The 55,915-nt window shown below is 61.4% G+C and carries 56 protein-coding genes and 2 pseudogenes (2 of these 58 only partly in view); 24 read left to right on the forward strand and 34 right to left on the reverse strand.

What is annotated here, in order from left to right; translation table 11 throughout:
- From O3306_RS06430 to folP, 4 genes are all read left to right on the forward strand, one after another.
- Positions 1–1,238, forward strand: partial view of a putative PEP-binding protein gene (locus O3306_RS06430; RefSeq protein ID WP_272004734.1) — the 3' portion only. 1,303 nt of this gene lie to the left of the window's left edge; only the last 1,238 of its 2,541 coding nucleotides appear in the window; its start codon lies off the left edge, out of view; the stop codon is at positions 1,236–1,238.
- 179 nt (positions 1,239–1,417) lie between these two features.
- Positions 1,418–2,026: a cell wall hydrolase gene (locus tag O3306_RS06435; protein ID WP_272004736.1), complete on the forward strand. Its 609-nt coding sequence runs from the start codon at positions 1,418–1,420 to the stop codon at positions 2,024–2,026.
- 103 nt (positions 2,027–2,129) lie between these two features.
- Positions 2,130–3,062: a dihydroneopterin aldolase gene (locus tag O3306_RS06440; RefSeq protein WP_272004739.1), complete on the forward strand. Its 933-nt coding sequence runs from the start codon at positions 2,130–2,132 to the stop codon at positions 3,060–3,062.
- 64 nt (positions 3,063–3,126) lie between these two features.
- The gene (gene folP / locus O3306_RS06445; protein WP_272004740.1) at positions 3,127–4,131 is read left to right on the forward strand and encodes a dihydropteroate synthase; all 1,005 of its coding nucleotides are present in this window, start codon (positions 3,127–3,129) and stop codon (positions 4,129–4,131) included.
- 3 nt (positions 4,132–4,134) lie between these two features.
- Here the strand turns inward: folP and O3306_RS06450 are convergent, their stop codons facing one another.
- Both O3306_RS06450 and ilvC read right to left on the reverse strand, forming a co-directional pair.
- Positions 4,135–5,064, reverse strand: a complete 930-nt coding sequence (locus tag O3306_RS06450; protein ID WP_272004742.1) for a DMT family transporter — start codon at positions 5,062–5,064, stop codon at positions 4,135–4,137.
- A gap of 75 nt (positions 5,065–5,139) precedes the next feature.
- Positions 5,140–6,162, reverse strand: a complete 1,023-nt coding sequence (gene ilvC, locus O3306_RS06455) for a ketol-acid reductoisomerase (protein WP_272004744.1) — start codon at positions 6,160–6,162, stop codon at positions 5,140–5,142.
- A 128-nt stretch (positions 6,163–6,290) separates the two neighbouring features.
- Between ilvC and O3306_RS06460 the strand changes: the two genes are divergently transcribed.
- From O3306_RS06460 to O3306_RS06470, 3 genes are all read left to right on the forward strand, one after another.
- Positions 6,291–6,746 carry an Lrp/AsnC family transcriptional regulator gene (locus O3306_RS06460; protein WP_272004746.1) on the forward strand — a complete coding sequence of 152 codons (456 nt, stop codon included), beginning with the start codon at positions 6,291–6,293 and terminating at the stop codon, positions 6,744–6,746.
- Positions 6,743–7,201, forward strand: a complete 459-nt coding sequence (locus tag O3306_RS06465; protein WP_272004748.1) for an Lrp/AsnC family transcriptional regulator — start codon at positions 6,743–6,745, stop codon at positions 7,199–7,201. Before O3306_RS06460 ends, O3306_RS06465 begins: the two co-directional genes overlap by 4 nt.
- A gap of 80 nt (positions 7,202–7,281) precedes the next feature.
- On the forward strand, positions 7,282–8,409 hold the full coding sequence (locus tag O3306_RS06470) for an aminotransferase class V-fold PLP-dependent enzyme (protein ID WP_272004751.1): 1,128 nt from the start codon (positions 7,282–7,284) through the stop codon (positions 8,407–8,409).
- Positions 8,410–8,465: 56 nt separating this feature from the next.
- Here O3306_RS06470 and O3306_RS06475 read toward each other — a convergent pair whose 3' ends face one another.
- From O3306_RS06475 to O3306_RS06485, 3 genes are all read right to left on the reverse strand, one after another.
- The gene (locus O3306_RS06475; protein ID WP_272004752.1) at positions 8,466–9,662 is read right to left on the reverse strand and encodes a UbiH/UbiF family hydroxylase; all 1,197 of its coding nucleotides are present in this window, start codon (positions 9,660–9,662) and stop codon (positions 8,466–8,468) included.
- A 62-nt stretch (positions 9,663–9,724) separates the two neighbouring features.
- Complete coding sequence (locus tag O3306_RS06480) at positions 9,725–9,943, reverse strand: hypothetical protein (RefSeq protein ID WP_272004754.1); 219 nt, start codon at positions 9,941–9,943, stop codon at positions 9,725–9,727.
- A 131-nt stretch (positions 9,944–10,074) separates the two neighbouring features.
- Complete coding sequence (locus O3306_RS06485) at positions 10,075–10,719, reverse strand: pyrimidine 5'-nucleotidase (protein WP_272004756.1); 645 nt, start codon at positions 10,717–10,719, stop codon at positions 10,075–10,077.
- 110 nt (positions 10,720–10,829) lie between these two features.
- Here O3306_RS06485 and O3306_RS06490 point away from each other — a divergent pair, with 110 nt between their 5' ends.
- Positions 10,830–11,474, forward strand: a complete 645-nt coding sequence (locus O3306_RS06490; RefSeq protein WP_272004758.1) for a GntR family transcriptional regulator — start codon at positions 10,830–10,832, stop codon at positions 11,472–11,474.
- On the opposite strand, the gene O3306_RS06495 is transcribed toward O3306_RS06490, so the two are convergent.
- The 3 genes from O3306_RS06495 to O3306_RS06505 form a co-directional block, all read right to left on the reverse strand.
- Positions 11,415–12,440 carry a glycosyltransferase family 2 protein gene (locus O3306_RS06495; RefSeq protein WP_272004760.1) on the reverse strand — a complete coding sequence of 342 codons (1,026 nt, stop codon included), beginning with the start codon at positions 12,438–12,440 and terminating at the stop codon, positions 11,415–11,417. The genes O3306_RS06490 and O3306_RS06495 overlap by 60 nt on opposite strands.
- Complete coding sequence (locus O3306_RS06500) at positions 12,441–13,409, reverse strand: hypothetical protein (protein WP_272004762.1); 969 nt, start codon at positions 13,407–13,409, stop codon at positions 12,441–12,443.
- 66 nt (positions 13,410–13,475) lie between these two features.
- On the reverse strand, positions 13,476–14,504 hold the full coding sequence (locus O3306_RS06505) for a GlxA family transcriptional regulator (protein WP_272004763.1): 1,029 nt from the start codon (positions 14,502–14,504) through the stop codon (positions 13,476–13,478).
- Between the two features lie 524 nt (positions 14,505–15,028).
- On the opposite strand from O3306_RS06505, the gene O3306_RS06510 reads away from it, so the two are divergent.
- The 4 genes and pseudogenes from O3306_RS06510 to O3306_RS06525 all read left to right on the forward strand — a co-directional run.
- Positions 15,029–15,445: a CopG family transcriptional regulator gene (locus O3306_RS06510; RefSeq protein WP_272004765.1), complete on the forward strand. Its 417-nt coding sequence runs from the start codon at positions 15,029–15,031 to the stop codon at positions 15,443–15,445.
- Between the two features lie 27 nt (positions 15,446–15,472).
- On the forward strand, positions 15,473–16,555 hold the full coding sequence (locus O3306_RS06515) for an extracellular catalytic domain type 1 short-chain-length polyhydroxyalkanoate depolymerase (RefSeq protein ID WP_272004766.1): 1,083 nt from the start codon (positions 15,473–15,475) through the stop codon (positions 16,553–16,555).
- Between the two features lies 1 nt (position 16,556).
- On the forward strand, positions 16,557–17,732 hold the full coding sequence (locus tag O3306_RS06520; protein ID WP_272004768.1) for a C45 family autoproteolytic acyltransferase/hydolase: 1,176 nt from the start codon (positions 16,557–16,559) through the stop codon (positions 17,730–17,732).
- 446 nt (positions 17,733–18,178) lie between these two features.
- Positions 18,179–18,760, forward strand: a pseudogene (locus O3306_RS06525) (transposase); the annotation flags it as partial.
- 154 nt (positions 18,761–18,914) lie between these two features.
- Here the strand turns inward: O3306_RS06525 and O3306_RS06530 are convergent.
- A complete protein-coding gene (locus tag O3306_RS06530; protein ID WP_272004770.1) occupies positions 18,915–19,574 on the reverse strand; it encodes a rhomboid family intramembrane serine protease in 660 nt (219 codons plus the stop codon).
- Between the two features lie 167 nt (positions 19,575–19,741).
- Between O3306_RS06530 and O3306_RS06535 the strand changes: the two are divergent.
- Positions 19,742–19,852 (forward strand): annotated as a pseudogene (locus O3306_RS06535) (IS110 family transposase); the annotation flags it as partial.
- Between the two features lie 327 nt (positions 19,853–20,179).
- Here the strand turns inward: O3306_RS06535 and O3306_RS06540 are convergent.
- Both O3306_RS06540 and O3306_RS06545 read right to left on the reverse strand, forming a co-directional pair.
- A complete protein-coding gene (locus O3306_RS06540; protein ID WP_272004772.1) occupies positions 20,180–20,494 on the reverse strand; it encodes a hypothetical protein in 315 nt (104 codons plus the stop codon).
- Between the two features lie 96 nt (positions 20,495–20,590).
- Entirely contained in the window at positions 20,591–20,854 is a 264-nt protein-coding gene (locus O3306_RS06545; protein ID WP_272004773.1) for a hypothetical protein, read from the reverse strand.
- 51 nt (positions 20,855–20,905) lie between these two features.
- On the opposite strand from O3306_RS06545, the gene O3306_RS06550 reads away from it, so the two are divergent.
- Positions 20,906–21,838, forward strand: a complete 933-nt coding sequence (locus O3306_RS06550; RefSeq protein WP_272004775.1) for a type VI immunity family protein — start codon at positions 20,906–20,908, stop codon at positions 21,836–21,838.
- A gap of 30 nt (positions 21,839–21,868) precedes the next feature.
- Here the strand turns inward: O3306_RS06550 and O3306_RS06555 are convergent, their stop codons facing one another.
- The 8 genes from O3306_RS06555 to mutM all read right to left on the reverse strand — a co-directional run bounded on the left by O3306_RS06555 (position 21,869) and on the right by mutM (position 31,916).
- On the reverse strand, positions 21,869–22,237 hold the full coding sequence (locus tag O3306_RS06555) for a hypothetical protein (protein WP_272004776.1): 369 nt from the start codon (positions 22,235–22,237) through the stop codon (positions 21,869–21,871).
- A 671-nt stretch (positions 22,238–22,908) separates the two neighbouring features.
- A complete protein-coding gene (gene gyrB / locus O3306_RS06560; protein WP_272004778.1) occupies positions 22,909–25,326 on the reverse strand; it encodes a DNA topoisomerase (ATP-hydrolyzing) subunit B in 2,418 nt (805 codons plus the stop codon).
- 81 nt (positions 25,327–25,407) lie between these two features.
- Complete coding sequence (recF, locus tag O3306_RS06565; protein ID WP_272004780.1) at positions 25,408–26,514, reverse strand: DNA replication/repair protein RecF; 1,107 nt, start codon at positions 26,512–26,514, stop codon at positions 25,408–25,410.
- Between the two features lie 44 nt (positions 26,515–26,558).
- The gene (dnaN, locus tag O3306_RS06570; RefSeq protein ID WP_272004782.1) at positions 26,559–27,677 is read right to left on the reverse strand and encodes a DNA polymerase III subunit beta; all 1,119 of its coding nucleotides are present in this window, start codon (positions 27,675–27,677) and stop codon (positions 26,559–26,561) included.
- Between the two features lie 170 nt (positions 27,678–27,847).
- Positions 27,848–29,206, reverse strand: coding sequence for a chromosomal replication initiator protein DnaA (gene dnaA, locus O3306_RS06575; protein ID WP_272004784.1), 1,359 nt, complete (start codon positions 29,204–29,206; stop codon positions 27,848–27,850).
- Between the two features lie 495 nt (positions 29,207–29,701).
- Positions 29,702–29,965, reverse strand: a complete 264-nt coding sequence (rpsT, locus tag O3306_RS06580; RefSeq protein WP_272004786.1) for a 30S ribosomal protein S20 — start codon at positions 29,963–29,965, stop codon at positions 29,702–29,704.
- A 231-nt stretch (positions 29,966–30,196) separates the two neighbouring features.
- Positions 30,197–30,973 carry an enoyl-CoA hydratase gene (locus tag O3306_RS06585; RefSeq protein WP_272004788.1) on the reverse strand — a complete coding sequence of 259 codons (777 nt, stop codon included), beginning with the start codon at positions 30,971–30,973 and terminating at the stop codon, positions 30,197–30,199.
- Positions 30,974–31,037: 64 nt separating this feature from the next.
- A complete protein-coding gene (gene mutM / locus O3306_RS06590; protein WP_272004790.1) occupies positions 31,038–31,916 on the reverse strand; it encodes a bifunctional DNA-formamidopyrimidine glycosylase/DNA-(apurinic or apyrimidinic site) lyase in 879 nt (292 codons plus the stop codon).
- Between the two features lie 100 nt (positions 31,917–32,016).
- On the opposite strand from mutM, the gene ubiE reads away from it, so the two are divergent.
- Positions 32,017–32,760: a bifunctional demethylmenaquinone methyltransferase/2-methoxy-6-polyprenyl-1,4-benzoquinol methylase UbiE gene (gene ubiE, locus O3306_RS06595; protein ID WP_272004792.1), complete on the forward strand. Its 744-nt coding sequence runs from the start codon at positions 32,017–32,019 to the stop codon at positions 32,758–32,760.
- 3 nt (positions 32,761–32,763) lie between these two features.
- Positions 32,764–34,296, forward strand: coding sequence for a 2-polyprenylphenol 6-hydroxylase (ubiB, locus tag O3306_RS06600; RefSeq protein WP_272004794.1), 1,533 nt, complete (start codon positions 32,764–32,766; stop codon positions 34,294–34,296).
- A gap of 101 nt (positions 34,297–34,397) precedes the next feature.
- Here the strand turns inward: ubiB and O3306_RS06605 are convergent, their stop codons facing one another.
- The 3 genes from O3306_RS06605 to O3306_RS06615 form a co-directional block, all read right to left on the reverse strand.
- Positions 34,398–34,586: a hypothetical protein gene (locus O3306_RS06605; RefSeq protein ID WP_272004796.1), complete on the reverse strand. Its 189-nt coding sequence runs from the start codon at positions 34,584–34,586 to the stop codon at positions 34,398–34,400.
- 77 nt (positions 34,587–34,663) lie between these two features.
- Positions 34,664–34,891, reverse strand: coding sequence for a hypothetical protein (locus tag O3306_RS06610; protein WP_272004798.1), 228 nt, complete (start codon positions 34,889–34,891; stop codon positions 34,664–34,666).
- A 106-nt stretch (positions 34,892–34,997) separates the two neighbouring features.
- Positions 34,998–35,282 (reverse strand): hypothetical protein, encoded by a 285-nt coding sequence (locus tag O3306_RS06615; RefSeq protein WP_272004800.1) that lies wholly within the window; start codon positions 35,280–35,282, stop codon positions 34,998–35,000.
- 232 nt (positions 35,283–35,514) lie between these two features.
- On the opposite strand from O3306_RS06615, the gene O3306_RS06620 reads away from it, so the two are divergent.
- Complete coding sequence (locus O3306_RS06620) at positions 35,515–35,805, forward strand: hypothetical protein (protein ID WP_272004802.1); 291 nt, start codon at positions 35,515–35,517, stop codon at positions 35,803–35,805.
- 115 nt (positions 35,806–35,920) lie between these two features.
- Here O3306_RS06620 and O3306_RS06625 read toward each other — a convergent pair whose 3' ends face one another.
- On the reverse strand, positions 35,921–37,144 hold the full coding sequence (locus tag O3306_RS06625) for a phenylacetate--CoA ligase family protein (RefSeq protein WP_272004804.1): 1,224 nt from the start codon (positions 37,142–37,144) through the stop codon (positions 35,921–35,923).
- Between the two features lie 117 nt (positions 37,145–37,261).
- On the opposite strand from O3306_RS06625, the gene O3306_RS06630 reads away from it, so the two are divergent.
- A complete protein-coding gene (locus tag O3306_RS06630; RefSeq protein WP_272004806.1) occupies positions 37,262–38,110 on the forward strand; it encodes a hypothetical protein in 849 nt (282 codons plus the stop codon).
- Between the two features lie 88 nt (positions 38,111–38,198).
- Here O3306_RS06630 and O3306_RS06635 read toward each other — a convergent pair whose 3' ends face one another.
- The 6 genes from O3306_RS06635 to O3306_RS06660 all read right to left on the reverse strand — a co-directional run bounded on the left by O3306_RS06635 (position 38,199) and on the right by O3306_RS06660 (position 45,606).
- The gene (locus O3306_RS06635; RefSeq protein WP_272004808.1) at positions 38,199–39,023 is read right to left on the reverse strand and encodes an ABC transporter ATP-binding protein; all 825 of its coding nucleotides are present in this window, start codon (positions 39,021–39,023) and stop codon (positions 38,199–38,201) included.
- A 116-nt stretch (positions 39,024–39,139) separates the two neighbouring features.
- Positions 39,140–40,423, reverse strand: a complete 1,284-nt coding sequence (locus tag O3306_RS06640; protein ID WP_272004810.1) for an ABC transporter substrate-binding protein — start codon at positions 40,421–40,423, stop codon at positions 39,140–39,142.
- Between the two features lie 85 nt (positions 40,424–40,508).
- A complete protein-coding gene (locus tag O3306_RS06645) occupies positions 40,509–41,585 on the reverse strand; it encodes a branched-chain amino acid ABC transporter permease (protein ID WP_272004811.1) in 1,077 nt (358 codons plus the stop codon).
- 56 nt (positions 41,586–41,641) lie between these two features.
- Positions 41,642–42,628 carry a branched-chain amino acid ABC transporter permease gene (locus O3306_RS06650; RefSeq protein ID WP_272004813.1) on the reverse strand — a complete coding sequence of 329 codons (987 nt, stop codon included), beginning with the start codon at positions 42,626–42,628 and terminating at the stop codon, positions 41,642–41,644.
- A gap of 110 nt (positions 42,629–42,738) precedes the next feature.
- Positions 42,739–43,557, reverse strand: coding sequence for an ABC transporter ATP-binding protein (locus O3306_RS06655; RefSeq protein WP_272004815.1), 819 nt, complete (start codon positions 43,555–43,557; stop codon positions 42,739–42,741).
- Positions 43,558–43,629: 72 nt separating this feature from the next.
- Entirely contained in the window at positions 43,630–45,606 is a 1,977-nt protein-coding gene (locus O3306_RS06660) for an AMP-binding protein (RefSeq protein ID WP_272004817.1), read from the reverse strand.
- A gap of 210 nt (positions 45,607–45,816) precedes the next feature.
- Between O3306_RS06660 and O3306_RS06665 the strand changes: the two genes are divergently transcribed.
- The 3 genes from O3306_RS06665 to O3306_RS06675 are packed head-to-tail and all read left to right on the forward strand — an operon-like array spanning position 45,817 to position 49,012.
- Entirely contained in the window at positions 45,817–46,419 is a 603-nt protein-coding gene (locus O3306_RS06665) for a 2-hydroxychromene-2-carboxylate isomerase (RefSeq protein ID WP_272004819.1), read from the forward strand.
- Positions 46,416–48,314: a hybrid sensor histidine kinase/response regulator gene (locus O3306_RS06670; protein ID WP_272004821.1), complete on the forward strand. Its 1,899-nt coding sequence runs from the start codon at positions 46,416–46,418 to the stop codon at positions 48,312–48,314. The genes O3306_RS06665 and O3306_RS06670 overlap by 4 nt, the downstream gene beginning before the upstream one ends.
- Positions 48,311–49,012: a response regulator transcription factor gene (locus tag O3306_RS06675; protein WP_272004822.1), complete on the forward strand. Its 702-nt coding sequence runs from the start codon at positions 48,311–48,313 to the stop codon at positions 49,010–49,012. The genes O3306_RS06670 and O3306_RS06675 overlap by 4 nt, the downstream gene beginning before the upstream one ends.
- 62 nt (positions 49,013–49,074) lie before the next feature.
- Here O3306_RS06675 and O3306_RS06680 read toward each other — a convergent pair whose 3' ends face one another.
- From O3306_RS06680 to ubiA, 3 genes are all read right to left on the reverse strand, one after another.
- Positions 49,075–49,401: a hypothetical protein gene (locus tag O3306_RS06680; protein ID WP_272004824.1), complete on the reverse strand. Its 327-nt coding sequence runs from the start codon at positions 49,399–49,401 to the stop codon at positions 49,075–49,077.
- On the reverse strand, positions 49,388–51,322 hold the full coding sequence (locus tag O3306_RS06685; RefSeq protein WP_272004826.1) for an OmpA family protein: 1,935 nt from the start codon (positions 51,320–51,322) through the stop codon (positions 49,388–49,390). The genes O3306_RS06680 and O3306_RS06685 overlap by 14 nt, the downstream gene beginning before the upstream one ends.
- Before the next feature lie 61 nt (positions 51,323–51,383).
- Positions 51,384–52,367: a 4-hydroxybenzoate octaprenyltransferase gene (gene ubiA, locus O3306_RS06690; RefSeq protein WP_272004827.1), complete on the reverse strand. Its 984-nt coding sequence runs from the start codon at positions 52,365–52,367 to the stop codon at positions 51,384–51,386.
- Positions 52,368–52,378: 11 nt separating this feature from the next.
- Between ubiA and O3306_RS06695 the strand changes: the two genes are divergently transcribed.
- From O3306_RS06695 to O3306_RS06705, 3 genes are all read left to right on the forward strand, one after another.
- Positions 52,379–53,110, forward strand: a complete 732-nt coding sequence (locus O3306_RS06695; protein ID WP_272004829.1) for a 16S rRNA (uracil(1498)-N(3))-methyltransferase — start codon at positions 52,379–52,381, stop codon at positions 53,108–53,110.
- Positions 53,107–53,631 (forward strand): hypothetical protein, encoded by a 525-nt coding sequence (locus O3306_RS06700; protein ID WP_272004831.1) that lies wholly within the window; start codon positions 53,107–53,109, stop codon positions 53,629–53,631. Before O3306_RS06695 ends, O3306_RS06700 begins: the two co-directional genes overlap by 4 nt.
- A gap of 99 nt (positions 53,632–53,730) precedes the next feature.
- Complete coding sequence (locus tag O3306_RS06705) at positions 53,731–55,101, forward strand: glutamate--cysteine ligase (protein ID WP_272004833.1); 1,371 nt, start codon at positions 53,731–53,733, stop codon at positions 55,099–55,101.
- Positions 55,102–55,132: 31 nt separating this feature from the next.
- On the opposite strand, the gene O3306_RS06710 is transcribed toward O3306_RS06705, so the two are convergent.
- Together O3306_RS06710 and O3306_RS06715 are read right to left on the reverse strand one after the other, a co-directional pair.
- Complete coding sequence (locus O3306_RS06710) at positions 55,133–55,879, reverse strand: SDR family NAD(P)-dependent oxidoreductase (RefSeq protein WP_272004835.1); 747 nt, start codon at positions 55,877–55,879, stop codon at positions 55,133–55,135.
- Positions 55,880–55,909: 30 nt separating this feature from the next.
- Positions 55,910–55,915 carry the 3' portion of a flavin reductase family protein gene (locus O3306_RS06715; protein ID WP_272004837.1) on the reverse strand. 936 nt of this gene lie beyond the right edge of the window, so 6 of the gene's 942 nt are visible here — the last part of the coding sequence; its start codon lies off the right edge, out of view; it ends in the stop codon at positions 55,910–55,912.

Genomic DNA, 55,915 nt, shown 5'->3' on the forward strand with positions numbered 1-55,915 from the left:
TGCCCTGCGTCGTAGGGGCGTCGGATCTGCGGTTCCAGATGGGCAAGCGCAGGCTGACCGCCCCGGATGGCCGGGTATTGAACGAGGGCGACGTGATCACCGTTGACGGCACCAACGGGCAGATCCTGTTCGGCAGGGCGCATCTGCTGGATGCAGGCCAGAACGACAGTTTCCGGGTGCTCATGGATTGGGCCGACGACGTGCGCGATCTGGCGGTCCGCGCCAATGCCGACACCCCCGCAGACGCATTGGTCGCGCGGAATTTCAAGGCGCAGGGGATCGGTCTGTGCCGGACCGAGCACATGTTCTTTGACGAAGCCCGCATGACCGTCATGCGCGAGATGATCTTTGCCAATTGCAGCGCCGACCGCGCCGCCGCTCTCGATCTGCTGCTACCGATGCAGCGCGCCGACTTTGCCGACCTGTTTCGCATCATGCACGGCCAGCCGGTCTGCATTCGTCTGTTCGATCCGCCCCTGCATGAATTCCTGCCCTCGGATCGCGCCGGCCTGCGCGAACTGGCCGAGGCGCTGGACCTGCCGCTGTCGGTGGTGACCCGCCGGGTGAACGCCCTGAGCGAATACAACCCGATGCTGGGCATGCGCGGTGTGCGCCTCGGGATCACCGTGCCCGAGATCTACGAGATGCAGTCGCGCGCCATCTTCGAGGCGATGCTGGAGGTCAGCCGCGAAGGCGATCCCATCGTGCCCGAAATCATGATCCCGCTGGTTTCTGCCAGCCGAGAGGTTGAGTTGGTCAAGGCGCGCGTCGATGCGATCGCAGCGGCGGTGCGGACCGAAACCGGGCAGGATTTCACCTATCGCCTTGGGGTGATGGTCGAGACCCCGCGCGCCGCACTGCGCGCCGCCGAAATCGCGCCGCAAGTGTCGTTTCTCAGCTTCGGCACCAATGACCTGACCCAGATGACCTATGGCCTCAGCCGCGATGACGCAGGCCGGTTCATGTCCGAATACGTTCGGCTGGGCGTCTATCCCGAAGATCCGTTCCACACACTCGACACCGACGGCGTCGGCGAGTTGCTGCAGATCGCCGCCGAACGTGGCCGCGCCGCGCATCCCAAACTGGTGCTGTCGATCTGCGGCGAGCATGGCGGAAACCCCGAATCGATTGCCTTTTGCCGGGCCGCCGGATTCGACTATGTGTCCTGTTCACCCTTCCGAGTCCCGGTGGCGCGACTAGCTGCCGCACAGCTGGCGGTACGTGACAAGATCGGGTAGGCCGCGCCAAAAGTCGCCACCACATGAGGTGGTTCAAAGCCTCGCTGCCGGTCGCTTACGGGCCGGGAGATCCGCCCTGGGGCTACCCCGGAGGGGGGTAGACTGGACGATTTGCCTTAAATTCGCTACATCGCCCGGAGGCTGGGGGTCTGCTCCCTCGTTGCTTACAAGGATAAACGATGTTTCGGATTATATTGATAGCCCTTCTGGCCTGCGCCGGAATGGCTTCCGCAGACACGCCCGTAAAGAAGCTTTTGGGTCAGGAGCGCCGCGCGCTCGGCGCCATGTCAGAGGCCACGCTGGCCAGCTACCTGAAATCTCCGGGCGAGAAATTCACCTATTCACGCGACTGGATCGATGCCCAGAAACCCGCCAAGGGCAACGCCGAATGGCGATGCCTCTCTGAAGCGCTCTATTTTGAGGCGCGCGGCGAGAGCGTCAAAGGACAATTCGCAGTGGCCGAAGTGATCCTGAACCGCGTCGACAGCCCGAATTATCCCAACACGATCTGCGGCGTTGTCCATCAGGGCACGGGTCGCAAATACCAGTGCCAGTTCACCTATACCTGCGACGGGCACAAAGAGGTCATCGCAGAGCCACGCGCCTTCGAACGCGTCGGCAAGATCGCCAAGATCATGGTCAAGGGGGCCGCGCGCCCTCTGACCAAGGGCGCCACTCATTACCACACCCGCGCGGTCAGCCCACGCTGGGCGCGCGTTTTCCCGCGTACGGCGTCGATCGGCGTGCATCATTTCTACCGTCAGCCGCAGCGCTTGTCGCAAAACTGAGGTTCCGGAGTCGGGACTGCGCGTGTTTGTGTTGCGCCTTTGGGCATGTTAGGGGCGCACCGGACGTTCCATTGCGTCCCGGCATGAACAGCGGAGCGATGCAATGACCACCGAAGTCAGACTGGCGTTCGAGCACCCCGATGCGCGGGCCGATGCCACAGCGCCCGATGGCCCGCTTGACCGCATCTCGCTGCGCGATCACATCGTCGAGGTCGAAATCGGCGCGTTTCAGGCAGAACGCGGCAAGATGCAGCGCATCTGCTTTAACGTCGTGGTCGAGGTCCGCCCCTTTACCGATCCCGTCGATGACGATGTGGACCGCATCCTCAGCTACGACCGCGTCACAGAGGCGATCGCGGCGGAATTGGCCGAAGAACGGCTGAACCTGCTCGAAACCCTCGCCGAACGCATCGCCGAGCGTATCCTGCAAGAGCCACAGGCGGTGCGCACCTTCGTCCGCATCGAAAAACTGGACCGTGGCCCCGGCGCGCTGGGGGTGGAAATCGTCCGCTCAGTGGATGACTTCAAGACCAAACCGATCTCGGCCCAAACCATTTCCGGGCCGCATCCGCATGTGGTGTATCTTACCAACGCCGCCGTCACCTCGCCAAATCTGCATCGGTGGCTCGATCAACTCGAACAGCGGGCAGAGCCGGTCATTCTTTGCGTCGGAGCGGCGGACCTGCCTGCCCCCCAGACCGGACACCGCATGACCCAGCGCAGGGTCGATCTGCTGGCCATTGAACAGAATGCCTGGGTGCTGGCGGGCCGCGACGATCGCTGCGTGGTGGTGGATACCCGAACCGAACTGGACTGGGCGATGAAAAATGGCCAGATCAGCGTCTGGGCCCCGTCCAAGATCGTGCTTGATGCGGTGGACGGCCCCGGCGCCGACACCAGTGATCCTGCCGCGCTGGCTGCCTGGTTCGCCGGGCATATCGACGCCTCGGACCTGCTGCTGGTTGGAGAAGTACCGCCCGCGGGCCCGACCCCTGTGCCGGTTCTGGTGCAGGACATCGCGCAGTCAGGCCTGTGAGCCTGCCGGCCGCATTTCCCGCCCCGGACCCGATTTCGGGCGGCGCAGAGGGGACCGCACGCCCATGAGTCAGCTCTATTTCCGCCCGATTCCGCGCTTTGATCATGCGCGCCCCGCAACAGCACTGCCTCTGGCGGGCGGCTGGATTTGGTTCGATACGGTCGAAGAAATGCAGCGCAATGGTGCCACCCGGCTGATCCCTGCGGCAGACCTGCCCGCAGACATGCACCAGTGCCTGACAGCACCCCGCCCGCCGATCGCGACGCTCAGCTTTGACGCACCCCGGCTGATGGGCATCCTGAACGTGACACCCGACAGCTTCTCGGACGGCGGTGAGCATCATGCATTTGCCGATGCGGTGGCGCATGCACAGGCGATGGTGGCCGAAGGCGCGCATATGGTCGACGTGGGCGGCGAATCCACCCGTCCCGGCGCCGCCAAAGTCCCCATCGAAGAAGAGATCGCCCGCACCGCGCCGGTGATCACTGCCATTCGGGCCGCGCTTGATGTGCCGATCTCGATTGATACGCGCAAGGCGGCGGTGGCCCGCGCGGCGCACGCGGCCGGGGCAAACCTGGTCAATGACGTGGCAGGCTTTACCTTCGACCCGGAACTTGCGCCATTTTGCGCAAGCACCGGGCTACCGGTCTGCGTGATGCATGCGCAGGGCGATCCTGAAACGATGCAGAAGGATCCGCGCTACGATCATGTGGCGCTCGATATCTATGATTTTCTGGCGGCGCGCGTTGACGCACTCGTGGCCTTGGGCATTCCGCGCTCGCAGATCATCGTCGATCCCGGCATCGGGTTCGGCAAGACCCGCGCCCATAACCTGACATTGATGCAGAATCTCAGCCTGTTTCACGGGCTGGGCTGTCCGCTCCTGCTGGGTGCGTCGCGCAAACGCTTCATCGGCGATATCGGTGGCACGCCCGATGCAGGTGCCCGCGTATCTGGTTCGGTGGCGGTGGCGCTGGCTGGCGTCGCGCAGGGAGCACAGATTTTGCGGGTGCATGACGTTGATGCCACCCGTGCCGCACTTGCCCTTTGGCGCGCGGTCACGGGCTGAGCCTCAACCGCGCGTGGCTCGCCCGGTAAAGAGCCGCCGCAGCGCCCCTGCCTGGCTGATGGCGACCCCCGACAGGATCAGGACCATCGCCCAGAATATACCGGACGGCAGGTCTTCGCCCAGAAAGGTGATCCCCAGCACCACTGACCAGATCGGCACCTGGTAGTTGACCAGACTGATAAAGACCGGCCCAGCACTGCGGATGATCTGAACCATCAGGACTTGCGCCGCCGCCGTGGGCAACGCCCCGAGATAGACAAGCGCCAGAAGACTACTCATCGACACGTCACTCGGGATCCCCTCGACCATCAGCGCGAAGGGAACGACAAAAACCGCCGCAATGCTCAGTGCTGCCGCCGAAAGCGAGATCATGTCGACATCCGGGCACAGCCGCATGACGATCGCACCGACCGCATAACAGAGCGACGCCACCACGCAGGCGATACGTGCGATGCTCTCGAACTCCCCGCCGGTCACAGCAAAGGCTGCCGGACCGATCAGCACAAACACCCCGCAGGTGCCGATTGTAAAGCCGATGAACCTGCGCAGGTTCATCTGTTCGCCCGGTACCAGCCAATGCGCGAGAGGCAGGATCAGAAGCGGCACCACCGCCATGCAGACCCCGGCAAAGCCGGACGCGACGAACTGTTGGCTCCAGCTGAGCAGGAAGAAAGGCAATGCGTTGGAAAAGACACCGATCCCGACGGCGGACGCCCAGATCTTGCCCGCCTTGGGGCCGCGCAAGGCTGGCAACCCAACGCCGCGGAAATGCGCGAAAATCAGCAGCAACAGCGCCCCCAGCCCGAGCCGGAAAGCCACGACTGTAAGAGGGCCAACCCCTTCGAGGGCAACGACTGTCGAAACGAACGCAGCGCCGAAAATGACCCCCAAAGTCAGAAGGCGCAGCCAGTTGATCGGGGTGATATCTGTCATCGAAATGCTCCGGCGGAGAAAATGATCAGGGGCGTCCGAAACCGGACGCCCCTGATACACCCTATGGCGCGGTGATCAGTTCTTTTCCTGATCAACCAGCTTGCCTGCAGAGATCCACGGCATCATGCCGCGCAGCTTCTTGCCGACTTCCTCGATCTGATGCTCGTCATTGATCCGGCGCGTCGCTTTGAACGACGGTTGGCCAACGGCGTTTTCCAGCATGAAGTCGCGCACGAATTTGCCGTTCTGGATATCGGTCAGAACCGCCTTCATCTTGGCCTTGGTCTCGTCGTAGGGCAGGATGCGCGGGCCGCTGACATATTCGCCATATTCAGCCGTGTTCGAGATCGAATAGTTCATGTTGGCGATGCCGCCTTCATAGATCAGGTCAACGATCAGCTTCACTTCGTGCAGGCATTCGAAATAGGCCATTTCAGGCGCATAGCCCGCTTCGACCAGCGTTTCGAAGCCCATACGGATCAGCTCGACCAGACCACCACACAGAACGGCTTGTTCGCCGAACAGGTCGGTTTCGCATTCTTCGCGGAAGTTGGTTTCGATGATACCCGAGCGGCCGCCACCGATGGCCGAGCAATAGGACAGGCCGATTTCCAGCGCTTTGCCAGATGCGTCCTTGTCAACAGCAACGAGGCAAGGCACGCCGCCGCCTTTTTGGTATTCGCCGCGTACCGTGTGGCCGGGGCCCTTGGGGGCCATCATGATGACGTCGACGCCTTCTTTCGGCTCGATCAGCCCGAAATGCACGTTCAGGCCGTGGGCGAATGCGATTGCCGCGCCTTCGCGGATGTTGTCATGCACGTATTTCTTGTACGTTTCCGCCTGCAATTCGTCGGGCATGGTGAACATGATCAGGTCCGCCCAGGCCGCAGCCTCGGCGATTTCCATGACTTTCAGGCCTTCGCCTTCAGCCTTCGCGGTCGAAGGCGAGCCGGGACGCAGCGCCACGACGAGGTTCTTTGCACCGCTGTCACGCAGGTTCAGCGCATGGGCGTGGCCCTGGCTGCCGTAGCCGAGGATGGCCACCTTCTTGTCCTTGATCAGGTTGATATCGCAATCACGGTCATAATAAACGCGCATGAGTCTTTCCTCTGATGGTTTCTGAAGCGCAATCTAAACGATCCGTCACGAGAACGAATGCATTCTCATGTTGTTTCGCGGTTATTTTCCAGTATTTATAGCCAAATTCCTTATTTGATGAAAATATCATGCTTGATGACACTGACCGGCGCATTCTGCGTCACTACCAGCACGACGCAGCCCTCGGCCCGGCCGAACTGGCGGCGCGGGCCGGAGTGACGCCAGCCACCTGCGCCCGACGGCTGGAGCGGATGCAGGCGGCCGGAATCATCCTGGGCAACCGTGCCGTGATCAATTGGCGCGCGCTGGGCTACGAGGTGGAGGTGTCGCTGCGCGTGACCCTAGACAAGACGCTGGCGCGGGCCTTTGACGAATTCATGGCAGCCGCGCGCGACGTCCCCGAAGTGGTCGAATTGCAGAGCTTCCTCGGAAGGGTTGATATCCGCCTGTCGGTCATTGCACGGGACATGAGCCATTATCAGCAGATCTACCGCCAGAGCATCCTCACCCTTCCGCATATCGCAGATATCGAGGCATTGATGCATGTGGCGCGGATCAAATCGAACGAGGTCTTGCCCCTGTGATCGAGTTGGACACCATGGACCGGCGCATCCTGCGCGCCCTGGCCGAGGACGCCACCCAAAGCACCAGTGCGCTGGGGCGCAGCATGGGCCTGTCGCAACCTGCCACATGGCGGAGAATCAAACGTCTGCGCGAAACCGGCGTGATCGCCGGCCAGCGGCTGGAACTGGACCGGGAGCGTCTGGGGTTTGGCGTATCTGTGTTTCTGGGCGTGAAACTGGCCACCAAGGGCCGGGTCAGCCTGGAAGACTTCGAACGCGCCGTCACCGCCATCCCCGAGGTGCAGACGGTCGAGCATATTCTGGGGGTCTATGATTACCGCCTGCGGATCGTGGCGCGCGATATCGCCGATTTCGAGCGCGTGCTTCGGCGGCGAATCATGGCACTGCCCGGCGTCGGCGACGTCGAAGCCAATGTGCTGCTGAGCGAAGAGCGCCGCCCCGGCCCGATCGGCTGAGCCTGCCCCCAAGGAATGCCTTTGCCATTCAACGCTTGGCGCGCTAGCAAATGAATGAATGATTGAACGGAGATATGCCCATGACCGCCCTTCTTGAAAATGTCGATCCCGATGGCCTTCTGGAATATTCAGTGGTCTTCACTGACCGCTCGCTGAACCATATGTCGGGCAGCTTCCAACAGGTGATGCGCGATATCTCGGAAATGCTGAAAGACGTCTACAACGCGGACGCGGTGGCACTGGTCCCCGGTGGCGGCAGCTACGCGATGGAGGCCGTCGCGCGCCAGTTCGGCGCCGATGCCCATGCGCTGATCGTGCGCAACGGCTGGTTCTCCTATCGCTGGACCCAGATTTTCGATGCGGGCAAGTTCACGTCCGAGGAAACCGTCTGCATGGCCCGCCAGACCGGCAACGGCGCAACTGCCCCATTCGCGCCTGCGCCAATCGACGAGGTAACGGCCAAAATCCGCGAGGCGCGGCCCGATGTGGTCTTTGCCCCGCATGTCGAAACATCTGCCGGCCTCATTCTGCCCGACGATTACGTGACCGCATTGGCGCAGGCCGCGCATGAGGTGGGCGCGCTGATGGTGCTCGATTGCATCGCATCCGGTTGCGCATGGATCGACATGGCGGCAACGGGCGTCGATGTCCTGATCTCGGCGCCGCAAAAGGGCTGGTCGGCTTCGCCATCGACGGGCCTGGTGATGATGTCGGCCCGCGCCCTGGAGCGGCTTGAGGCAACCACGTCGAACAGCTTTGCTCTTGATCTGAAGAAATGGCGCCAGATCATGAAAGCCTATGAAGACGGCGGACATGCCTATCATGCCACGATGCCCACCGACGCGCTGCGGGCGTTTCGCGACACCATGCTGGAAACCAAGGAATACGGGTTCGAGCGGCTGCGCGAAGCGCAATGGGCGCTGGGCGACGGCGTGCGCGCCATGCTGGCCGACAAGGGGCTGACCTCCGTGGCCGCCGACGGTTTCGGCGCGCCCGGTGTCGTCGTCACCTATACCGATGACCCCGACATTCAGAACGGCAAGAAATTCGCCGCCGAAGGGATGCAGATCGCGGCAGGTGTGCCGCTGCAGTGCAATGAGCCCGAGGGGTTTCGCACCTTCCGGCTGGGCCTTTTCGGTCTGGATAAGCTCTATGATGTGCCCGCAGCACAGGCGCGGCTCAAGGCCGTCCTGGACAAGGTTATCTGACCTACAATCCTACCTTCGCTTGCGGGCCGCCTTTGCGTGGCGGCCTGCAAGCCCGCTCAGCGGCGCATGCCGAGCCCCAGTTGCATCAACGTCTTGCGCACCGGCGCAAAGGCATGGATCGCGTTCAGCCCCAGCGCCCGCGCGTCGCGCAACGGGCGCGCACGCGCCATTGATGTTCGGTTGAGCAAGTCGATCCCCGCCACCCGCGCGCGCACCTCGCCGTGCCGCTTGCGGTGGTAGGCGTCCAACATCGCAACATCGCCCAGTGTATCAGGTGAAGCCACGGCCAGATCGCGCAGGACACGCATATCGCCCAGGCTCATGTTCAGCCCCTGCGCACCGATGGGCGGGACGACATGCGCCGCCTCTGCCACCAGCGCCACGCGTTCGGCAGCCATCCGCGCCGCGACCTGGCTGATGATCGGCCAAACCGTGCGGCGCGAGGCCAGGGTGAGCGGGCCAAAGAGGTGGCAACTGCGCTCGCTCATCTCCGCCTCGAATGCCGGCGTCTCCAGCGCAGCGAGGCGCAATGCCTCCGGTCCGCGCTCCATCCAGACAACGGCCGAGGACGGCATGCCCTCGAAATCGGGCAGTGGCACCAGCGTGAACGGCCCGCCTGTGCGGTGAATTTCGGTCGACACGTTGCCATGCGGGATCGGGTGAGACACGGCAAAGGCCAGCGCCTTTTGCCCGTAGCGGGTCACCTTGGTTGCAATCCCCGCGGCTTCGCGCATGGGCGATCCGCGCCCATCCGCGGCGATCACCAGACGGGCGCGCACGGCGCTGCCATCGCTGAGCCGCACCCGCGCTTCGCTCTCGCGCGTCAGCAGTTCCGCCGTACCGGTGCCGGGACGGAATTCGACCGACGGCAGGCTGTCCAGATGCGCTGTCATTTCGCGCCTGAGCAGCCAATTGGGCAGATTCCAGCCAAACGGCGCGTCCGACAGTTCCGACGCTTCGAAATCGCGGACCGAGCGCGGCGCGGCCAAGTCGCCACCCGCATCGACGATGCGCATGATCTCGAGCGGGGCCGCGTGATCCGCCAGCCGCGCCCAAAGCCCGGCCTCTTCCAGCAATATCCGCGCCGGTTGCAGAAACGCGGTGCTGCGCAAATCGGCCCCTTCAGCATCTCGGGCGGTGACCGGCGGGGACGGATCGACACAGATGACCGAAAACCCGGCACTGCCGAACACCGCCGCAGCCGTCAGCCCGGCGACCCCGCCCCCCGAAATCAGGATATCCACATCTGTCATGATTGCCGCCCTTTCCTGCCCGTCAGAATATCCGCCGCGCCCAGTGGGCGCCAGCCCTTGCGCTACCGGCCCACCGTGAGCAGAAGCAGACAGGCAAAAACCACAGGCACCGTGCAGAGTGCCGGAATATAAAGCCCCGGCAGACCCCATATTGCCACGGCCACGCCCCAGGCAACAAGCGCCAGCAGCACCGTTATCAGGATCGCGGTGACCTGCTGGGCTTCGGTCAGTTTCTCGCGTGAATGCGCGGCGGCGCGGGTGGTGTTATCTGCAAGCGTCATGTCCGGTCGGCTCCTTTCTGCCATTCTTCCTCAACCCTTCCAGATAGGATGCGCACGTCCAAAGGACAGCACCGGAGGCGCGCGCGAATTGCCGCAGTCCGCGTCAGATCTGTCGCATCAAGTTGGCCGGGTCAGGTCAGCCGCGCCAGAAACCCGCCTAGGTCGTCGGTATGGTGGTGAATGTGGGGGGCGGGCTGCGGCGCGGGGGCCACATGCACGGTGCGCAGGCCCATTTGGTGCGGCACCTCCAGATTGCGCGCGTCGTCCTCGAACATCGCCGCGCAGTCTGGGGTCAGCCCGTCTGTGGCAAACACCATGTCAAAGGCGCCGCGTTCCGGCTTGGGCAGGAACCCGGCGTGTTCGACGCCGTAAATCGCATCAAAACTGCCTGCGAGGCCGCGCGCGGCGATCACCCGCTCGGCATAGGGCGCGCTACCGTTGGTATAGACGATCTTGCGCCCTGGCAGCGCAGCGATCTGCGCGCGCAGATGGGTATCCGGCTCCAGCTGATCCAGCGATATGTCGTGCACATCGGTCAGGTATGGCCCCGGATCTATATCGTGCTCGCGCATCAGCCCCGCGAGCGTGGTCCCGTGGGTAAGCCAATAGTGGCGGCGCAGGCGGTCAGCCTCGGCATGGGACACACCCAGCGCGGTCATGACAAAGTTGGTCATCCTCACCTCAATCTGATCGAAAAGACGGGCCTGCGGCGGGTAGAGCGTGTTGTCCAGATCGAACACCCAGGCGCTGACATGAGAGAAGGATTGCTTTGGCATGGGATGGATTTAGCCCTCAGCAGTGGCGTTGACAATGCACGCGGGGTTGATTGCGTGGGCGGCAGGCGCGTACTGTCTCTCCCAGTATGCTGCGCAATCGAAAGAGTCCCATGAAACCTGCCCCAACCGACGCCTATTCGCTCATTCTGGAGGCGATTGATGTCGGGGTGTACAAGCCCGGCGATCGCCTCGTCGAAAGTGACCTTGCGGAGCGGCTGGGCGTGTCGCGCACGCCCGTTCGCGAGGCCCTGCAACGGCTTGAAACACAATCGCTTCTGACGCGGGACGGGCGCAGCCTGATCGTGTCCTCACTCGATCACAATCAAATGGCCGAGCTCTACGTGGTGCGCGCCGAACTGGAAGGGCTGGCCGCCAGCCTTGCCGCACGCCACGCCACCGAAGAGGAAGTACGCGTGCTACGCGACATGGTCGAAAAGGACCGGACGCTGGTCGGTGATCCCGGCGCGATGGCCCGTGCGAACCGGCGGTTTCACAAGCAGATACACCTGGCCTCGCATAACCAGTTCCTGATGCAGCAACTCGACCTCGTACATCGGTCGATGGCCCTGATGGCCACAACGTCGCTGGCCGCTGTGGGGCGCGATGCGGCGGCCATAGATGAACACGACGCGATCGTGCGCGCCATCGAGACACACGACACCAACGCCGCGCGCGAAGCTTTGCGCGCGCATATCTCAAAAGCGTTCGTGACGCGCCTCAAGCTGGACTCCGGCGAGATCGAATCCACGATCTGACTCGGGAAATTCTGCGCGCTTGCCTGCCGTCGCGCCAACCAGTGAGTGACCGTGGCTCGTCTTGTCCCAGAAAAACGGCGCAAAGATCAGCTCGTAAAGCGCCTTGTACGCTGCAACGGTCCCGAGCGGCGTGCAGAAATGCATGGTCGGCGCCCAGGGAATGAGGTGCCGGTGATACCGCCCTGAAACCGCGACAACATAAATCGCGATATTCAGCAATTCGACTGCCAGAAAGAGCCGACCCAGCATGATCAACACATCGCGTGAAATCAACGGGTCCAGCGGATGCGGCAACCCCAGCAGGATCAGCCAGAACGACCACAGGAACGGCGCCAGAAAAAACTGCGACAAGGCCGTGATGAAATGCGCCTGAAAGCCCCAGAACTTCAGCGCCCCCAGTTGCCGGTAGAACTGCATGGGCCTGCGCATATGCACCAGATATGTGGTCATGTACCCCTTGAGCCAGCGCGAGCGCTGCTTGATCCACGGCCAAATACGGCAATTTGCCTCTTCGCCAGTAACGGTGCCGATCATTTCGGTCCGGTAGCCATGCCGCGCCAGGCGAAAGCCTAGATCAGCATCCTCGGTCACGTTATGGGCATCCCATCCGCCCAGCTCTTCCAGCGCGGGACGCCGAAAGTAGAGGGTCGTCCCGCTCAGCGGAATGGCCAGGCCAAGCCGGGCGAGTCCCGGCAGCATGACCCGGAACCAGGCTGCAAATTCAATGGTGAAACATCGCGCCAGCCAGTTCTGACGCGGATTGTAGTAGTCGAGGCTTCCCTGAAGGCACACGACCTCGGGCGGGGCGGCCTGAAACCGGCGCGCCACTTGCGTGATCTGGTCAGGATCGGGTGAATCCTCTGCATCGAATATTCCGATGATGTCGCCTTCGCAGAAATCCAGTGCGTAGTTCATCGCGCGCGGCTTCGTGCGCGGTTGCCCTTCCGGCACGATCACCGCGCGCATCTAGGGCGGCAGGTCGATCTCGGCCAGTGTCTGCCGGGTCATGGTGTCGCTTTCCTCGAGCACCAGAATTACGTCGAGCAGGCATTTGGGATAGGTCAGCCGCGACAGCCGGGTCACTAGGGCATGCGCGATCTCGGTTTCACGAAAGAGCGGGACCAGCACCGATACCTTTGGCAATTTCTGGGTGGGCGACGGCGCCGGTGCCTTGTCCTCGACCGGGCCAAGCGTCATGCGCGCGACAAAGGCCGCCATGCGCAATGCGAAGGAAACGATCAGTGTCAGTGCCGCCCATCCAGCGAAAGCTACAAAGACAGCAGTCGGAAAGAGCAGCGTCAGCACAAGGCAAAGCGTCATCGCGCCCAGTGTCACCGCAAGCCGCCGGTGCGGGCAGGCACGCCAGGTGCGGAAACTTTCAGCCTCTGGCACGCGGGCTTGCGCCGCCTGTGTCAACGCCGCGCGATTGAGGTTCGCCACCTGGTTCTGAATGTCGCGCCGAGGTGCAATGACAACCGGCAGGCGCAAAATGCTTTCTGGCAACGTCCCTTCGAGCGCGCGCAGCGCATCCGGCGAGGCCACCGCCAGGGCCTGTGCCCCCCCTGCCCGCGTGACCGGCACCGCCGCGTGCTTGATCAACAGACGCGGATCAACGCCGGGTAGGGCAGTGGCCCCGGCCGACAGTTCGGCGGTGCCGATCACATCGGCCTTGGCCCGGCGGGCCTGCGCCACAAGCAGATCGGCCGGGTCGGCCAATCCTTCTGTTTCCAGCACCTTTTCAAGCGAGGCATCACAATGGTTCTGAACCAACTGCGCCAGTGCGGCATCGGCCCGGCTGATACTGCCAGCAGGCACAAGATCAAGCCCCAGATCATCGAGTGCCCCGGCAGAATTCAGTGACTGCGCGTCCAGCTGCCGTAATTCTGAAATGCCCATAAGATAACCCTCACCTCTTGGGATATCGACGAGCTTCATCCATTTCAGTTAATGAGGCGTAAACGAGAGGTTAACGAAGGATTAACGCGATTGACCGCGAACGTCTTACCCCTGGTCGAACTTTAGCAGATCGACCTTCTTGCGCGCCCGCATGCGCGACGGTGTGACACCGTATTCATCCGCGACCGCCTTGGCCATCGTGCTGCGCGACCCGAACCCCGTCGCCAGCGCCACATCCATTAGCGGCATCAGCGTCGTTTCGATCAGTACACGGGCCTGCTTGACACGCAGACGCTTGTAAAAGCGAGCCGGCGTTTCATCGAATACCTCGCGAAAGACCCGCTCCAGGTGACGTGTCGAAATACCGACCATTTCCGTCACTTCGCTCATCGACAGCGGCTCGGCCAGGTTGGCCTCCATCAGACGGATCGCGTCCGAAACCCGCTCGTCGAACAATGCCTCGCTGCCCGCAGCGCCGCGCGGTTGTTCGGCGTCCGTCTTGCGGATCGTCGGCAAGAGCAGCTGATTGCCGATCTCGGCCAGTTGCGACGCCTCCAGAAAGGGCGCGATCAGCCCGATCACCAACTCGGCCGTGGCGCCCGCCCCCGCCGCTGTCAGAATACCGTCGCTGTTTTCACAGAGCCGTTCAGTCAGGCCGGGATGGTGCCCCTCTTCGTGCAGGACCGAGATATCGCGCCAATGCGTCGTCACCTTGCCCGCTGGCGATCTGGTCGCCCGGATAAACGCCGTCGCTGCGTCTGAAAGAAGCACGACCGGCGCCGCGAGCCGCTGCATCGCGCGCGCGCGGCGAGGCCAGTCGGCATGCTTGGCCCGCGGTCCGCCCAGAACCACCATGATGTCCGAAAACGCGTGTTCATGCACTGCGGGTTCTGCCCGGACCAGCAGGGCGGTATTGCCTTGAACGATCCCTGGAGTGTCAGAGACGATGCGCCAGTTGAACGCCTCTCGCGACAGGATGGAATTGGCAATGGCCAGCGTATTGGTGATAGCGGCGAATTCCAACTCGGAGAACCCGCGATGCACGAAGATCTCGAATGCCCGGCACACCGGCGCATCGCCGCTGCGAATCCCGAAGCCGCCGAGGGGTTTTATCGCCGCATCCGGCCGTCCCATTTCAACCCTCCCGAATCGTTGCGATCCGCGGGCCCGTGCCGAACGCTGCAGGTGGAATCTCATTCATCACCGGTCTTCTCCCTTACGATTGCCCCGGCAATGGTTCGCCTCGGCCATTGTCCTGAACAATCGGCTTTTCACCGACGATCCATTCGTCCTGACAGCAGGCCCGGTTTCAAACCGGGCGTTCCCGGTCCTCACGCCGAATAAACGGGGTGACTATGCCGGTCGATGCCCCCCAGTGCAAGCAGGGCCGTGCCGGTGCTTGGATTGTCTTGATCTTTTCGTCGCGCAGCGAGCAAGGCAGGCAGGCGCCCTCCCACGAACCGATCGTGTTGCAATCGGTTTGTGGGGCCGGGCCAGATCGCGACATCAGTCGGCCGCAGTCTGTCGTCGCTCAGGCTAAACGCAGCGGCCAAGCGGTACGGGATCACATTCTCGAACCCTTTGACCGAAACGGCGAGGGTTTAACTTGCAACCAAGGTGTAAACATCCATACAACATCCACATGGATGGAGAATCGCATGAACAACGTCAGAAAACTGCGCGACAAGCAGCCCGAAAATGAGAAGATAACGATCAATCTCGGCTATGTGGACCTCGGTCGGATCGACCTCTTGGTTCAAGAGGGGTTCTACTCCAACCGGTCTGATCTGATCCGGACGGCGATCCGCAACCAGTTGGAAAGCCATATGGAGGTCGTCAGCAAGTCGCTTGAGCGGCATACGATGGAGCTGGGACTGCGTGACTATTCCGTTGCAGATCTCGAAGCGCTGAGAGACGCCGGCGAGATGCTGCATGTAAAGGTCGTCGGGCTGGCCCGGATCGCTCCGGACGTGACGGCGGATCTGGCATTGCAGACGATCGGGTCAATCACCGTACTAGGCGCACTTCAGGCCAGTGCGGACGTCAAGAAGGCACTGGCCGACCGGATCAAGTAGGCCCAAGGCCCAAAAAAGGAATATGTAGTGAAGTTCTTCAACGCTGGCGCACCGCGCCGGGCGACCGATGCCGCACGGCTGTCGGCTGCCAATGATCTCGTCCATCGTACGCTCGCGCGCCACGGCTTGCTGATGTCGGACAACAGGACCAGGGCGGAGGAGCCGACCGAGCCCTTCTCCCTCAACGATCTTCTAAGCGGCGTGATGGGGCCGAGGAATGCTCCTGCACCCGTGCCCTCAAACTTGCCCGCAGGCGCGGAATTCCGGCAGGAGACATACACCTGCGCATCCGGTAGCCGAAGGTTCAGAACCTACATTCCCGCCGCCGCAGAGGCAGGTGCAACAGGCGTGGTCGTCATGCTGCACGGGTGTTCCCAGACGCCCGATGATTTTGCAGCTGGAACCGGAATGAATGGCTTGGCGGAAAAAAACGCCTTCATTGTCGTCTATCCCGAACAATCGCGCGGTGATAATGCGCAATCGTGCTGGAACTGGTTCAGCCGTGGCGATCAGATGCGCGGCAGGGGCGAACCCGACCTTCTGGCGGGAATGACGGCTCAGGTCTGTGCCGAACATGGCGTGGCGCGAAACAATACGTTTGTGGCCGGCCTCTCCGCCGGCGCCGCTATGGCGGCAATACTTGGCGAAACCTACGGCGATGTCTTTGCAGCGGTCGGCGCCCATTCCGGATTGCCGTCTGGATCGGCAAAAGACGTGCCTTCCGCCTTTGCCGCGATGGCGGGCTCCGCGCTGGCCTCCCCGCTCCCACCTGTTGGCGGTCACAGGGTGCGAACCATTGTCTTCCACGGTTCAAGTGACAACACGGTGCATCCTTCGAATGGCCACGGGATCGCGCAAAGGGCGCGTCGGATCAATGCGCCCCAGAGTATCGAGACCTCCATGTCGGGGCATGCAGTGGGGCGTCGCTTCACCCGCGAGGTCTCCAGCGGTCCGAACGGTGCGGGTTTGGTCGAGTATTGGGCGATCGACGGTCAGGGCCATGCATGGTCCGGCGGGCACCCCGGCGGTTCCTATACCGACCCCAAAGGGCCGGACGCCAGTGCCGAAATGGTCCGCTTCTTTTTTGAGAAATCGCACGAGGACCTATGAGATGACCCATATGACTTTGACCTTCGACGCAGTCAACGAAGCCACTCCTGGGCCGAAATGGGCCGCACGCTGGGAACGATCCTGGCCCGCCTATGAGGTGTGGTTCGTGGCCAACGGTGGTGATTCCAGCCCAACGATTGCCCAGTGCCGTGAGGCGATGGTGAAGCATCTGCCCGAACTGGTTAGTGTTTACGACAAACTGGTTGAACTGGCGGGCGGGACCGACCGAGCAGCACGGTTCCTCTCCACCTGGTGTCCGCCCACATATCTTGGGGGATGTTCGCTTGCCGCCCTCTCAGACGGGACCGACGTGCGATTGGTGCGGAATTACGATCTGTCGCCGGAACTGAACGAAGGCCTGCTGCTGCGATCGGAATGGACCGGACGCGCCGTCATGGGGATGGTCGAATTCCTCTGGGGGCTTTCGGACGGGATCAACGACGCAGGCCTTTGCGTGGCCTTGGCCTATGGTGGTCGTTCGGAGACTGGTCAAGGTTTCGGAATCACCACGATCGTCCGCTACCTGCTCGAGACATGCGACACGGTGGGCGATGCCTTGGATGCCCTCAGGCGTATTCCGTCGCATATGGCCTACAACCTCGTGCTCGCGGATGCGTCGGGCCGGACGGCAAGTGTGGAACTTTCGCCCGGTGGCGGTATGACCGAAATGCCGAAGGCAATCGCGACGAACCATCAGGGCAGAAACGCAGTCGCTGACCGGGCTGCTTTCACACGAACGCATCAACGCCACGCGCATTTAAACGACATGCGCAGCAACCCGCGAGAGCTGAACCGTCAATTTCTCAAGCGACCTCTTCTTCAGGACCGCTACTCCGAAGGGTTCGGTACGTTATTCACCGCGGAATACGACCCGAACGCCGGCACGCTTGGTTTGACAATTGATGGCAGGCGATGGAACCAGTCGATCGCTGCGTTCACCGAGGGCCGTCGCGAAGCGGTCTACGCCGCAAAACCCAAGGGTGCTACCGCCTATGGTGGCAGGGCGGTTCAAAGCAGCGAAGTTGACTGGTCCAGCGCGGCGCTGATCGATTGGCGAAGGATGGCGCGCGACTACGGAAGTGGGCGCGGGCGCGAGATCACCGCTTACTTACCCAATGCGATGACGCGGTGCAGCCACGACGGGTGGACGCATCCAGCCGCTTGCGAATGGGGATAAACCAGATCCCGCTGATGCTCATGAGCAACGCCAGAATTCAGTGAGCCAAGATTTTAGGGCGAAGAACCAGGACGCCCTTGAAATATCGTGCGTGTGCAGTTCTGCGCAAGGCGCCGTTGAGTGACGATGTTCGACTAACTTATTGATAAATATAAAATACAGGCGGTTTTTACATTCTCGCGCCGCGAAAAAAAATGCGCTCACCTACACCCAATGTAGGGGCGCACATATTTTTTCGTTCGCACTCATTAAAAATCAATGCCTTAGCGCAGTTTTGAGCGCAAATATTTTCGGCTGCCGTGCGCATATTTTTTCGCGTCACTACCGAGGCCCGGCTCGGTTCGATGCAGCTCCAGAAGCATCGATGTATAAACGAGATGCACAGTCACCAATCAGCGGCGTTCCCTTTTCACGATCATGTTGAAGCTGTTCATGTAGCCTTTCCGCTGGCCGCCGACACCGCCTATGGCAATGCCGAGAACCTGGGATGGCTGGTCGAGAAGCGCAGCATCATTCCCTTCATCCCCGTGATCGACAAGTCGGAGCGGACCGATGGAACGTTCTCCCGATCGGACTTCGAATGGGATGAGAAGAATGATCAGTATATCTTCCCTGAAGGTCATGCCCTCAGACAGTTCAGACGCAACTATTCCGATCCGAACAGGGGGCAGGATACCGGTGGACGCAAGAAATACCGTGCTTTGAAGGCAACCTGCCAGGTATGCCCATCCAAGGAGATCTGCTGCCCGAAAGCAGACGCTCGATATGTCACGCGCGAGCCCCATGAAGAGGCGCGCGAGTTCGCCAGAGAGTGCCGTAAGACCAAGGCCTACAAGGTGTCGCGCGACAAGCGGAAAAAGGTCGAGATGCTCTTCGCACATCTCAAGCGCATCCTTGGTCTGACACGGTTGCGGCTACGCGGACCAAATGGCGCCAAGGACGAATTCCTGCTCGCGGCCATCGCCCAGAACTTACGAAAACTCGCGAAGCTACGCCCGCGAAGCATCAAACAGGAGGCCGCAGCATGAGCTGAACGGCCATCTCACCGCCTTGGGCGGAGAGACGGGCGATCGCCCGAACGCAACGGCCGTGCTCAGCGACACAGGGCTTCAAAATTGATGATTTCGGCCGGGCTGACGCGAGGTGAAGTTGTGCCCCGGAATCGCCAGGTCCGCAGGTTCATCAACGTCGTGCGAAGGTTTGTCCCGAAAGCCAGCCAACGATCCACCCGCCGAGATGCGCTTGCCAGGCAAGGCCGCCGGCTAAGATCACGAAAAGCGCGATATTGGCTGCTATCAGCCCCAGGATCGCCATGACGATCGGCTGCAAAGGAAGACCCGCTCGCCGGCGTATGCGGTAGTCCATCGCCTGCCACAATCCGATCAGGCCAAAGACGGCCCCCGACGCGCCGATCATCGGCGCGGGGCTGGACGAGAGCAGTCCGAAACATGCTGCTCCTGCAACCGCCGACAAAAGCAGCACCAGCAATGTCCTCGCCTCCCCGACATGGGCCGATATGAATTTCCCCAGCGACAAGAGCACCACACTGTTCATTGCCAGATGGACAAGCCCGCCATGCAGAAAGGCGTGGCTGATGAACATCACGGCGATCTGCCCCGGATAGACCGGCGGCACCGTCCCGGCGAAAATCGGCTGCCAGAATGCTCCCAGCTCGAAAATGGACCAGCGCAGGCTCTGCCCCCCGAAAATGCCGAATGCCGAAAGGCTCAGGACCAGCTCGATCGCCGTCATGATGCCTACGAGACACCACAGGAACCCCGGCGCGCCGGCTTGCGGTGCCGCGCGGATGGACCGGCGATCTCGGGGGAATGTGTGTTTCATGACTACGAGATAGTCCCTCAAGGCATGAGCGCCAAGATCGAATTGTTGGTTCTAATCTTATCAACTGGTCGGTCAGAGCTGATCTTGTGCGTATGACACGGCTTTGATGATGTAACCGAACCATCAGGTCGGAGCCGGAAAGGTTCGATCCGTGGTTCGCGGACACCCTATCGCGCAAACCAAGCACAGTGGCAGCGGTTGCCATGGCCAACAAAACCGCCCGCATGATCTGGGCCGTCCTGACCAGAAATGAGCCATACAAAGTAAGAACCGTCTGAACACACCAAAGTAAAAGCAGGAGTTTGCAAGACCAATGAGGTGATAAAACTTTGTCAGCCCAAAAACCAAGACACCCCGAGCTTTGTCCAGAACGCTTGCTGTTCGATGTGCGGAATGGGACTTGGTTGGTGAAAACCATCAGGGCCAGCGGCCATGTGCGTCGCGCTAATAGGCCGAACACAAGACTGCTTCTGACAAAACACCAAGCACGAAAAAGGTACTTGCAATAAGGGAGCCATCCACACAGGACAAAAGCGACGCTTCCGGCACAATTGTCCAAAGGCTGTTTCGCGACAAAGACGGCCGTCGGCGCGAGCGACAAAGGGCTATTCACTTTTAGATTGGTGGTCACCGGGCGATGGCGCATCATCTGGTCTCCGCGCGTTTTTATACCACCCGAACCCTACGCCGCAGATCAATCCGATGCCGGCAGGCAAGATCGCAAATATGCCGAGGATTACCCGTCCGATACCCTCCCAGCCTGTGCCTTGAGCGGCATAAAACAGGTACCCGAGGAGGAGAGCTGTGCAGGCAATCGCACCCACAGGTTTCCACCAGTGATGCTTGTGCATCGCATAGCCTATGCACAACGAAGTGAAAAATATCACGATAGAGCCCAGCGGAAGAAGAATTTCACTCATGAGAGGTTGACCTTATTCAATGCGGTGGGTGGCGCGTATCAGGTATCTTCCGCCGTGAGAATTCACTTCACGACCCTATCCGTTCCTCCGTAGACGTTAGTGCGAGAGAGCGGGAAGATACTCCAGCCTTGGCTCGACCTGAGGGCCACAGGCTTTCAGCCGTTCGAACATGATGGGCGTGACGAGGCGAAAGAAATCTAACAACAACTGGCTCCGGCCATCGAATGTCTCTGGCAAGATTCCCTGATAGAGGCGCGTCACCAGCTCTTGCCACTCGTCGCGCATCACACGCCGCTGATCCTCGCTCAGGTCTACGGGTGGCGGGGTGAGGTGCCCCGTAAATATGATCGTAAAAACCACCAACACCTGCAATGGTATAGGCGATTTTGTAAGAGATGAGATCGTATGCGTATGCCTGAGCCGTTGTTCTATGGCGATGAAATAGCCGCTTTACCCGCGTTTCGCACACTTGCCTATCTGGATGGCACGCCGGATGATCCGCGGATCGCTTTGGCCGTTGGTGCGATGTTCGACGCTTTCGTCGCGCGGTTCGGGGGCGATCTGGGGTTGCTGTCCATGCGTCTTTTGGGCCGTTCGGGAAAACCGTCGAAGGCCACTCCAAAGGCGTTGAAAGTCCTTCGCGATTGGATTGCGGCACCGGATCGGTTGGATTCTGGCGCGGGGGTGCGCCTTGGGTCGCTCAACAACGATGAACTGCCCCCCGCGATGCCGTGGTTTCGCCTTGAGCAGCGCTACGACGATCAAACGATGGTGGAAATCTCGGTCGCGCCAGACGCACCCGATCTGCTGGGCTTTGCCGATGAGATTGCAGTTGCATTGGCTACGGCCCCGATGATCTGTGCGGCGCAGGGCTTTGGGTTCTTTTTGCCCACCGCCTATGACGGTCTCAATTGGCTGCTACCGCGCCTCGCCGAGCGCTATAAGACCGCGTTGCTCCACACGCTTGATATGCCCTCTTGCGGGTTGCGTCGCGCCCATTCGACGATGCCCTATACCGACGATATACAGCCCGGAATTGCCGACATCGGATGGCGTACCTTTGTTGGGCCAGAGTATCTTGATCGCCTCCCGAAATCCTTTGACCTCCCCCGCGATGTGCGCGTTGAGGCGAGTGAGGCCATGCTGATCCTGACAGCGGGCGACGCGCCGATGTGGGGCGATGTTCAACAGGCGGAAAATATCGACAGCTACCGCTCGATTGCCGCCGCTCTCGCCCCCGTCCGCTACCCCCTTGCCATTGCGCTCAATCAGAACTTTGGCGGCGATACCGCGGCGACCGATCAGACTGATTTAATCAAAGCCCATTATCATCGGTTGGATTGATCGCTGTTGTTCGGGTTCTCCACAACCTGCTCAGCCCCTAAACCTGTCATGAACAGATTTTACAGCGCGGATTTTAAGAAGCCAGGTGTTGATTGAACTGCGCCCCGCAAGAAAAGTAAAAACGGCCAGCGCCCACACACACCACGGCGCAAGGCCGGTTTCGGACAGGTTCCCTACAATTGCGAAAGGAAGCGCGATGCCCGATCCCAATAAGACAACGCAAACAGAGCCGGCGAATTCAATGAATGTTGCGATCACACATGCGGCGACGAAAAGTGCATTTAATATCATGCCTGCGTAGAAAAAGCCGAATACGAGCAAGAAAAGTCCAACAAGCCACCGGGCAAATACAAGACCGGCGGCTGCCAAAAAATGATGCTTGAAGCAACCAGAAGCCATAGGTGAGCACACTCATAAAGTGCGCAAAATCCAAGACAAGGAAATCGCTGGGCGTCTGATGACCACTGATCGCTGCCAAGCTGAAACAAGGCAGTATGATTGCGCAAAAAAGCCCGAACCAGCGAAGCATATTGGGCCAGTTAGGCGGGGATTTTCCGAATTGGAGCCGAACCTTCGCCATTTTCTGCATCATCTTCTGCACAGGTTCCGAATATAGTCATTTATGAGTTGATCGATCCTTCGGTTCAATTTGCGAAATATGCCGTTTTGTGCGCTGCTGCCGCTAATACAGATTGCAGCAATGCTTGGCCGAATATTTTGATCTGTGAACGGCCGCTTTTACAAGGCTGATGCTTGTTCCGTGCAGTAGCAGCAAAGGCCGGCTCCCCGGCCATTTTGTCGTCCTCGAGTGCTGTACCGCGAGTAATGGGTGGGTAAACCAGATCCCGCTGACGCTCATGGGCAACGCCAGAATTCAGTGAGCCAAGAATTGAGGGCGAAGAACCAGGACGCCCTTGAAATATCGAGCGTGTGCAGTTCTGCGCAAGACGCCGCTGAGTGACGATACTCGACTAACTTATTGATAAATATAAATTACAGGCTGTTTCCCCATTTTCGCGGCGCGAAAAAAAATGCGCGCCGCGAAAAAAAATGCGCTCACCTACACCCAATCAGAAATCCAGGTTCTCCACATTCAGGGCATTCTGCTGGATGAACTCGCGACGTGGTTCCACCACGTCGCCCATCAGCTTGGTAAACAGGTCATCCGCCTCGGCCACGTCGTCGATCTCGACCCGCAGTAAGGTGCGCGCGTCCGGGTCCAGCGTGGTTTCCCACAGCTGGCTCGGGTTCATCTCGCCCAGCCCCTTGTAGCGCTGCAGCGCCAGACCTTTCTCGCCTTCCTTGAGGATGGCATCCAACAGGTTCAGAGGCCCGTGAATCTTTTGATTGCGGTCTTTGCGCAGCAGCGTGGCCGGCTGCCGGTAGATTTCGCGCAGTGCAGTCGTCAGTTGGCCCAGCCTGCGCGCCTCGCCCGAGCGCAGCACAGGCCCATCAAGCCGCCGCGACTCTTCGACGCCGCGGACCGTACGTGCCAGCAAAATCCCCTTGTCCTGGGTCGGGCGCCCCTGCCAGCCGCGCTCGTATTCATGCGCAATGAGGTCCAGCCGTTCGGCCACCGCATCGGCGACCCCTTGCAGATCGGCATCCACTCGGCCCTCCATGAAGGCCTCTGCAATCGCTGCCTGTTCCAGGATGTGGCGCGGGTAATGCGTTGGAAAGCTTTCCAGAATACGCTTGGCCTGCCGGGCTTCCTCGACCACACGCACCAGATCGGTGCCGGTAATCTCTTCGCCGGAGCCGAGCCGCAAAATAGCGTCTTCGGCGCCTTGGGAGATCAGGTAGTCCTGCATTTCCGCCTCGTCCTTGAGGTAGACTTCCGAGCGACCCCGCGACACCTTGTAGAGCGGCGGCTGCGCGATATAGAGGTATCCGCCCTCGATCAGCTCTGGCATCTGGCGGTAGAAGAAGGTCAGCAAAAGCGTCCGGATATGCGCACCGTCAACATCCGCGTCCGTCATGATGACGATCTTGTGGTAGCGCAGTTTCGAGATATCGAACTCATCCCGGCCGATCCCGGTCCCGAGCGCCATCACCATGTTGCCGATCTCCTGGCTGCCCAGCATCCGGTCAAAGCGCGCCCGCTCCACGTTCAGGATCTTGCCCTTGAGCGGCAAAATCGCCTGTGTCTTGCGGTCACGGCCGGTCTGGGCTGATCCGCCAGCGCTGTCACCCTCGACCAGAAAGATCTCAGTGTTCGCCGGATCCTTGTCAGAGCAATCCTTCAGCTTGCTGGACAGGAAGTTCATGTCCATCGGGTTCTTGCGCCGGGTCAGATCGCGCGCCTTGCGGGCCGCCTCGCGGGCCAGAGCCGCCTCGACGATCTTGCTGACAATGATCTTGGCCTCGGTCGGGTTCTCCTCGAACCATTCGGCCAGCTTTTCGTTCACCAGCCCCTCTACGGCGGGCCGCACTTCGGAACTGACCAGCTTGTCCTTGGTCTGGCTGGAGAACTTCGGATCAGGCACCTTGACGCTGAGCACACATGTCAGCCCCTCGCGCGCATCGTCGCCGGTAAAGCTGACCTTTTCCTTTTTGGCGATTCCGCTGGATTGGGCATAGTTGTTGATCGTGCGCGTCAGCGCCCCGCGAAAGCCCGCCATATGCGAGCCGCCATCGCGCTGCGGAATGTTGTTGGTAAAGGGCAGCACCGTCTCGTGATAGCTGTCATTCCACCACATCGCGACCTCGACCACGATGTCGTCCCGCTCGCCGGTGATAAAGATCGGGTCGGGCAGCATCGCTACCTTGTGCCGGTCGAGATATTTGACGAATTCCTTGACCCCGCCTTCGTAATGCAGCTCGGTTTCCAGCGGCTCTTCGGGCCGCTCGTCACGCAGCAGGATGCGCACGCCAGAGTTCAGGAATGCCAGCTCGCGCAAGCGTTTCTCCAACGTCTCGAAGCTGTAGGCGAGGTTCGTAAACGTTTCCGTAGAGGCCAGGAACCGCACTTCAGTCCCCTTGCGCCCGTTCGCCTCGCCGACAACCTTCAGATGCTCTGTGGTATATCCGCCCTCGAACCGCGCCACGTGCTCCTTGCCCTGGCGCCAGATTCGCAGCTCCAGCCAATCGCTGAGCGCGTTCACCACGGACACGCCGACACCGTGCAGACCGCCAGAAACCTTATAAGAGTTGCTGTCGAATTTACCGCCCGCGTGCAACTGGGTCATGATGACCTCTGCCGCTGAAACGCCCTCTTCCTCATGAATGTCGACCGGAATACCACGACCATTGTCGCTAACCGAAACCGAGCTATCCTTGTGGATCGTGACCGTCACCCGGTCCGCATGCCCTGCCAGCGCCTCGTCGATACCGTTATCCACGACCTCATACACCATGTGGTGCAGGCCGCTGCCATCATCGGTGTCGCCGATATACATGCCGGGGCGTTTACGGACCGCCTCCAACCCTTTGAGAACTTTAATAGAATCAGCGCCATATTCTTCATGCGCCGCTACTGCCTCTGCCATGCGGAAATTCCTCGTCTTTTCACGTTTTTATACGATTTCTGGGGGGGATTGTCACGCGCATACGCTATATTTCGTGGCTCGTCACTGTGGCGCGATCTGCGACATTCCACCCGCTTCCGTTACCTCGAAATGCTGCGCCCGGGTTCCGAGCTCCGCAAAGAGCTCCGCCCCCGTTCCCGTCATCCAGGCCTGCGCGCCCAACCCGCAAACTTCGTCATAGAGCGCCGCGCGACGGCCGGCATCCAGGTGGGCGGCAACCTCGTCCAGCAACAATATCGGCGGTGCCCCGAAATCGCGCATCAACGCGCGCGCATTGGCCAGAATGAGCGAAACCAGCAGTGCCTTCTGCTCACCGGTCGAGCAATCCCTGGCCGGAACACCCTTGGCGGCATAGACAGCGAAAAGATCCGCGCGGTGTGGCCCGATAAGCGTGCGCCCGGCCACCAGATCGCGAAACCGGCTCTCTGCCAGCGCCTCTCGATAGGCATCCGCCCCCTCGGGCATTTCGTCGCCCGCCGTCGCGGTCAGCTCCAGCTCTGCCGCCGGAAACGCTGTCTCAGCCGCTGCCTGTGCTGCATGCAATTCCACCAGCGCGGCGCGACGGCCCGCGTCGATCTCGGCACCGCGCTGCGCCATCTGCGCCTCCAGCGCCAGATACCAATGCGCGTCGCGCACCTGATCCTTCAACAGCCGGTTGCGTTCGCGCATCGCCTTGTCAAAGCTCAGCACCGCTTCGGCATGGCCCGGCAGAAAACTCATCGTGATCCGGTCCAGAAACCGGCGGCGCCCCTCGGCGCCCTCGATCCACAGCCTGTCCATGCTGGGCACCAGCCACAGCACCCTGGCAATACGCCCCAGCGCCAGTTGCGCTGCCGCCTTGCCATCAATGCGTACCTGCCGCGATCCGCCCGCCTCGGACCATATCTCGACCTCGTGAACCATGTGCAGTGACTGCAGGATACCGGTCAGCTTCCACCCCAGCGCCTCGGGCCGCCGCACCATATCCTGCGCCGCAGCCCGCCGCAGCCCGCGCCCCGGCGAAAACATCGATACTGCTTCGATCAGGTTTGTCTTGCCCGCGCCATTGGGGCCATGGATCGCGATGGGCCGCGCATCCACCTCCAGCCGCGCCGCCCTATGCGAGCGAAAATGCGAAAGGCTCAGCGATGAGAGATAAAGACCGGCCATTCACCGGCTTTCAACATTCCGCAAAGACACCGGCGCAGCGCGCGTCACACGCGCATCGGCATGACGACATATACAGCACTCAGATCATTGCCCTCGCGCATCAGCGTCGGATCGCCGGCTGAATTGAACAGGAACACCGCGTTCTCGCGATCCACCTGGCTGGCGATTTCCAGCAGATACTTGGCGTTGAACCCGATTTCCAGCCGCTCATCCCCATAGGCGACGGCCAGCTCTTCTTCGGCGGCCCCGCTATCAGGCGCGTTCACCGACAGCACCAGGCGGTCTTCATCAAGTGACAGTTTGACTGCGCGGCTGCGCTCTGAACTGACGGTCGCGACCCGGTCCACGGCCTGCGCGAACTCGGCGGCATCCACTTCCATCTTGCGCGTATTGCCCTGCGGAATCACCCGCGTGTAATCCGGGAACGTACCGTCGATCACCTTGGACGTCAGAGTGATGTCCGGCGTGGCAAAGCGGACCTTGGTCTCGCTCACCGACACGGCGATTATCATGTCGTCGTCTTCCAGCAGCTTGCGCAACTCGCCCACGGTCTTGCGCGGCACGATCACGCCCGGCATGTCAGCAGCCCCTTCGGGCAGGTCCGCATCAATACGGGCCAGCCGGTGTCCGTCAGTAGCAACGCAGCGCAACACCTTGCCACCATCGGACTCGGCCACATGCATGTAGACGCCGTTGAGGTAATACCGCGTTTCCTCGGTCGAGATCGCGAATTTCGACTTGTCAAACAGCCGCCGCAACACTGGCGCCTTGGCCGAGAAATTGCTGGCATACTCGGACGTGGCCATGACCGGGAAATCTTCTTTGGGCAACGTCGCAAGGTTGAAACTCGACCGCCCGGCCTCGACCGCCAGCCGTCCGCTGGTGCCATCGTCGCTCAGCGTGACCAGCGCACCATCGGGCAGCTTGCGCACGATCTCGTGCAGCATCACCGCCGATACGGTCGTAGATCCCGCGCGCTCCACTTGCGCCGGCGCCTTGTCCACCACTTCGATATCCAGGTCGGTCGCGCGGAACTGAACCGTGCCGCCCTCGGCCTCGATCAACACGTTGGCGAGGATCGGGATCGTGTTGCGCCGCTCGACCACCGATTGCGCCTGAGACACCGCCTTGAGCAAGGTCGCCCGTTCAATGCTGAGTTTCATGGCCCTGCTCCTTCACTTGACGCACCGCCGCGCCGGGAAGGGCACGTTAGCAACGTCCCCTACCGGTGCAAGCCTTTTCTGACAGTTTTCCGCTGGATCGACGCGCCCGTCAAGTCGGCGAGCCGCGCGATCCGGCGATAACACCCATTTGGGCGGAAGAGCGGCGCGCCTCAGGCTTCCAGCGTGCGGCGCAGCAGCTCCAGGTCCTCGGCGATCTGCGCATCGCGCGCGCGCAGCTCCTCGATCCGGCGCACACCATGCATCACGGTGGTGTGGTCGCGTCCGCCAAAACGGCGCCCGATATCCGGCAGGCTGCGGCTTGTCATCTGCTTGCACAGATACATCGCCACCTGGCGCGGGCGCGCATAGATCCGGGTCCGCTTGGGCCCGACAAGATCGCTCAGACGGATGTTGTAATGGTCCGATACCTGGCGCTGGATCTCTTCCACCGACAATTGCCGCTCGGAGGCGCGCAGCACGTCGGCCAGGCAATCCTGTGTCAAATCCAGCGTGATCTCGTGCCCTACCAGCGAAGCAAAGGCAAACAACCGCGTCAGCGCGCCTTCAAGAACCCGAACATTCTTGCGAATCCGGTGCGCGAGAAACTCCAGCACCCCGTCGGCCATGACCAGATCGGGATATTGGTTGCGGTAGAATTCGACTTTCGATTGCAGAATCCCGAGACGCAATTCGTAGTTGGTCGGATGCAGATCCACCACCAGGCCGCATTGCAGGCGCGACTTGATGCGCTCTTCCAGCTTTTCGATCTCGCCCGGGGCACGGTCCGCCGAGATGATGATCTGCTTGCCGCCATCGACGAGCGCATTGAAAGTATGGAAAAACTCTTCCTGCGTGCTCTCCTTGCCGGCAATGAACTGAACGTCATCAACCATCAGAACATCGACCGAGCGGAACATTTCCTTGAAATCCATCATCTTGCGGTCGCGCAATGCTTGCACGAACCGATACATGAACTGCTCTGCCGACAGGTAAAGCACGGTCAGGCTGGGCTGATTCTGTTGCAGCTCCCACGCGATCGCATGCATCAGGTGCGTCTTGCCCAGGCCAACGCCCCCATAGAGAAACAGCGGGTTGAACGTGACCGGCCCGCCTTCGGCGACACGTTTGGCGGCCGCATGGGCCAATTCGTTCGGCTTGCCGACGACGAAACTGTCAAAGGTGAATTTAGGGTCCAGCGGCGCGGCTGCGATCAGCGCCTCGCGTTCGGCCCGGCCCGCATCAACCTTTGGGGCGGCAGGCACTTGGGCGCGTGGCGCGGCAGAGCGCTTGGCAGGCACGTTGAACGCAATGCGACGCACTTCGGGCGTGTCCGTGCGGAAATGGAACAGGATCTGTTCGCCAAATTTCTGTGCAACATAATTGCCGACGAAAGTGGTCGGCACGTCAAGTGTCGCGACCCCATCCGCGACCCCCGACAATTCCAGAGGCTCGATCCAGTTAGTGTAGTTGCTCGATCCGACCGTTTTCCGAAGGTCTTGCTTGACCCGTCCCCATTGATCTTGTGTCATTCGTTCCCGTTCCGCGAGCAGCGCATCAACATTGCCATTTCCAAACCCGGCGGGCCTGCACCCGATCCGGCCGAAGCGATCCAACATGACTTCAGACGCAAAACGCAGACTGTTGAAACCGCAGTGGTCACAACACCCAGACCCCACAGATGGGCCATTGCGTAAGTTTTACGTCGTAAACGGATGGCGGGACATCCCCGTACCGCCTGATCCGCGACGAAATTCATGTCGTACCGGGGCAAATGCTGGCAAGGCAATTGCCCTGCATATACGCTTACTGACGCCTGAATAAGCTGGCGTCACGTGTGCGGATCATCCCTTCCCCCAGGTGAATCGCTAGGGCAAACTAGCAACTGCTTCGGCGCACTCGCAACTGTTCTTCGTCCTTGACTCTGTTTTTTCAGGAAAAGAATCTCAGGCGTTATTTTTATGCCTCAGAAACGAAAAAAGGTGCCGCATAAGCGACACCTTTACGATCAACACGTTAGCCGTTCTTTAGCCGAGTGCCTTCACCCGTGCCGACAGCCGCGAGACCTTGCGCGACGCGGTATTCTTGTGCAGGACACCCTTCGTGACACCGCGCATCAGCTCGGGCTGAGCGGCGCGCAGGGCGGCGGCGGCGGCATCCTTGTCACCCGAGGCAATCGCCTCTTCGACCTTGCGCAGGTAGGTGCGGATGCGCGAACGGCGTGCCTTGTTGATAGCAAATCGCTTTTCGTTCTGGCGGGCGCGTTTTTTGGACTGTGGCGTATTGGCCATGTGAATCAGACCCTTTCTCAGTGTTCGGTCATTATGTTTTCAATTGTACAGCATGATCCCGAACGGGCCCCTCATAGGGAGTTGATTCTTGCCTGAGCGGGCATCACGCGCATGTATTGCGGCGTCAGATACCCCTGACAGGTCAGAATTGCAAGTGCCGGAGCGCAAACCGCCCGCAATCTGACGATCCGCCCCGGAAACAGCGCCGCGCCCCCAAGGGCCTGCACCGGCCTATTTGTCGCGGAACTGCGCCTCGCGTTTTTCCATGAAGGCAGACATGCCTTCCTTCTGGTCTTCGGTGGCAAAGAGAGATTGGAACACGCGCCGCTCGAACAGCAGCCCCTCGCGCAGGGGCATTTCGTAGGAGCGGTTCACCGATTCTTTGACCGCCATCACACTGATCATGGATTTCTCGGCGATCTTGGACGCGGCGGCCATCGCCTCTTCGCGCAACTTCTTGACCGGCACCACGCGGCTGACCAGACCAGATCGATCGGCCTCTTCGGCGTCCATGAAGCGCCCAGTCAGGTTCATGTCCATCGCCTTGGATTTGCCGATCAACCGCGTCAGGCGTTGCGTTCCGCCCATGCCCGCTATCACGCCCAGATTGATTTCGGGCTGGCCGAACTTCGCGGTTTCCGACGCGATGATGAAATCGCACATCATCGCCAGTTCGCAGCCGCCGCCCAGCGCATAGCCCGAGACGGCAGCGATGATCGGCTTGCGGATGCGCATGATCGCGTCCGGCTCGGGCCCAAAGAGATCCCCCGCGAACACTTCGACAAAGCTCTTCTCGCTCATCATCTTGATGTCGGCCCCGGCGGCAAACGCCTTTTCCGAGCCGGTCAGAACGATGCACCGCACCTTGTCGTTGGCTTGCGCGTCTTCCAGCGCCGTCACCAACTCGCCAAGCAGCTGATCGTTCAGCGCGTTCATGGCATCGGGACGGTTCAGGGTGATAAGGGCAACGTGGTCTTCTACCTCGACAGTAATCGTCTCAAAGGCCATGAAATCTGCTTTCGCTTGTTTCTGTCAGGCCTCAGGGTTTACCACCCCGGCCCACGCTTTCAACCTATCTTTGGCACTTCGGACAGTAGAAGCTCGAACGCCCCGCCTGCACGATTCGGCTCACAGTCCCGGTGCAACCCTCATGGCGACACGCCTGTCCCTCGCGGTCATAGACGTCAAAACGATGTTGAAAATATCCCAATTCTCCATCGGCTTGCCGGAAATCACGCAAGCTTGATCCACCCGCCGCGATGGCATCGCGCAGCACCTCACGGATGATCGGCACCAGCCCACCCGCGCGCCGGGCGCTGAGGCTCGCGGCCCTTCGTCGCGGCGAGATACGCCCGCGAAAAAGCGCCTCGCACACATAGATATTGCCCAGCCCGGCAACGATTCGCTGGTCCAGCAACGCCGATTTGATCGGGGTCGCCTTGGCCTTCAACGCAGCAATCAGGTAATCCTCGTTGAAACTGTTGCCGAGCGGCTCCGGCCCCAACTTGGCCAACAGCACATGCCCCTCGCCCAGCGCCGTATCGAACAGATCCATCGCCCCGAAACGCCGGGGATCGTTGAACGTGATCCGCGCGCCATTCTCCATATACAGCACCACATGGTCATGCTTTTCCGGCGCCGGATGGTCATGTACGAATCGGCCCGTTTTGCCAGAGGCGCTTCTGGGGTCAGACGGATTGCCCGAGATCAGCATCCGCCCCGACATGCCGAGATGGATCAATAACGTCTCGCCAGAACTCAGGTCAGCCAGGATATACTTGGACCGCCGCCGCAGCCCCAGCACCCGTTGCCCGGCCAGCCGCGCAGCCATATCAGGGGGGAACGGCCAGCGCAGATCGGGCCGGTTCACATCAGCCCGGGCGATCACCGCGCCCTCCATCACCGGGGCCAGCCCGGCGCGGACGGTTTCAACCTCTGGCAGTTCGGGCATGGCAGTCTCCGGCAGTATACGGGCAAGTGTGAAAGGGCCGCATTGTGTCCGCGCCCGAGCGCTCTATAACAAGGCCCTGAAACCGTGCAAGGCAAGGCCCATGACCGAGAAAACCACCCATTTCGGATTTCAGACCGTCCCCGAAGCCGAAAAGGCAGGCCGCGTGCGCGGTGTGTTCGGCTCTGTGGCCAGCAAATACGATGTGATGAACGACGCCATGTCGATGGGCATCCACCGCGTCTGGAAGGATGCGATGATGGATTGGCTGGCGCCCCGTCCCGGCCAGCGCCTGCTGGATGTGGCGGGCGGAACCGGCGACATCGCATTCCGGTTTCTCAAACGCGCGGGTTCTGGCCATGCGACCGTGCTGGACCTGACCGAGCCGATGCTGGTCGAAGGCCGCAAGCGTGCCGAGGCCGACCAGATGGCCGCCAACCTTGACTGGGTGGTGGGCGACGCGATGGCGCTCCCCTTTGCCGATAACAGCTTTGACGTCTACACGATCAGCTTCGGAATCCGTAACGTCACCCGCCCCCAAGAGGCGCTGAACGAGGCCTTTCGTGTGCTCAAACCCGGCGGCCGGCTGATGGTGCTGGAATTCAGCCAGATCCCCAACGATCTGATGCAAAAGGTCTACGACCTCTATTCGTTTCACATTATCCCGCGTCTGGGACAGGTGATCGCCGGTGATCGCGACAGCTATCAGTATCTTGTCGAATCGATCCGCCAGTTCCCCGATCAGGACACTTTCCTCGGGATGGTGCGCGCCGCAGGGTTCGAACAGGCCAAGTACCGCAACCTGACCATGGGCATCGCCTGCCTGCATTCCGGCTGGAAAATCTGAGCGATGCGAGGTCCACATAATATCATCCGCCTGATCCGCACGGGTGCCACGCTGGAGCGCACCGGCGCGATGGCCGTGATCATGAACGCAATGGACGCGCCTCCCCTAGTCCGCGGCGCACTGCGTTTCCTCGCCTGGCCGTTCCAGTGGCTGGGCCTGCGCGGCGACCCCAACATGCCCCCCGCAACACGGGCGCTCACGGCACTGGGCCCGGCCTATATCAAGTTCGGTCAGATCCTCTCGACCCGGCCCGATCTGGTGGGCGACGAACTGGCCACGCAGATGCGCATCCTGCAAGACAAGCTGCCGCCGTTTGACATCGACACGGCCAAGGCCAGCGTCGAGCATGAACTGGGCCAGCCAGTCGAGACCATGTTCGACGATTTCAGCCCGCCCGTCGCCGCCGCGTCCATCGCCCAAGTGCACAAGGCGACGCTGCGCGAGAATGGCGAGGCGGTCGCGATCAAAGTGCTACGCCCCGGGATCGAACGCGCCTTTCGCGTCGATATCGATGCCTTCTACTTCGCCGCCAACTTGATCGAATTCCTCTCACCCGCCGCGCGCCGCCTGCGGCCGACGGATGTGATCGCCCATTTCGAGGGCGTCGTGATGGGAGAACTGGATTTGCGGCTCGAGGCGTCCTCGGCCTCGGAATTTGCCGCCAACACCGCCGGTGACGAGGGCTTTCAACTGCCCGCGATCAAATGGGATCTGAGCAGCCGCCGGGTGATGACAATGGAATGGGCCGATGGCGTGTCGCTGGGCGACAATGCCGCGATTGACGCAGCCGGCCATGACCGTGTGGACCTCAGCAACCGAGTGCTGCAGCTCTTCCTCAGCCACGCGCTGCGCGACGGGTATTTCCATGCCGACATGCATCAGGGCAATCTCAAGGTCGCGCCAAATGGCAATATCATTGCCTATGACTTTGGCATCATGGGCCATATCGACGAATACACCCGCCGCGTTTATGCCGAGATCCTTTATGGCTTCATCAAGCGCGATTATCGCCGCGTCGCCGAGGTGCATTTCGAGGCCGGTTATGTGCCAGCCGACCGTGATGTAGACGAATTCGCCCGCGCCCTGCGCGCCGTAGGCGAGCCGATATTCGGCATGGACGCCAGCCGGATCAGCATGGGCAGCCTGCTCAGCTACCTGTTCGAGGTGACCGAACGTTTCGGCATGGAAACCCGGACCGAACTGATCCTGCTCCAACGCACGATGGTTGTGGTCGAGGGCGTCGCACGCTCGCTAAACCCGCAGATCAACATCTGGCAAGTCGCCCGCCCTGTGGTCGAGGACTACATTCGTCAGAGCCTGGGCCCCCGCGCCATCGCTCAGAGCTTCGGACGGACTGCCGCGGTACTGTCACGCTTTGGCCCGCGCCTGCCGCAACTGGTGGAAGCCGCGCTGATCCGCGCCTCTGCCCCGCCGCCAGAGCCACCGCGCCACCGGCGGCGTGATCTGGCGCTCTGGGGCGCCGGTGGGGCTGTTCTGGGGGCCGGTCTGCTGGCGGCCTGTCTCGCGGTTCTCTGAGACCGGGAACAGCCACCGACATTTCGGAGCTACAAACGAAAAAGGCAGCCCAGTGGGCTGCCTTTTCCTGATACACCCACGCCGAAGCGCGGTGCGTATTCTCAGGTGTCGTCGCTCGAGTCGAGCGCAGCGATACCGATGATCGTGACAGCGATACCTGCAGCGATCAGGCCGGGCGTCAGGCCCAGCGCGGGACCTGCGGTCGACACGAACGGATCAGCGTTGACGTCTTGAGCTGCAACAGGTGCAACAGCGGAGACGGCGATTGCAGCAGCTGCTGCAAGGGTCATAAGCTTTTTCATAAATATTCTCCAAACCGGGTTTCAGAATTTGTGTCTCCACAAACCTCAAGGCGAATATCGCACAATCAGAAGACAAACAAAATAGTAATCCTCAGTTTCGGTCTGTTTTGCGCTTCTTCGCCGATCATGACACGCACATCCCTACACAACTGATATTGCTTGATATTTCTTGACGTAATTTGGTGACCCAGCATGAGTAAGCGGCGCGACTTTTCAACCGTTGCGATCATGCAACATGCCGCTGCGTCAGGCAAATCGGCATCCCCCCACGATTCATAGCCGCCCTTTTTCACTCCGAAGAGGTGCAAGCCACCGTGACTTTAAGGCCGAAATGATCACGCAGTAACGCGCAATCGCCACGTCGCACCCGGCGAGGTTGGAACGCGGCAGGCTGCCGCCTCACCCGTCCTCGGGTCGGAGCAACGCGATGACAGAGGACGTCAGTACTTCCTGCCCGCCCTCCATAATCAGGACCGTGATGCCACCACTCAGCCGGGCTTCGACCACGCGCGATTGAGTGGCGACCGGGGCGGTCCCCAGATGCGTCTCGCCCGGAAACGAATCGACGCTCATATGATAGGTGCCCTCAGGCAGGATCTGGCCTGTCTCATCGGCGCCATCCCAGGCCACGGCGCCGCCTCCCGCCGGCACCGGTTGCTGCTGAACAATGGCGCCTGCGGTCACATCATCAAAGCCTCACCCAAGGGCAGTGTTACAGGGCGCTTCTCAAGAGGGCGTTAACGTTTCAATTTGTAGGGGTTTTGCAAGGCGCGCGCTGTCAGCCCCGGAATCTCTCCCATTTGGTCAATGTTTGCGCCTTTTGGCACAAAGCCGGACACGCGCCACAATTGACAAATATCAATCATTGGGCGGGGTTTCGTGCTAGACTGGTCTGATTGACGATGGAGGTAGAGATATGCGCTACATCACAATCACCACATGGGAAATTGCCGATGGGGCCGACTACAATCTGGCCCTGCGCGCAATCGAAGAGAAACGTATTCCCGCACTCAAGAGTTACGGGGCAAGCCGCGTCACGGTCATCCGCACCAGCGACCGGACCAGCGCGGCCATCACCGAATGGCCCGACAAGATCACGCGGGACGCAGCCGAGTTGCAGATCGACGAGGTACGCAAATCGATCCACCGGGATGACCAGACCCGGATGACCGGAGAGATGAAGGGCGAGATCGTGGCCGACATCTGACGCCCGCCGCCTGCGTGACGCCTACCCGACCGGAACCGCGGCAGCAGCCTCGCGACCAGCGCGTCCCGGACCTTTCGAAAGACCCGCATCGCGCACCCTGCTCTCGTATCATCGCTCAGTCGTAACTGCGGCGATCTTCGATCACTTTCCCATCGTTGGGAAGCGCGCCCTTGGGAACGATCTCGATCCGGCCCTTCAGCTTCAACGCATCGGCGACCGACCTTGCATAAATGGCCTCGTCGCCCCCTTCGCTGCTCTCGATCTGAACGGTCATCACGTCCATCTCGCCCTCGCGGGTGGCGACGACACGCACGCGGGCAATCTCGTCATGCCGCGCGACCAGATCCGCCACCTGCTCTGGGCGCACGAACATGCCCTTGATCTTGGTCGTCTGGTCGGCCCGGCCCATCCATCCCTTGATCCGGATATTCGTCCGGCCACAGGGGCTTGTCCCCTCCATCTGCGCGCTCAGGTCGCCGGTGGCAAAGCGGATCAGCGGATAGTCGGGGTTGAGCGTGGTCACCACCACTTCGCCAACTTCGCCGGGGGCAACAGGGTTGCCCGTGCCCGGCGTGACGATCTCGACGACCACGCCCTCATCCACGATCAGCCCCTCCATCGCCGCGCTTTCATAGGCGATGTTTCCCAGATCGGCGGTGGCATAGCATTCCCGGCAAACGATGCCCCTGTCGGCATATTCCTGCCGCAGGGAAGGAAACAACGCCCCCCCGCCAACCGCAGCCCGGGTGATTTTCAGCGCCAGCCCCAGCTCGTCCGCCTTGTCGAGGATCACTTTCAGATAGTCAGGTGTACCGGCATAGGCGGTCACACCGATATCATGCGCGGCCCGCGCCTGCAGTTCGGTCTGGCCGGTCCCGGCTGGCAACACGGCGGCTCCCACGGCGCGGGCGCCATTCTCGAAAATCATCCCCGCCGGCGTCAGGTGATAGCCAAAGCAGTTCTGAATGATATCCCCCTTGCCGATCCCGCAGGCCGCCAGAAACCGGCCCATCCGCCACCAGTCGTGATCGGTGCTGCCCGGCTCGTAGATCGGCCCGGGCGACTGAAACACATGCGCAAACGCACCGGGCGCGCGCGCCGCCAGCCCGCCAAAGGGCGCATTGGCGCGCTGTTCCCGGCTCAGATCGGATTTGCGCAGCACCGGCAGAGCTGCCAGATCCTCGACCCGAATCACACGTGCCGGATCGACCCCGGACAGGTGATCGCGGTACCCCGGCAGCGCCTGCGCCCGTGCCACCTGAAGCGGCAGATCGCGCGCCAGCGCCTCGGCGCGGGCCTCGGCGCTGCGTGTCTCCAACTCATCAAAATACTGCGACATGTAACCTTCCTCTCACCCGCTGCGCGTCTGCGACAGCCTGACCAGTTGCTTTGGACGCCGCTCTGTGGCACATTTCGGTATTCCTTCGTATACAATAAAGCTCGGAGTGTGACCGCCATGCCTCTCACCAGCACGCCGTCCACCGCGGATGATGCCGAGCTCGACCGGCGCATCACCTTTCACGACGATATCCAGACCATGGAGGTGGATTTTTCCGATTTCCATTTCGGCGGCTCCGAGATCGTGAACCGGTTCTACGACCGGCTCGAAGCCCGCATCGACGCCACCGGCGAGCCGCAGTGGTTCTTCATGATCAACCTCAACGGCACCCGTATCGACCCCGCCGCATGGATCGCCTATTCGCGGCGTGGCCGCGCGCTGAACCTCGCGCATTCCATGGGCTCCGTTCGGTATGATGCCTCCGAAGAGACCCGCCAGCAAATCATCCGCGCCGCCAATACCGAGGCATTCGATCCCAACCTCTTCGCCGATCGCAAGGCCGCTTTGGCGCGGATCGCCGAACTGCCCAACACCCGCCGCCGCAAACAGAACCTTGAACCCAGCCATACGCTGACCGATTTCGTGCGCCGCGTCCGCTTCGATGACGAAAGCGGGATCATGCATGTCGATTTCTCGCATTTCACGCTCAATCACAGCCGCGACGTCGACGATGTCTACGAGTATCTCGAGGAACGCCTTAAGGAGACCGGCCGCAAGTGGTTCTTCCTCGTCGACATGAACGGATGCCAGATCATGCCCGGCGCATGGATACGCTACGCTTTTCGCGGCAAGGCGCTCAACATCGCCTACTCGCTCGGCTCGGTACGCTATGCGGCCGATTCCGAAACCGAGGCCGATATCCGCCTGCGTGCCGAAAGCCAGGGTTTCCGCCCCAACATCCGCAACACCCGCGCCGAAGCGCTCGAATTGATCGAGGAACTGCGCGCCGACCTGCCCGAAGACTGAGCCTGCGCGCACCGCGATTTCGCGCTGCCCGGTCTCTGTGTTGCTATCGGTACTGGGGTACTGGGTCATGTGCGGCTCCGGCCCGGCCTCAGCTCAGCCACCGCTTGCGGCGGCGATAACTGCGCACATCGCGAAACGACTTGCGCCCGTCATCCGACATCCCCAGGTAAAATTCCTTCACATCCGGGTTTTCGCGCAGGCTCTGTGCCGGGCCGTCCATCACCACGCGCCCGGATTCCAGGATATACCCGTAGTGGGCAAAGCGCAGCGCCACGTTGGTGTTCTGCTCAGCCAGAAGAAAGGTCGCCCCTTCCTTCTCGTTCAGCGATTTCACTATGTTGAAAATCTCCTCCACCAACTGCGGCGCCAGCCCCATGCTCGGCTCGTCCAGCAGGATGGTCTCGGGCCGTGACATCAACGCCCGGCCGATCGCCACCATCTGCTGCTCACCGCCCGAGGTATAGCCGGCCTGGCTGCGACGCCGCTCCTTGAGGCGCGGGAAATAGCTGTAGACCAGTTGCAGATCGGCATCGATATCCCCGCGGCTCGCCTTGCGCGTATAGGCCCCGGTCAGCAGGTTTTCCTCGACGGTCAGGTGCTCGAAACAATGCCGCCCCTCCATCACCTGGATGACACCCTTCTTGACCAGTTCCGAGGGCGCCAGATCCTGGATGCGCTCGCCCCGGTAGCTGATGCTGCCCTTTGTCACCTCGCCGCGCTCCGAGCGCAGCAGGTTCGAGATCGACTTGAGCGTGGTGGTCTTGCCCGCCCCGTTACCCCCCAGCAGCGCGGTGATCCCGCCCTTGGGCACGTTGAGGCTGACACCCTTCAGCACCAGGATAACGTGATTGTAGATCACCTCGATATTGTTGACCTCTAGGAGGTTTTCCTCGGTCTGTCCGGCATCCAGCATCTCAGGATTCTCCCGTCATGGCGCGCCCGACTGACAGGGCGCACGATCATGCTTCTTCTTTGTAAAAATACTCGAATTCCCCGGCCGCAACGGATGCTGCGGCCGGAGAGTTAGGCTCAATTGCAGGACGGCTCGATCCCGTTCTCTGCCGCGTAAGATGCCGAATCCTCGGCAACTAGGGCATTGATGACTTCCTGGTCAGACTGATAATAGTCGGTGATCAGCTCAAACTCACCCTTCTCGGCATTCCACTGCGATACAGCACCCATGCCGTCGCCGCCGTGGTTCTCGCACGACACTTTGAACTCCGGCCCAAAGCCCGGCAGGCCCAGACCGGCCATCTTGGCCTCGGTGATCTCCAGCGCTTCCATGCCATCGCGCATCTGCGCCGCATTGATGGCCGACGTGCCGGCAATCTCCTGCGCGGTCCGCATCGCTTCGACCGCCAGCATCGCCGCGTACATGCCGCGGTTATAGAGAACGCTACCGACCTGATCGCCCGCACCCGCAGCCTTGCCCGCCTCGACGACATATTTCGCCATGTCGTCATAAAGCGGATAGTCGCTGCCAAGGTTGTGGAAGGTCAGCGCCTTGTAACCATTGGCCTTGGCACCCGCCGATTTCACGTCGTTCTCCGACCCGGACCACCAGATACCGATGAACTGATCCATCGGGAAACGGATGTTCACCGCTTCCTGGATGGCCACCTGGTTCATCACGCCCCAGCCCCACATGATCACATTGTCCGGCTTTTCGCGGCGGATCTGCAGCCACTGCGATTTCTGCTCTTGGCCCGGATGATCCACCGGCAGCAACATCAGCTCGAACCCGTGCTTCTTGCTCAGTTCTTCCAGCGTGCGGATCGGCTCCTTGCCATAGGCGGAATTGTGGTACACCAGCGCGATCTTGCGCCCTGAAATGTCGCCGCCATTCTCATTCAAGATATGGGTGATCGCGTGGCTTGCCCCGTCCCAGTAGTTGGCCGGATAGTTGAACACGTTCTTGAACACCGCACCGTTCTTGGCGGACGTCCGCCCATAACCCATCGTGTGCAGCGAAATTCCGTCCGACGTGGCTTTGGGGATCAGCTGATAGGTGATGCCCGTGCTGAGCGGTTGATAGAGCAACGCGCCTTCGCCCTTGGTCGCTTCATAGCATTCGACGCCCTTCTCGGTGTTGTAGCCGGTCTCGCACTCGATCACCTTGATCTTCTCGCCGCCAACGCCGCCGTCACGTTCGTTAATCAGGGTAAAATAATCCTGATACCCGTCCGAGAACGGGATGCCGTTCGCAGCATAGGGGCCGGTGCGATAGCTGGTATCGACCACGACGAGATCCGCAAGCGCGGGCCCCGCGGCCATCATCGCGCCCAGCGCGGCCGTCATCAGTGTTTTTCTCATCGGTTTGATCCTCCCTTGGTTTTGTCCGATCTCTTCTTTCGCAAGGTGGGGTTCCTCCCCCCCACCGCACGTCGTCAGCCCGCCCCTAGTGGGGAAAGGGCCAAAGTCTCAGCTTCTCTTTCGCCACGCGCCACAGCTGCGCCAGCCCATGTGGCTCGGCCACCAGGAACACGATGATCAGCGCACCGACGATGATGAACTCAAGATGTGCCGCCAGATCGGTAGGCCAGCCCAGCCCGCCCACCAGCAGGTTCTTCAGAAATACCGGCAGCAGCACCAGGAACGCAGCACCCGCAAAGCTGCCAAAGATCGAGCCAAGCCCGCCGATGATCACCATGAAGAGCACGAGGAAAGATTTGTTGATCCCAAACGCCTCGCCCACTTCCACAGCGCCCAGATAGACCGAGAAGAACAGCGCACCGGCGATCCCGATGAAAAAGCTACTGACCGCAAAGGCGCTCAGCTTGGCCTTGAGCGGATCCACCCCGATGATCTCGGCGGCAATGTCCATGTCGCGGATCGCCATCCACTTGCGCCCGGCCATGCCCCGCGTCAGGTTCCGCGCCACCAGCGCGCTCGCCGTCACGAAAAGCAGGCACACAAGATAGGCCGCCCAGGGCGCGGTCTCGGCCCCAGTGACCGGCACGCCCAGCACGGTGCGCTCGGGCGCGCTGATCTGGCCCGAGGCCGAATAATTGTAGAACCACGGCACCCGGTTGAAGAGCCATACCAGGAAAAACTGCGCCGCCAGCGTCGCCACCGCCAGGTAGAACCCCTTGATGCGCAGCGACGGCAACCCGAACAAGACGCCCACGCCCGCCGTGATGCCCCCCGCGAGGATCACATGGATCAGGATCGACACCTCGGGAAATGACGTCATCAGCTTGTAGCAGGCATAGGCGCCCACCGCCATGAACCCGCCAGTGCCCAGGCTCACCTGCCCGCAATAGCCGGTCAGGATGTTCAGCCCGATCGCCGCGATGGCATAGATCAGGAACGGCAGGAACACCGCGTTGACCCAGTAATCATTGATGACGAACGGCACCACCGCAAAGGCGATGACCAGAACCGCATAGTACCGGTACCGGTCGAACTTGATCGGAAAGGTCTGGCTGTCCTCGGCATAGGAGGTCTTGAAATCGCCTGCTTCACGATAGAACATGATAGGACCCCTCAGTCTTGTATAGGCCGGGCGTCATCCCGGCAGTCTTGTACCGGTCAAACGCGCTCAATGATCTTCTCCCCGAACAATCCCTGCGGCCGGAACACCAAAAAGATCAGCGCCAGAACATAGGCAAACCAGTTTTCCGTCGCGCCCCCGATCATCGGACCGATGGCAAATTCGAACAGCTTCTCGCCCACGCCGATGATCAACCCACCGACAATGGCACCGGGGATCGAGGTGAAGCCACCCAGCATCAGCACCGGCAGCGCCTTCAGCGCGATCAGCGACAGCGAGAATTGCACGCCCGATTTCGTGCCCCAGACGATCCCCGCAACCAACGCCACGAACCCCGCCAGCGACCAGACCATCACCCAGATGTAATTCAGCGAGATTCCGACACTCAGCGCCGCCTGATGGTCGTCGGCCACGGCGCGCATCGCCCGGCCCTGCTTGGTGTATTGCGCGAATATTACCAACCCGACGACCAGCAGCGCGGCGATCCCCGTCGCCACGATATCCAGATTGTCGATGAAGAACCCGTAATCGAAGATGCCAAAGGTAATTTCGTCAATCGCGCTGTTGATCCCCTGCGGCAGCCCGACATCCAGCTTCTTGATGTCTGCGCCCCACATGATGTCACCCATTCCCTCTAGGAAATAGGCCAGCCCGATACTCGCCATAAACAGGATGATCGGTTCCTGATTGACCAGGTGGCGGAACACGAAATGGTTCACCAGCCACGCCAGCGCAATCATCACCACCATCGTCAGGACAATCGCCAGCAAGGCGGGCAAGTGCCAGCCGAAATGGTGAATTTCGGTGCCGAAGACCGCGTTGATCAGGTGCGAGAACGGCACCTGCCCGTCCATGATCCCCACCAGCGTCAGCGCGGCAAACAGCGCCATCACCCCCTGGGCATAGTTGAAGATGCCGCTGGCCTTGTAGATCAGCACAAAGCCCAGCGCGACCAGCGCATAGAGCACCCCGGCCATCAGCCCGTTGAGGAAAACCTCCATCGCAAAGACCAGTTGTTCAGGCATTGTGCTGTCCTCCAGAATTGGGGCCTACCCGCGCCGGGGCCTTTGCGCCCGCGTCCGCGCGCACCGACGCTCTACCGACGGAATACCGACGCGATACCGATGTGCGAAAATCAATCATGCGCCACCCCCAGGTAGGCATCGATCACATCCTGGTTCGTGCGCACCTCGTCGGGCGTGCCGTCTCCGATCTTCTTGCCGTAATCCATCACCACCACCCGGTCGCTGAGATCCATGACCACGCCCATGTCATGTTCGATCAGCGCGATGGTCGTGCCGAACTCGTCGTTCACATCCAGGATGAAACGGCTCATGTCTTCTTTTTCTTCGACATTCATGCCCGCCATCGGCTCATCCAGCAGCAGGATCGACGGCTCCGCCGCCAGCGCGCGAGCCAGCTCGACCCGCTTCTTCAAACCATAAGGCAGACGGCCGACCGGCGTTTTGCGGATGTGCTGAATCTCGAGGAAATCAATAACTTTTTCAACAACTTCCCGGTTCTCCACCTCTTCACGCTCGGCCTTGCCCTTCCAGAGCGCCTGCGCGAACAACCCGGCCTTCATCTGCCGGATACGGCCCGTCATCACGTTGTCCAGCACGCTCATCCCCTCGAACAGGGCAATGTTCTGGAACGTGCGCGCGATGCCCTGCTGAGCGACCTGGAAGGGCTTCATCGGCGGGCGTTTCTCGCCCTTGTAGAACACCTCGCCCTCCTGCGGGTTGTAGAAGCCGCTGATGACGTTCAGCATGGATGACTTGCCCGCGCCATTGGGGCCGATGATCGCGCGGATCTCTCCGTCGCGAATGTCGAAGCTGATATCCTGGATCGCCGTAACCCCCCCGAAACGCAGGGTAATATTCTTCATCTCCATCACCACGCCGCCGATCTTCCGGCCGTCTTCGGTGGTATAGGGTTCGACGCTGTCAAGCATTGGAATATCCTTTGAATACCGCGCCCAGGCGGGATGGCGGGCGGGGCGAAAGCGAAGCTGAGCGGTGCACGATCATTCCGCTGCCACCTGTCGCGTACCCTCGACCGGGACCACCGCCGCATCGACAATCTTCAGCGTGGCTGAAATGCTGCCCTTGCGGCCATCCTCGTAGGTCACTTCGGTCTTGGTGAATATCTCGTCCGACCCGTCATAAAGCGCGGTCAGAAGGTCGTTGAACTTCTCCGAGATCACACCGCGCCGCACCTTGCGGGTGCGCGTCATCTCTCCATCGTCGGCATCCAGTTCTTTGTGCAACACAAGGAAGCGATGCACCTGACATCCCCCCAGCATCGGATCATGCGCCAGCGACCGGTTCACCGTCTCGACATGCTCGCGGATCGTCTCCAGCACCTTCGGATGTCCCGCCAGTTCCTGATACGACGCGTAACCAATGTTGTTGCGCTCCGCCCAGTTGCCCACGGCCGTCAGGTCGATATTGATAAAGGCGGTGCATTCCTCGCGGCCATTGCCGAAAACCACGGCCTCCAGGATGTTGGGAAAGAATTTCAGTTTGTTTTCAACATATTTGGGCGCATATAGCTCGCCCCCCGCCATCTTGCCCACATCCTTGGCGCGGTCGATGATGCGCAACTGGCCGGTTTCCTCGTCAAAGTAACCGGCATCGCCCGTCGCGACCCAACCTTCGGGGTCTTTCGTGCTCTTCGTGCTTTCCTCGTTCTTGTAGTAATATTCGAACACGCCGGGGCTGCGATAGAACACTTCGCCATTGTCGGCGATACGGATTTCCACCCCCGGCGCGGGCACGCCCACCGTATCGGCGCGCACTTCGCCGTCGGGTTGCAGTGTGATGAAAACCGATGCCTCGGTCTGGCCGTAGAGTTGCTTGAGGTTGATCCCGAGCGAGCGGTAAAAGCTGAAGATCTCCGGCCCGATCGCCTCGCCCGCCGTATAGCCCACGCGCACGCGGCTGAGGCCAAGCGTGTTCTTGAGCGGGCCATAGACCAGCAGGTTGCCCAGCCCGTATTTCAGCCGGTCCATCATGCCCACGGATTTGCCGTCCAGAATGTCGCCGCCCACCTTGCGGGCGTGCTCCATGTAGCGATCAAACAGCCATTTCTTGAAACGGCCGGCATCCTCCATGCGGATCATCACGTTGGTCAGCTGCGTCTCGAAAACGCGCGGCGGCGCAAAGTAGTAGGTTGGCCCGATCTCGCGCAGGTCGGTCTGCATCGTGTCCGCGCTCTCGGGACAGTTCACGCAGAACCCGCACCAATAGGCCTGTCCGATGGAGAAGATGAAATCGCCCACCCATGCCATCGGCAGATAGGCCAGCACTTCTTCGGTCAGCCGCAGTTTGTCGAACTCGGACGACGACCTGGACGCCTCGATGATGTTGCGGTTGCTCAGCACCACGCCCTTGGGCTTGCCCGTAGTGCCCGAGGTATAGAGCATGACACAGATGCTATCGTAGTTCAGCTTCTCGCGGCGCGCCCGCAACTCGTTGATGTTTTCTGCGTGGGTGGCGCGGCCCTTGTCCTGAATCTGACTGTATTCATGCAGCTTGGAATGATCGTATTTGCGCAGACCGCGCGGATCGATATAGATCATGTGTTCGAATTCAGTCAGTTGGCCCTGAATCTCGATGACCTTATCGACTTGTTCCTGATCCTCAACGATGGCGATGCGCGCACCGCAATGGTCCATGACATAGGCCATCTCGTCGGCCGAAGCGTCCTGATAGAGAGGAACGGGAATCGCGCCCACCGATTGCGCCGCAACGATGGCCCAGTAGAAATAAGGTCGATTGCGCCCGATGATCGAAATGAAATCGCCCTCTTTGACGCCAAGGTCGATCAGACCCAGCGCCAGCGCCTCGATCTCTTTTTCAGTTTCGGCCCAGGTCCAGCTCTGCCAGATCCCGTATTCCTTCTCGCGGTAAGCAGGGCGATTGGCGAACTGCGATGCATTACGTTGAAGCAGCGCCGGAATCGAGCCGAGCCCGTCCGTCGCCTCTATAGGCTTGGCCAAATTGTCTTCCTCCCAGATGCCCGTCTGCGCGGGCCGATCACCTCGACGGGCGATTCTCGCTACCTGTCAGAGTGATGCAATTACTCTCGCGGTCAACTTTTTCGTGAACATTTCTCAATCCCTACGAATTGTAACAAGCACTGCAGGGCTTGACATCCCGACCCCGCTGCCCGGAACTGCGAAGCGATCAAATCGCGCGCGTGGCCCCATATGACCAAGCCTTCCCTGGAGTTCTGGTTCGAATTCGCCTCGACCTATTCCTATCTCAGTGCGATGCGCCTGCCGGAGGCGGCGCAGGCGGCGGGTGTAGACGTGCGCTGGCGGCCATTCCTGCTGGGGCCGATCTTTGCCGTGCAAGGCTGGGATACGTCGCCGTTCAACATCTTCGCCGCCAAGGGCCGCTACATGTGGCGCGACATGGACCGTCGCGCTGCGCAGCTCGGGCTGAGCATCCAGAAGCCCGACCCGTTTCCGCAAAACGGCCTGCTGGCCGCACGGGTGGCACAAATTGCGCTGACCCGCCCCGAGGGCGTGGCCTTTTGCCAGACCGTCTACCGCGCCCAGTTTGAAGAAGGTCTGGACATATCGGATGCGACGGTGGTCGCCGCCTGTGCCGGGGCAGTCGGCCTGCCCGACGATATCCTGCCAGCAGCACAGGACGCCGCCAACAAGCTGGCATTGCGAGAAACAACCGCTGAGGCCACCCGACGCGGGCTCTTTGGCGCGCCCAGCTTCCTGATCGAAGACGAGCTCTTTTGGGGGGACGACCGGCTGGAGGATGCGCTGGACTGGGCCGCAGGCCACACGGCATGAGCAATTACACGACCACCGAGATGACGATGGCGGGCCTTAACCTGATCCAGCAGGCACTGACCATCTATGACAGCGACCTGCATCTCGCGGTCTGCAATCAGCGGTTTCAGGAAATGTTCGAACTGCCTGACGCGCTGGTCACGCCCGGCGCCAGCTTTGCCGAAACGATCCGCTATCTCGCGCAGCGCGGCGACTATGGCGATGTCGGCGATCTGGAGCAGTTCGTCACCAGCCGCACGCAGATCGCCCGCGAGTTCGAGCCACATTACATGGAGCGCACACGCGCCAATGGCCGCACGATCAGCGTCGAAGGATCACCACTGCCGCAGGGTGGCTGGGTAACGGTCTATACCGATATCACCCGCACCAAACAGCATGAAAGCCTGCTGCGCGCCCGTTCCGAAGAGCTGTCGGACCAATTGGGCAGCTATTCGAGCGAATTGTCGGCCACCAATCGCCAGCTTGAGGCAACGGTCACCGCGCTGGAAGAGGCCAAGCGCCAGATCACCCGGATTGAGGCCCGCACGCGCCTGACAACCGAGATGATGCCCGCGCATATCGCCCATGTCGGCCCCGACCGGCGCTATACGTTCTCGAACCGGCGGCTGAGTACGATCATGCCCGGCAGCAAGGCCGAACTCGTCGGCCAGCGGATTGAGGACGCGCTCGACAAGCAGGCCTATGACGCGATCCACCCGTATGTGGAAAAGGCGTTTGCAGGCACGCCATCCGTGTTCGAGTTCACGCATGAACGCAGTTCGCGCCGCATCCGCGTCGCCCTTACCCCCGACCCCACGCAGGGCGGTATCTATGTTCTGTCGATGGACATCACCGAAGAGACCCAGACCCGCGCCGCACTGCAACAGACCCGTCGCCGCGAGGTCGCCGCACAGATGACCAGCGGCCTTGCGCATGATTTTTCGAACCTTCTGACCATCATCCTCGGCATGCAGTCGAAACTGGCCCGCATGGACCTGCCCGAAGCGGCGAGCGCGTTGATCTCGGCCACGCAATCAGCCGCGCGGCGTGGTGGCAGCCTGCTGAACCGGATCAGCGACATGACCGGCCGTCGAGAACACAATCCCACGCCAACCGACCTGCCCGCTTTTCTGTCAGAGCTGGATACGCTGGTGCGCGCCGCGGTACCAGACGGCATGGAGTTCTGCATCGTCGCACCGGATCTGCCCGACCGGGTGCTGCTTGATTCTGGAATGGTGCAGGATTCGCTGCTCAATCTGGTTCTGAACGCCCGCGATGCCTGCGATGCACAGGGCCGGATCACGCTGACCGTCTCCGCCGTCAAGGATACGTGGATCGACTTTACCGTGACGGATACCGGGACAGGTTTCAGCGAAAGCGCGCTTGAGCGCGCATTCGAGCCGTTCTTTACCACCAAGGGCGGCGAAGGCTCGGGCCTCGGGCTCGTCATGGTCTATGATCTGACCAAGCTGGCAGGAGGGCGCGTGACCATCGGCAACACCGACACAGGCGGGACAGTGACGTTGCGCCTGCCTTTGCGCATCGCCGGGCATGCCCCGCCACGGGGGCTCGTCCTGCTGGTCGAAGACAGCGCCGACCTGCGTGATACCGTGCGTGACATGCTGCGCGATGCGGGCCATAGCGTCATCGAGGCGACGTCAGTGCCCGAGGCGCAGGCACTGCTGGAGCAATTGCTCGAAATCTCGGCGGTTTTGTCGGACATCGTTCTGGAAGGCGACCAGACCGGCCTCGACCTGGTCGAGAAAGCGACCTGCCCGATCTTCCTGATGACATCGCTACCGCCGTCCGACCCGCGTTTCACCGCCGCGACCGCCATCGCGCCAGTGCTGCGAAAACCATTTTCAGGCGCGGACCTGCACGCCTTTCTCACCGTCAAATCGGAGACTCCCCAATGAGCGCGCCCCTCGTGACGATCCTCGATGACGAACCTGAGATCCGGCGCATGCTGGCCGACGCACTGGAAGAGGCCGGATTTCGAACCCTGACTTTTGGCCGCGCCACCGAATTCGAGGCCGCGCTCAAGACGACCACGCCGGACCTCTGTCTGGTGGATCTGTCCCTGCCGGATCGCGACGGGTTGACGCTGGTACACCGGCTGGCGCTGGAACAGGGCGCTGCGGTCATCATCATCTCTGGCCGCGCGCAGGTGCAGGACCGCGTGACCGGACTGGAACTGGGCGCGGACGACTACATCATCAAGCCGTTCGATCCCGCCGAGGTGGTGGCGCGCATCCGCGCCCGGCTGCGGCGCGACACCCCCATCGCCCCCGCCGCCGACGTGGCGCATTTCCAGGGCTGGACTGCCGCGTTTGACCGCTTCGTGCTGGTCGACGAGACCGGCCTCGAAACCCCGTTTTCACATGCCGAGGGTGAGGTGCTCCGGCTCTTTCTCGAACGCCCCAAACGCCTGATCTCGCGGCAGGCAATGCAAGAGGCCCTGGGCGGCGCGGCAGGCGACAGCTTTGACCGGGCAATGGATGTGCGCATCTCGCGGCTGCGCACCAAGCTCCGCGAAGACCCCAAGAACCCGCGCCTGATCAAGACGATCTATGGTGCCGGCTACATTTTCCTGTCGGATGTCGACTGGGGATGATTGGGAGCCAATCACCTCAATAGGCCGTCGCTGCCTTGATATATGGCAGGCTACGCGAAAGCTCAGCCCTGTTCGGAACGCTCCAGGTGGGCGCGCATATGCTCGGCCTCCTGCCGGGCCTCGCGCAGCCCGTCCATCGTTGCTGCCAGCTCGGCCTCGGTCTGGCTCAGCTGATTGGTCAGCTCGGCCTCGCGTTGCTGCAGATAGGTGATCGCCTGATCGCGGGTTTCTTCGGCCTCATGCAACTCCTGCGCCATGCGGTCCAGCTCTCCCATGTCCGAGGATGACACGCGGATAAAACGATTTACCAGCCAGTTGGCGAACCAGCCCAGACAGAAGGCGACGAAGAGAATGATCGCCGTGGCAAAGATAAACTCAGTTCTGTTCATCGGCTGTGCCTTCTTCTGCGACGGGGTCTGCATCAGGGTTCGTATCGGCGGATGTGTCTTCTTGACCCGCATCTTCTGCGGCTTCAAGTGTTGTTTCGTCAGCCTCTTCGGTCTCGGGCCGGATCAGCCGGAACTCGATACGCCGGTTTGCCTCCCGCCCCTCTTCGGTGGAATTGTCGGCGATCGGGTTCGCCTCGCCATAGCCGACGGCGGTGTAGTTGCTGGTGATGATCCGCCGCGCGCGCAGCGCATCAAGCACCGCATTCGCGCGTGCCTGACTCAGTTGCTGGTTCATCGTCTCGCGCCCTTGGCTGTCGGTGTAGCCGCCGATCTCGATCTTGATATCACCGCAAGATTTCAAAACCTCGGCGATATCATCCAAGATACTCGCGCCATTTGCGTCAATCGTGGAGGATCCGGGCTCGAAATTCAGCTTCCGCCCGACCTGCTGCTCGGCGAGCATGGCGATGCATTTCTCGGGCGTCGGGATATTGGCGATGGGATCGAGCTTTTCCTGATACGTCACTTTGATTTTGAAATGTTCCGCCTCGCCCAGCTTTTCCGCCAGCAGCCCGGCAATCTGGGCGCTTGCGTTCTTGTTCCCGGTATTGCCCACGACGCTCAGCGTATGCGGCTCGACCACCACGGCACCGTTCGACAGATAGGCGAGCGCCTCCAGCCCGGTCAGCACGCGCACCGGCCAGTCGGCGGGCAGCCCTTCGACGACACGCGCCTTGGTATAGACGCTTTCGGTGGTGAAACGTGCCTTGGCAAAGCTGTCCACGGTCTGCCGCAGCCGCTCGCTGCCCAGCCGTCCACGCAACTGCACCAGCCCTTCGGGCGAAAGGGTGGCAACGAATTCGGGGGTGACGGGCGCTGCGTTGTCCTCCGGCGGCGGCAGTACAGCATGCAGCGCGAATACCTCGGGCAGAGCGGCATCGAGCGCGCCCACCACATCATCAAACACATCCTCGGGCGTTCCCTGCGCCGCGATGAGCGAAATATCGGCATCGGCGAAGGTCACGCTACCGCCACCCAGTTCACCGATAGCAGAGATCGCCAATGCGCCCGCATGTCCCCATTGCGGCGTCGGAACGCCAAGGCCGATCACGCAATCCGTGTCATCCGTCAGGCCGGCCTTGGTCGCGGCATTGATGATTTGGGTGCGAGCCAATTCTGTATCGGCAGAGCAGGCATCGAACCGTGCTGTCCCCTCTTCGATCAGAAACCTCAGGGTAAAGGGCGTGATCACCGGGCGCGGTGCAGAAACTTCCACATCCACCAGCAGCTTGGCCGGGATGCGCCGGTTCAGCTCGGTCTCCAGCGCCAGTTTCTCCTCGATGCTGTCGGTCATTGTCTTGATCGTGACCTGCCGGGCATCGATCGATATCTTGGCACGGTCAAGCTTGCCCAGCGCGCGCACCGCATAGTCGATCGCTGTTTCCCAACCTGCGGGCATCGGGTAGTCGGCGGTTTCCAAAAGGTCGGTAACCTCGTCTGTCTTTGCTGACTTGACGATGCGCTCCAACAGCACATCACGGTCCATCGCCGCGGGGATCAGGCCGATCAGCGACAGGCCACTGCCATTGCGCAGGATTTCCACGGAAAAGCGCGGCGGCTCGATATCGGCGCTGTCCTCGACCAACATCTGGTCGATCACCCGCGCCGCATCCACGACACCGCCCGCAACCGACAGCGCGGCAAAACGCGTGGCTTCGGTCGGCGCGGTCCCGGCGAGAAAAACCTGAAGGCCGTCAGCATCCACCTCGGCCCACTCCATCCCCTGAAGCTCGAGCGCGCGGCGGACCGAGGTCCGCGAATTGTCTTCGATAACCGTGACCGAAAACCCGGCTGCCACCCAGGCGAGGATCGCAGCCAGCAAGAATGTACCGGCAATGGCAAAGATCGAGGACAAACGCATCAGCGGGCCGATCATTATTGTTGATCTGAAACTCTTTAGGCCCGCCCGCGCCCGAGTTCAATCAAAGGAACAGTGCAACGGCGAAAAACGGCAGGGGCAGCATCCCCGCGTCCCGATTCGAGCGAAAGAGCATGAGCAACCGACCTGTGTCCTCGGCATCAAAACGCGTGAGTTGCCGGAGCATGTGCAAACCAAACGCCCAAGGCCCCAGCAGCGCGATCAGAACGGCAATCGGATCGCCACCGCGCAGCGCCAGAATAACCGCCAGAGACATCAGGACAACGCTTGCCACCAGAAAACGCCGCAACCATGTGGGCGACCGCTCGCCAAAGAGGCGTGCGGTGGATTTCACACCGATCAGCGCATCATCCTCGGCGTCCTGATGGGCATAGATCGTATCGTAAAAGAGCGTCCAGCAGATGCCCGCGAGATAAAGCACCACCGCAGGCCATTCCAGCCTCCCGGTATGCGCTGTCCAGGCCAGCAACGCGCCCCAGTTGAACGCGATTCCCAGAAAGACCTGCGGCCACCAGGTGAATCGCTTGGCAAAAGGGTAGATCGCAACCGGCACCAGCGCGACGACCCCCAGAACGATGGCGGCGGGCGGAAAGCTCAGCAGGATACAGAACGCAATGAGGGCCTGCACGACAAGCCAGGCCAGAGCGCCCTTCACGCTGACCTGCCCTGACGGTATGGGCCGCGAGGCGGTGCGCGCTACGCTGCCGTCGATATGCCGGTCGGTGATGTCGTTCCACGTGCAGCCCGCGCCGCGCATTAGGAACGCACCGATGCCGCAGCCCACAAACACCCACAGATCCAGCCACCGCGCCTGCCCGTCCGACAGCATCGCCAGCAGCAACCCCCACCAGCACGGCAACAGCAAAAGCCACGTTCCGATGGGACGGTCGGCCCGGCTGAGGCGCAGATAGGGGCGCGCGCGTTCAGGCGCCAGCCGGTCCACCCAGTTACCTCGCACGGAGTCGGCGACCTGGCCTGTCGGGGTCTCGGGGCTCTGGCCCTCTGGTATCGGATCGGGATGGGTCATATGTTGCCCTCATGGCTACGGCAAAGATCAGGCTTTATGTAGAGCACCCGTTAGGGGCAGGGCAATGCGTTCCGCTGGAGCGCGCCCAGGCGCATTACCTCTTTGGGGTGATGCGGCAGGGCGTGGGAGCACAAGTGCTGCTGTTCAACGGTCAGGACGGTGAATGGCTGTCCGAGGTGACAGAGGCGGGAAAACGTGGAGGCGTGTTGTGCTGCGAGAAGCAGACAAAACCATTGCAACGGCCGCCCGACCTGTGGCTGCTGTTCGCCCCGATCAAGAAAGCGCGCACCGATTTCATCGTCGAGAAGGCCGCCGAGATGGGGGCCGCCCGCATCTGCCCGGTGCAGACCGAGTTCACCAATTCCGAACGAATCCGGCAAGACCGCCTGCAGGCCCATGCGATCGAGGCCGCAGAACAATGCGGCGGCACCTATGTGCCCGAAGTGGCCCCGTTGCAAAAGCTCGACCAGTTGCTTGCCGGATGGGATGCCAGACGGCAGATCCTGTTTTGCGACGAAACGCTGGCAGGCCCTGCCTCCGCCCTTCCCGGTGCCACCGGGGCAGAGCATCCCTGGGCTATCCTGATCGGGCCTGAAGGCGGGTTTTCGATGGACGAGCGCGCGCGGCTGTCCGCCCTGCCCCACGCCCACGCAATCAGCCTCGGGCCACGCATCCTGCGCGCCGATACAGCCGCGGTGGCGGCAATGACGCTTTGGCAGCAGGCATTGGGGGACTGGCGATGAGCTTTATCCGCCCCGAGGCGTCGCGGGCGCTCATGCGCTGGCGCGAAGTGATCTTGTCCGCACTGGTGATCGTCCTCGGGCTTTGGTGGTCCCTTACCAGCGTGGGCGCGATCAGCTGGATCGGCGCAGCGGTGGCGCTGGCCGGTATCGCATTGGGAGTGGCCGCACTGCAACGCATGCGGTTTCACGCCGGCCGCGACGGGCCGGGCGTGGTAACGATCGACGAAGGTGCGATCGCCTATTTTGGCCCGCTGACCGGCGGCGTCGTGGCTCGGTCCGAGATTACCGCGCTGGTGCTCGACCGGTCGGCAAAACCGGTGCACTGGGCGCTCAGCCAGCCGGGGCAACCCGATCTGATGATTCCGCTCAATGCCGCGGGGGCAGATGGTCTCTTTGACGTCTTTGCCAGCCTGCCGGGCATACGCACAGAGCGCATGCTGAACGAGATGCGCAACGGCAACACGGACCGCGTGGTGATCTGGCAGCGCCATGCCCGCCAGGTACCGCGCATCCTGCACTGAACCACGCGATCACACCGCCGTGCGCCCGTCGCTCGTGCCTTGACACACCGCGGCGTTCGCTTCAGGACTGACCCGACACGCAAAATGGAGGCCTCGCCCATGTCCATTCCTCAATCCGGCGGCGGGCCGATCGAAGATCACGCGCAACTGGCTGAATACCTTGCCGATGGCTGCAAGCCGAAAGCCGATTGGCGCATCGGGACCGAGCACGAGAAATTCGGCTATTGCAAGGACACGCACCGCCCCATTCCCTATGCGGGCGAACGCAGTGTGCTGGCGGTGCTGGAAGGGCTGCGCGATCAGCACGGCTGGGCGCCGGTGCTGGAAGAAGGCAATCTGATCGGGCTGGAAAAGGACGGCGCGAATGTCAGCCTGGAACCGGGCGGACAGCTGGAACTGAGCGGCGCGCCACTGGAGACGATCCACGAGACCTGCGACGAGGTGAACGCCCACCTGCGCGACGTCAAGGATATCGCCGACAAGGTCGGTGTCGGTTTCATCGGGCTGGGGGCCGCACCCGAATGGATGCATGACGACATGCCGCTGATGCCCAAGGGCCGGTACAAGCTGATGGACGCCTACATGCAACAGGTCGGCACGATGGGCCGGACGATGATGCGGCGCACATGCACGGTGCAGGTCAATCTCGACTTTGCTTCAGAAGCGGACATGGTGCAGAAATTCCGCGTGGCGCTGGCGTTGCAGCCAGTCGCGACAGCGCTCTTCGCCAATTCGCCGTTTTTCGAAGGCAAACCCAACGGGCACAAGTCGTGGCGCAGCCGCGTGTGGCGCGATCTGGATCCAGATCGGACCGGCATGCTGCCGTTCGTGTTCGAGGACGGGATGGGATTCGAGCGCTACGTTCAATACGCGCTCGATGTGCCGATGTATTTCGTCTACCGCGACGGCAAGTATATCGACGCGCTGGGCATGTCGTTCCGCGATTTCCTGCGTGGCGCATTGCCCGCACTTCCCGGAGAGATGCCGACCCTGTCGGACTGGGCCGACCACCTGACCACAGCCTTTCCCGAGGCGCGGATCAAGAAGTTCATGGAGATGCGCGGCGCCGATGGCGGCCCGTGGCGGCGGCTCTGTGCGCTGCCCGCGTTCTGGACCGGCATCATGTATGACCAATCCAGCCTTGATGCGGCCTGGGACCTGTGCCGCGACTGGACCGCTGAGCAACGCGAGGCGTTGCGCATCGCCGCGAGCGTCGAGGCGCTTGACGCCGAAGTTGACGGCATCAAGATGCACGACCTGGCGCGCGAGGCCGTGAACATTGCCGAGGCGGGGCTGAAGGCGCGCGCACGCAGTGGCGCCGATGGCCTGATCCCGGACGAGACGCATTTCCTCAACGCATTGCGCGAAAGCATCGAGAGCGGACAGGTGCCGGCTGATGAATTGCTGGCGCGCTATAACGGTGAATGGGGTGGCGATCTGAGCCGGATCTACGAAGAGTTTTCGTATTGAGGTGATGGCGCCTGCCGGGCGGAAGCCCGGCCTATGAACGCAGCGCGGGCAGGCCAATGCCCGTCGCCTCGAACCCGCCATCGGATGCAATGATCTGCCCGGTGACAAAACTGGCCTTCTCCGAGCACAGAAAACAGATCACCGAGGCGATCTCGTCCTCGCTGCCATAGCGGTTCAGCGGCAACGCATCATGGTAGGCCGCTATGATATCGGGCGTGTGTACCGCCATCGCCAGTTTGGTCGCCACCGGGCCGGGGCAGACACAATTGGCCCGCACGCCGAACTCGCCCAGTTCGACCGCCTGCTGCCGAGTCAGGTGCATTACCGCCGCCTTGCTGGTGCCGTAGGCAACGCGCAGGGTGCTGGCCCGAAGGCCCGAGATCGACGCGATGTTGACGATTGCGCCCTTGGCGGAAATAAGCGGCGCGCGCAACGCCTGACTCATCAGGAAGGTGCCGTCGAGGTTGGTCTCCATCACTCGCCGCCAGCAGGCGAAATCGGTCTCGGCAAGCGGACCGAACTCGGCGACGCCCGCGTTATTCACCAGCGCATCTATGCTGTGCCCCGCGGTCGCCAGATCAGCCGCCATGCGGTCCACCTGATCCGGTTGCGAGATGTCGCAAAGCACCGGCTCTGCTCCCTCCAGAGGGGCAGCAGCAGATGACAGCGCCGCTTCGTCGCGGTCGATCATTACCACATGCCAGCCATCCGCCAGAAACTGCCGGGTCGTGGCCAGCCCGATGCCGCGCGCGGCCCCCGTAACGACGACTGTTTTCATCTCATTCCCCTTTTCCTTGCTGCGCGGCTGTCATCC

Source organism: Roseovarius sp. ZX-A-9, from assembly GCF_028369135.1.
In the GTDB taxonomy this organism is placed as follows: Bacteria; Pseudomonadota; Alphaproteobacteria; order Rhodobacterales; family Rhodobacteraceae; genus Roseovarius.

Coding starts and splice junctions, on each gene's coding strand:
- O3306_RS06435 (WP_272004736.1), top strand. CDS start 1,418: ATGTTTCGGATTATATTGATAGCCCTTCTGGCCTGCGCCGGAATGGCT.
- O3306_RS06440 (WP_272004739.1), top strand. CDS start 2,130: ATGACCACCGAAGTCAGACTGGCGTTCGAGCACCCCGATGCGCGGGCC.
- folP (WP_272004740.1), top strand. CDS start 3,127: ATGAGTCAGCTCTATTTCCGCCCGATTCCGCGCTTTGATCATGCGCGC.
- O3306_RS06450 (WP_272004742.1), bottom strand. CDS start 5,064: ATGACAGATATCACCCCGATCAACTGGCTGCGCCTTCTGACTTTGGGG.
- ilvC (WP_272004744.1), bottom strand. CDS start 6,162: ATGCGCGTTTATTATGACCGTGATTGCGATATCAACCTGATCAAGGAC.
- O3306_RS06460 (WP_272004746.1), top strand. CDS start 6,291: ATGCTTGATGACACTGACCGGCGCATTCTGCGTCACTACCAGCACGAC.
- O3306_RS06470 (WP_272004751.1), top strand. CDS start 7,282: ATGACCGCCCTTCTTGAAAATGTCGATCCCGATGGCCTTCTGGAATAT.
- O3306_RS06475 (WP_272004752.1), bottom strand. CDS start 9,662: ATGACAGATGTGGATATCCTGATTTCGGGGGGCGGGGTCGCCGGGCTG.
- O3306_RS06480 (WP_272004754.1), bottom strand. CDS start 9,943: ATGACGCTTGCAGATAACACCACCCGCGCCGCCGCGCATTCACGCGAG.
- O3306_RS06485 (WP_272004756.1), bottom strand. CDS start 10,719: ATGCCAAAGCAATCCTTCTCTCATGTCAGCGCCTGGGTGTTCGATCTG.
- O3306_RS06490 (WP_272004758.1), top strand. CDS start 10,830: ATGAAACCTGCCCCAACCGACGCCTATTCGCTCATTCTGGAGGCGATT.
- O3306_RS06495 (WP_272004760.1), bottom strand. CDS start 12,440: ATGCGCGCGGTGATCGTGCCGGAAGGGCAACCGCGCACGAAGCCGCGC.
- O3306_RS06500 (WP_272004762.1), bottom strand. CDS start 13,409: ATGAAGCTCGTCGATATCCCAAGAGGTGAGGGTTATCTTATGGGCATT.
- O3306_RS06505 (WP_272004763.1), bottom strand. CDS start 14,504: ATGGGACGGCCGGATGCGGCGATAAAACCCCTCGGCGGCTTCGGGATT.
- O3306_RS06510 (WP_272004765.1), top strand. CDS start 15,029: ATGAACAACGTCAGAAAACTGCGCGACAAGCAGCCCGAAAATGAGAAG.
- O3306_RS06520 (WP_272004768.1), top strand. CDS start 16,557: ATGACCCATATGACTTTGACCTTCGACGCAGTCAACGAAGCCACTCCT.
- O3306_RS06530 (WP_272004770.1), bottom strand. CDS start 19,574: ATGAAACACACATTCCCCCGAGATCGCCGGTCCATCCGCGCGGCACCG.
- O3306_RS06540 (WP_272004772.1), bottom strand. CDS start 20,494: ATGAGTGAAATTCTTCTTCCGCTGGGCTCTATCGTGATATTTTTCACT.
- O3306_RS06550 (WP_272004775.1), top strand. CDS start 20,906: ATGCCTGAGCCGTTGTTCTATGGCGATGAAATAGCCGCTTTACCCGCG.
- O3306_RS06555 (WP_272004776.1), bottom strand. CDS start 22,237: ATGGCTTCTGGTTGCTTCAAGCATCATTTTTTGGCAGCCGCCGGTCTT.
- gyrB (WP_272004778.1), bottom strand. CDS start 25,326: ATGGCAGAGGCAGTAGCGGCGCATGAAGAATATGGCGCTGATTCTATT.
- recF (WP_272004780.1), bottom strand. CDS start 26,514: ATGGCCGGTCTTTATCTCTCATCGCTGAGCCTTTCGCATTTTCGCTCG.
- dnaN (WP_272004782.1), bottom strand. CDS start 27,677: ATGAAACTCAGCATTGAACGGGCGACCTTGCTCAAGGCGGTGTCTCAG.
- dnaA (WP_272004784.1), bottom strand. CDS start 29,206: ATGACACAAGATCAATGGGGACGGGTCAAGCAAGACCTTCGGAAAACG.
- rpsT (WP_272004786.1), bottom strand. CDS start 29,965: ATGGCCAATACGCCACAGTCCAAAAAACGCGCCCGCCAGAACGAAAAG.
- O3306_RS06585 (WP_272004788.1), bottom strand. CDS start 30,973: ATGGCCTTTGAGACGATTACTGTCGAGGTAGAAGACCACGTTGCCCTT.
- mutM (WP_272004790.1), bottom strand. CDS start 31,916: ATGCCCGAACTGCCAGAGGTTGAAACCGTCCGCGCCGGGCTGGCCCCG.
- ubiE (WP_272004792.1), top strand. CDS start 32,017: ATGACCGAGAAAACCACCCATTTCGGATTTCAGACCGTCCCCGAAGCC.
- ubiB (WP_272004794.1), top strand. CDS start 32,764: ATGCGAGGTCCACATAATATCATCCGCCTGATCCGCACGGGTGCCACG.
- O3306_RS06605 (WP_272004796.1), bottom strand. CDS start 34,586: ATGACCCTTGCAGCAGCTGCTGCAATCGCCGTCTCCGCTGTTGCACCT.
- O3306_RS06620 (WP_272004802.1), top strand. CDS start 35,515: ATGCGCTACATCACAATCACCACATGGGAAATTGCCGATGGGGCCGAC.
- O3306_RS06625 (WP_272004804.1), bottom strand. CDS start 37,144: ATGTCGCAGTATTTTGATGAGTTGGAGACACGCAGCGCCGAGGCCCGC.
- O3306_RS06630 (WP_272004806.1), top strand. CDS start 37,262: ATGCCTCTCACCAGCACGCCGTCCACCGCGGATGATGCCGAGCTCGAC.
- O3306_RS06635 (WP_272004808.1), bottom strand. CDS start 39,023: ATGCTGGATGCCGGACAGACCGAGGAAAACCTCCTAGAGGTCAACAAT.
- O3306_RS06640 (WP_272004810.1), bottom strand. CDS start 40,423: ATGAGAAAAACACTGATGACGGCCGCGCTGGGCGCGATGATGGCCGCG.
- O3306_RS06645 (WP_272004811.1), bottom strand. CDS start 41,585: ATGTTCTATCGTGAAGCAGGCGATTTCAAGACCTCCTATGCCGAGGAC.
- O3306_RS06650 (WP_272004813.1), bottom strand. CDS start 42,628: ATGCCTGAACAACTGGTCTTTGCGATGGAGGTTTTCCTCAACGGGCTG.
- O3306_RS06655 (WP_272004815.1), bottom strand. CDS start 43,557: ATGCTTGACAGCGTCGAACCCTATACCACCGAAGACGGCCGGAAGATC.
- O3306_RS06665 (WP_272004819.1), top strand. CDS start 45,817: ATGACCAAGCCTTCCCTGGAGTTCTGGTTCGAATTCGCCTCGACCTAT.
- O3306_RS06670 (WP_272004821.1), top strand. CDS start 46,416: ATGAGCAATTACACGACCACCGAGATGACGATGGCGGGCCTTAACCTG.
- O3306_RS06675 (WP_272004822.1), top strand. CDS start 48,311: ATGAGCGCGCCCCTCGTGACGATCCTCGATGACGAACCTGAGATCCGG.
- O3306_RS06680 (WP_272004824.1), bottom strand. CDS start 49,401: ATGAACAGAACTGAGTTTATCTTTGCCACGGCGATCATTCTCTTCGTC.
- O3306_RS06685 (WP_272004826.1), bottom strand. CDS start 51,322: ATGCGTTTGTCCTCGATCTTTGCCATTGCCGGTACATTCTTGCTGGCT.
- ubiA (WP_272004827.1), bottom strand. CDS start 52,367: ATGACCCATCCCGATCCGATACCAGAGGGCCAGAGCCCCGAGACCCCG.
- O3306_RS06695 (WP_272004829.1), top strand. CDS start 52,379: ATGGCTACGGCAAAGATCAGGCTTTATGTAGAGCACCCGTTAGGGGCA.
- O3306_RS06700 (WP_272004831.1), top strand. CDS start 53,107: ATGAGCTTTATCCGCCCCGAGGCGTCGCGGGCGCTCATGCGCTGGCGC.
- O3306_RS06705 (WP_272004833.1), top strand. CDS start 53,731: ATGTCCATTCCTCAATCCGGCGGCGGGCCGATCGAAGATCACGCGCAA.
- O3306_RS06710 (WP_272004835.1), bottom strand. CDS start 55,879: ATGAAAACAGTCGTCGTTACGGGGGCCGCGCGCGGCATCGGGCTGGCC.